Source organism: Metabacillus sp. RB-C-LZQ-3-1 (genome assembly GCF_058315175.1).
The window spans coordinates 403,701-448,093 of record NZ_JBZFLI010000003.1 but is presented as its reverse complement, the minus strand read 5'-3'; the positions used below and the strand labels follow the sequence as shown (position 1 = coordinate 448,093).

General features: G+C 36.6%; 37 protein-coding genes, 1 pseudogene and 1 riboswitch. Of the genes and pseudogenes, 9 read left to right on the top strand and 29 right to left on the bottom strand.

What is annotated here, in order from left to right; all coding sequences use genetic code 11:
* Positions 1 to 20: 20 nt before the first annotated feature.
* Positions 21 to 134: riboswitch (guanidine-I (ykkC/yxkD leader) on the bottom strand.
* Between the two features lie 517 nt (positions 135 to 651).
* Positions 652 to 1,032: a coiled-coil domain-containing protein gene (locus AC4GZ8_RS07460; RefSeq protein WP_491081187.1), complete on the top strand. Its 381-nt coding sequence runs from the start codon at positions 652 to 654 to the stop codon at positions 1,030 to 1,032.
* A 43-nt stretch (positions 1,033 to 1,075) separates the two neighbouring features.
* On the opposite strand, the gene AC4GZ8_RS07455 is transcribed toward AC4GZ8_RS07460, so the two are convergent.
* The 18 genes and pseudogenes from AC4GZ8_RS07455 to AC4GZ8_RS07370 form a co-directional block, all read right to left on the bottom strand.
* Positions 1,076 to 1,711 carry an FMN-dependent NADH-azoreductase gene (locus tag AC4GZ8_RS07455; protein WP_491081186.1) on the bottom strand — a complete coding sequence of 212 codons (636 nt, stop codon included), beginning with the start codon at positions 1,709 to 1,711 and terminating at the stop codon, positions 1,076 to 1,078.
* Positions 1,712 to 1,825: 114 nt separating this feature from the next.
* On the bottom strand, positions 1,826 to 1,975 hold the full coding sequence (locus tag AC4GZ8_RS07450; protein WP_491081185.1) for a hypothetical protein: 150 nt from the start codon (positions 1,973 to 1,975) through the stop codon (positions 1,826 to 1,828).
* Positions 1,976 to 2,079: 104 nt separating this feature from the next.
* Entirely contained in the window at positions 2,080 to 3,690 is a 1,611-nt protein-coding gene (locus tag AC4GZ8_RS07445; RefSeq protein ID WP_491081184.1) for a PucR family transcriptional regulator, read from the bottom strand.
* A gap of 150 nt (positions 3,691 to 3,840) precedes the next feature.
* Positions 3,841 to 4,056, bottom strand: a complete 216-nt coding sequence (locus AC4GZ8_RS07440) for a hypothetical protein (RefSeq protein ID WP_491081183.1) — start codon at positions 4,054 to 4,056, stop codon at positions 3,841 to 3,843.
* Between the two features lie 173 nt (positions 4,057 to 4,229).
* Positions 4,230 to 5,708, bottom strand: coding sequence for an NCS1 family transporter (locus tag AC4GZ8_RS07435; RefSeq protein WP_491081182.1), 1,479 nt, complete (start codon positions 5,706 to 5,708; stop codon positions 4,230 to 4,232).
* Positions 5,709 to 5,846: 138 nt separating this feature from the next.
* On the bottom strand, positions 5,847 to 7,265 hold the full coding sequence (hydA, locus tag AC4GZ8_RS07430) for a dihydropyrimidinase (protein WP_491081181.1): 1,419 nt from the start codon (positions 7,263 to 7,265) through the stop codon (positions 5,847 to 5,849).
* 16 nt (positions 7,266 to 7,281) lie between these two features.
* On the bottom strand, positions 7,282 to 8,568 hold the full coding sequence (gene preA / locus AC4GZ8_RS07425; protein WP_491081180.1) for an NAD-dependent dihydropyrimidine dehydrogenase subunit PreA: 1,287 nt from the start codon (positions 8,566 to 8,568) through the stop codon (positions 7,282 to 7,284).
* Between the two features lie 18 nt (positions 8,569 to 8,586).
* A pseudogene (locus AC4GZ8_RS07420) lies at positions 8,587 to 9,957 on the bottom strand (NAD(P)-dependent oxidoreductase).
* Between the two features lie 458 nt (positions 9,958 to 10,415).
* Complete coding sequence (ppc, locus tag AC4GZ8_RS07415; RefSeq protein ID WP_491081179.1) at positions 10,416 to 13,178, bottom strand: phosphoenolpyruvate carboxylase; 2,763 nt, start codon at positions 13,176 to 13,178, stop codon at positions 10,416 to 10,418.
* Between the two features lie 199 nt (positions 13,179 to 13,377).
* Positions 13,378 to 14,157, bottom strand: coding sequence for an alpha/beta fold hydrolase (locus tag AC4GZ8_RS07410; protein WP_491081178.1), 780 nt, complete (start codon positions 14,155 to 14,157; stop codon positions 13,378 to 13,380).
* Positions 14,158 to 14,279: 122 nt separating this feature from the next.
* Positions 14,280 to 16,490 carry a HAMP domain-containing sensor histidine kinase gene (locus AC4GZ8_RS07405; RefSeq protein WP_491081177.1) on the bottom strand — a complete coding sequence of 737 codons (2,211 nt, stop codon included), beginning with the start codon at positions 16,488 to 16,490 and terminating at the stop codon, positions 14,280 to 14,282.
* Entirely contained in the window at positions 16,468 to 17,160 is a 693-nt protein-coding gene (locus AC4GZ8_RS07400) for a response regulator transcription factor (RefSeq protein ID WP_491081176.1), read from the bottom strand. Before AC4GZ8_RS07400 ends, AC4GZ8_RS07405 begins: the two co-directional genes overlap by 23 nt.
* 359 nt (positions 17,161 to 17,519) lie before the next feature.
* The gene (locus AC4GZ8_RS07395) at positions 17,520 to 18,560 is read right to left on the bottom strand and encodes a Gfo/Idh/MocA family protein (RefSeq protein ID WP_491081175.1); all 1,041 of its coding nucleotides are present in this window, start codon (positions 18,558 to 18,560) and stop codon (positions 17,520 to 17,522) included.
* Between the two features lie 25 nt (positions 18,561 to 18,585).
* Complete coding sequence (locus AC4GZ8_RS07390; RefSeq protein ID WP_491081174.1) at positions 18,586 to 19,407, bottom strand: carbohydrate ABC transporter permease; 822 nt, start codon at positions 19,405 to 19,407, stop codon at positions 18,586 to 18,588.
* Positions 19,404 to 20,348 carry a carbohydrate ABC transporter permease gene (locus tag AC4GZ8_RS07385; RefSeq protein WP_491081173.1) on the bottom strand — a complete coding sequence of 315 codons (945 nt, stop codon included), beginning with the start codon at positions 20,346 to 20,348 and terminating at the stop codon, positions 19,404 to 19,406. The genes AC4GZ8_RS07390 and AC4GZ8_RS07385 overlap by 4 nt, the downstream gene beginning before the upstream one ends.
* 51 nt (positions 20,349 to 20,399) lie before the next feature.
* Positions 20,400 to 21,701: an ABC transporter substrate-binding protein gene (locus AC4GZ8_RS07380; RefSeq protein ID WP_491081172.1), complete on the bottom strand. Its 1,302-nt coding sequence runs from the start codon at positions 21,699 to 21,701 to the stop codon at positions 20,400 to 20,402.
* 31 nt (positions 21,702 to 21,732) lie between these two features.
* The gene (locus AC4GZ8_RS07375; RefSeq protein ID WP_491081171.1) at positions 21,733 to 22,497 is read right to left on the bottom strand and encodes a sugar phosphate isomerase/epimerase family protein; all 765 of its coding nucleotides are present in this window, start codon (positions 22,495 to 22,497) and stop codon (positions 21,733 to 21,735) included.
* Between the two features lie 102 nt (positions 22,498 to 22,599).
* Positions 22,600 to 23,640, bottom strand: a complete 1,041-nt coding sequence (locus tag AC4GZ8_RS07370) for a LacI family DNA-binding transcriptional regulator (protein WP_491081170.1) — start codon at positions 23,638 to 23,640, stop codon at positions 22,600 to 22,602.
* Between the two features lie 343 nt (positions 23,641 to 23,983).
* Between AC4GZ8_RS07370 and AC4GZ8_RS07365 the strand changes: the two genes are divergently transcribed.
* From AC4GZ8_RS07365 to AC4GZ8_RS07350, 4 genes are all read left to right on the top strand, one after another.
* Positions 23,984 to 25,024 (top strand): LacI family DNA-binding transcriptional regulator, encoded by a 1,041-nt coding sequence (locus AC4GZ8_RS07365; RefSeq protein WP_491081169.1) that lies wholly within the window; start codon positions 23,984 to 23,986, stop codon positions 25,022 to 25,024.
* A gap of 80 nt (positions 25,025 to 25,104) precedes the next feature.
* Complete coding sequence (locus AC4GZ8_RS07360) at positions 25,105 to 26,268, top strand: Gfo/Idh/MocA family protein (RefSeq protein WP_491081168.1); 1,164 nt, start codon at positions 25,105 to 25,107, stop codon at positions 26,266 to 26,268.
* A 377-nt stretch (positions 26,269 to 26,645) separates the two neighbouring features.
* A complete protein-coding gene (locus tag AC4GZ8_RS07355) occupies positions 26,646 to 27,374 on the top strand; it encodes a ThuA domain-containing protein (RefSeq protein ID WP_491081167.1) in 729 nt (242 codons plus the stop codon).
* Positions 27,375 to 27,414: 40 nt separating this feature from the next.
* On the top strand, positions 27,415 to 28,512 hold the full coding sequence (locus AC4GZ8_RS07350) for a Gfo/Idh/MocA family protein (RefSeq protein WP_491081166.1): 1,098 nt from the start codon (positions 27,415 to 27,417) through the stop codon (positions 28,510 to 28,512).
* A 268-nt stretch (positions 28,513 to 28,780) separates the two neighbouring features.
* Here AC4GZ8_RS07350 and AC4GZ8_RS07345 read toward each other — a convergent pair whose 3' ends face one another.
* From AC4GZ8_RS07345 to AC4GZ8_RS07325, 5 genes are all read right to left on the bottom strand, one after another.
* Positions 28,781 to 31,540 carry a dynamin family protein gene (locus AC4GZ8_RS07345; protein WP_491081165.1) on the bottom strand — a complete coding sequence of 920 codons (2,760 nt, stop codon included), beginning with the start codon at positions 31,538 to 31,540 and terminating at the stop codon, positions 28,781 to 28,783.
* 347 nt (positions 31,541 to 31,887) lie between these two features.
* Positions 31,888 to 32,370 (bottom strand): hypothetical protein, encoded by a 483-nt coding sequence (locus AC4GZ8_RS07340; RefSeq protein WP_491081210.1) that lies wholly within the window; start codon positions 32,368 to 32,370, stop codon positions 31,888 to 31,890.
* A gap of 149 nt (positions 32,371 to 32,519) precedes the next feature.
* On the bottom strand, positions 32,520 to 32,924 hold the full coding sequence (locus AC4GZ8_RS07335; RefSeq protein ID WP_491081164.1) for a DUF350 domain-containing protein: 405 nt from the start codon (positions 32,922 to 32,924) through the stop codon (positions 32,520 to 32,522).
* A gap of 4 nt (positions 32,925 to 32,928) precedes the next feature.
* Positions 32,929 to 34,194: a glutathionylspermidine synthase family protein gene (locus AC4GZ8_RS07330; protein WP_491081163.1), complete on the bottom strand. Its 1,266-nt coding sequence runs from the start codon at positions 34,192 to 34,194 to the stop codon at positions 32,929 to 32,931.
* Positions 34,194 to 34,529, bottom strand: coding sequence for a hypothetical protein (locus AC4GZ8_RS07325; protein ID WP_491081162.1), 336 nt, complete (start codon positions 34,527 to 34,529; stop codon positions 34,194 to 34,196). The genes AC4GZ8_RS07330 and AC4GZ8_RS07325 overlap by 1 nt, the downstream gene beginning before the upstream one ends.
* Before the next feature lie 122 nt (positions 34,530 to 34,651).
* Here AC4GZ8_RS07325 and AC4GZ8_RS07320 point away from each other — a divergent pair, with 122 nt between their 5' ends.
* Complete coding sequence (locus AC4GZ8_RS07320) at positions 34,652 to 35,092, top strand: hypothetical protein (protein WP_491081161.1); 441 nt, start codon at positions 34,652 to 34,654, stop codon at positions 35,090 to 35,092.
* Positions 35,093 to 35,451: 359 nt separating this feature from the next.
* Here the strand turns inward: AC4GZ8_RS07320 and AC4GZ8_RS07315 are convergent, their stop codons facing one another.
* The 4 genes from AC4GZ8_RS07315 to pxpB form a co-directional block, all read right to left on the bottom strand.
* Positions 35,452 to 36,366 (bottom strand): AEC family transporter, encoded by a 915-nt coding sequence (locus tag AC4GZ8_RS07315; RefSeq protein WP_491081160.1) that lies wholly within the window; start codon positions 36,364 to 36,366, stop codon positions 35,452 to 35,454.
* Positions 36,367 to 36,467: 101 nt separating this feature from the next.
* A complete protein-coding gene (pxpA, locus tag AC4GZ8_RS07310) occupies positions 36,468 to 37,223 on the bottom strand; it encodes a 5-oxoprolinase subunit PxpA (RefSeq protein ID WP_491081159.1) in 756 nt (251 codons plus the stop codon).
* A complete protein-coding gene (locus AC4GZ8_RS07305; protein ID WP_491081158.1) occupies positions 37,210 to 38,238 on the bottom strand; it encodes a 5-oxoprolinase subunit C family protein in 1,029 nt (342 codons plus the stop codon). The genes pxpA and AC4GZ8_RS07305 overlap by 14 nt, the downstream gene beginning before the upstream one ends.
* The gene (pxpB, locus tag AC4GZ8_RS07300; protein WP_491081157.1) at positions 38,219 to 38,935 is read right to left on the bottom strand and encodes a 5-oxoprolinase subunit PxpB; all 717 of its coding nucleotides are present in this window, start codon (positions 38,933 to 38,935) and stop codon (positions 38,219 to 38,221) included. The genes AC4GZ8_RS07305 and pxpB overlap by 20 nt, the downstream gene beginning before the upstream one ends.
* Before the next feature lie 273 nt (positions 38,936 to 39,208).
* On the opposite strand from pxpB, the gene guaC reads away from it, so the two are divergent.
* Entirely contained in the window at positions 39,209 to 40,192 is a 984-nt protein-coding gene (gene guaC / locus AC4GZ8_RS07295; protein ID WP_491081156.1) for a GMP reductase, read from the top strand.
* 56 nt (positions 40,193 to 40,248) lie between these two features.
* Here guaC and AC4GZ8_RS07290 read toward each other — a convergent pair whose 3' ends face one another.
* Positions 40,249 to 40,446: a YwbE family protein gene (locus tag AC4GZ8_RS07290; protein ID WP_491081155.1), complete on the bottom strand. Its 198-nt coding sequence runs from the start codon at positions 40,444 to 40,446 to the stop codon at positions 40,249 to 40,251.
* 665 nt (positions 40,447 to 41,111) lie between these two features.
* Between AC4GZ8_RS07290 and AC4GZ8_RS07285 the strand changes: the two genes are divergently transcribed.
* Positions 41,112 to 41,420 carry a PadR family transcriptional regulator gene (locus tag AC4GZ8_RS07285; RefSeq protein ID WP_491081154.1) on the top strand — a complete coding sequence of 103 codons (309 nt, stop codon included), beginning with the start codon at positions 41,112 to 41,114 and terminating at the stop codon, positions 41,418 to 41,420.
* A 17-nt stretch (positions 41,421 to 41,437) separates the two neighbouring features.
* Entirely contained in the window at positions 41,438 to 42,631 is a 1,194-nt protein-coding gene (locus AC4GZ8_RS07280) for a chromate transporter (protein ID WP_491081153.1), read from the top strand.
* A 55-nt stretch (positions 42,632 to 42,686) separates the two neighbouring features.
* Here the strand turns inward: AC4GZ8_RS07280 and AC4GZ8_RS07275 are convergent, their stop codons facing one another.
* Entirely contained in the window at positions 42,687 to 44,126 is a 1,440-nt protein-coding gene (locus AC4GZ8_RS07275) for a sensor histidine kinase (protein WP_491081152.1), read from the bottom strand.
* Positions 44,127 to 44,393: the final 267 nt, after the last annotated feature.

Here is a 44,393-nt window from a genome sequence, read left to right as displayed (position 1 = left end):
ATAAAAGCCTGGGAGAGGTCGTCTCCCAGGCTTTTGTCCTTCCGTGTATACAGAAAACAAGATGTTTTCCATACGCTCCCTCTCGGACCAGACTTGACATTTAATTGACCAACGGAACCCTAGGCAGCTTTTTCGTTCATATATAATAATGAACCTTTATGAAATTTTCTAATGAATGACTTTGTTAAGATGTAGTATAGAGGTGAAAAAGGACGCTCGCAATTGTTATGTCACAAATTCTTACATAGTTTTTAATAAAGATCCCTTTTTGTTTGTATCATTAAATGGAAAAAGCATGATAGACTAACTCCTATCTCTACTATATAATTCGTCACTTCATGAACGAGCGTATCAATGATAATCTCTGCCTCTCTATTTCAATATCCTTTTCATGCTAATGCATAAGCAGCTCGATTACCTCCAAATGTTTTCAAAATTAAAAAAATGGAAAAGGTTTTTATTTGTCCTAATGGAAGAAACCGTCCCAATCGTGGAAATATTTAACACTTCTTTTTAGAAAAATAGGCATTTGCTGTGGCACTCCGCAGTTACCTACATATTCTTATAGGGATTAAAAACAGCATCCCAAAACAAGAATTTCCATTTTCATCTTTGGATCATGCTAATAAAAATAAAGGAGAGTTTTCCTTCATGTATCAATATCCTTATGGTTATCAAGTTGATCATTTTCCTCAGTACTACTATAGCCAGCATTCATCTTATCCCATTATGGAGCAACAGGGACCATCTTGGGAAAATCGCCAACCAAATCTCGAAAGAAGAGTCAATGCATTGGAGCGTCAAAATGAACGACAATCAAAAGAACTGACTAGACTAAATGATGAAATAAAAAGACAAAATGAAGAAATAAGACGATTAAACAGAGAGCTTACCAGAGTAAATGAACAAGTAGTTCGTGTAAATGATCGGGTTGAACAGCACACAAGAAGACTTAATCGTTTAAACCAAAGACTTCGAGCTGTAGAAACTAAGTTTAACCTACCATTTTCACCTGGTGAGGGCGGCTTCTAATTAAAAAAAAACAAAGGATGAGCTCATACGCTCATCCTTTGTTTTAAAATGTCTTTGCTAAATCCTTTGCACGTGCAATCCCATTTGCTTTAATATCTTCTGCTTTGTCAGGCATTGCGTTGTGACCTTCAATAAATAATCCTTCAAATGAAGGTACTCCAAAGAAATTCATGATCACATTTAAATAGCGATGCCCCATCTCTAACTCTGCTGCTGGCCCCTCAGAATAAACCCCACCTCTTGATTGGATATGAAGTGCTTTTTTATCTGTTAGTAAGCCAATTGGACCCTCAGCTGTGTATTTAAACGTTTTTCCGGCAACTGCAACCGAATCTATATAAGCTTTCATAACCGGAGGGAAGGAAAAGTTCCAAAATGGAGTAACAAACACATATTTGTCACCCGAAATAAACTGTTCACTCAACTCATTTAAGCGGCCAACCTTTGTTTTTTCTTCTTCTGATAACTCTTCAAAGCCTTTACCCGTTTGTAATTTCCCCCAGCCGCTAAATACGTCTACATCAATATGAGGGATATGCTCTTTGTATAAATCAATATGAACAATCTCATCATTTGGGTTGGCTTCTTTGTATGAATCGATGAATGCTTTTCCTGCTGCCATACTAAAAGAAACCTGATCATCATGCGGATGTGCAGTAATATACAATAATTTCGCCATTTTCATCTTACCTTTCTTTAATTAGTCATTTTAGTTTGATACAAAACAGCGAAAATAAACGCAAAATTAATTAATAAAAAAGGACTTACTCAACGAAGCAAATCCTCACACAATTTATTCATTTATATTTATAACATATGGATTTCCCGCGATATTTTTTCTCATTTCATCGGTGATTTCAATAGCTTGATTGTCAGTCGTTTCATTTGTTGAAATAAATTCTGATGTGCTGCTTCCATCGTAATGAATTGGCTTTTGATTCATGGCTATGCCCCCAACTATTTTATTTTTTCACCAATGATAGTGTTTACATTTATCTTACATATTATTTATGAAAAATACTACATATTTTTCAGAATTTTCAATTATCAATTCCTTGCTGGGGACAGATAGTATAGCTGATGCTTATTATTCGATAAAAACTCATAAGCAAGTAGCATAAACTCAAGCTCTAGTCGTTTCTTTGCATTCATAAAATCCCTACCTAATATGGCCTCCAGCTTTTCTATCCTATGGTATAGGGTTTGTCTAACAATAAATAATCGCTTCGATGTTTCTTGTTTTGATCCATTGCATTCTAAATATGTTTTTAATGTTATTAAAAGCTCCCCATTATATTTTTTATCATATTCAATGACTGGTTCTAAATATTCATTAACAGTTTCCTCTAAATTAGCCTCCTTTTTCAAAAGAGTGAGCATTCGAAACATATGAAGATCCTGATAAAAATAACTTTTATTCTTATCGTCGATATAATCCTGAAGATCGAAAGTTTCTTTTGCAGTAAGATAACTTCTATGAATATCTGTCAGCTTCTTAACATATTGACCTGCTCCAATTATAAGTTCAGAAAAGCTTTTTCTACTTTGAGAATCATGTATCTTCATTCTATGAAAAGCTTTTGTTAACCTCTGCTTCCAATTATCAGAGTTACGCTTATCTAATGTAATGGCTACAAGATGATCGTTTGCTTCTATAAAGAATACATAAAAACCAAACTGCTCAAAAGTCGTTCTTGTGATTAATTTAAAATAAGTTAATTCTTTAGAAGGAAAGCTTCTCCCCCGCTTATTTCCCCTACAAAGCCACACAATCCCTCCTGTAAAGGAAGCCGAAATTCCATTTGATGTTAATTGTTCCATAAGTACATCTTTTTGAATTTCACCATGAATCCATTCTGTTAACCATTCGCTTTCTTTATCTAATTTCTTTTCACTAACATATAGATCTCGCAGCCAAAACTGCCCAAGAATGGTCGTTGTTCGATCTAAGATAAGCGAATCAAAGTCATTAAGTTCCCTGTCATTAGATATGATCAATACTTCAGCATACGAATCACCAAGAATTTGTACTGGTTTTTTCATTGTTTTTCCAACGGAAAGCTTAAGGGTATTGAGGATTTTTGTTTTTTTCCCTTTACTTATATTTGGAATGCATTCAACATTTCCATTTTTAAATAAAGTCACAATCTGCACATCTAAATAGCTTTGCAGTAATGTTAAAAATTGATCGTGATGTTCCGCTTCTAACATCATTTCATTTAGTTTTTGAGAATATTTTTCTAAATCTGAGAGGAGTTGGTATTGTTTGTTAATGATGAGGGAATGGATATCTTCTGTAATTTCTACGAATAATACTTCCTGGTGAAATAATATAATCGGAAATCGATGGAGATTTGCTAAGTCTATGACTTGGTGAGGAATTTCCTTAATGTATGTATTCATTTCAATACATAATCCTGCTGCACGATAAGCGATTAATCGTTCCACAAAAAGATACAAATCAGCTGGTTCTTCCTTCCAGCCTAAACCAGTTGTTAAAACCAACTCATTTCCTTTTAAAAGGTGACTACTTTGGACAGCCTCAACAACATGTACCCATTTTAAATGACGATTTAATCCATTGGCACCTGCTACAACCTCTGTATGTTCAAAATGCTTACGCTTCAGAATTTCATCTACAGTGATGTATGATTTCATCGGCAACCACCTTTTCTCTTCTAATTATGTCAATTATAAATAAAAACGATCTGGCACAACCATGAAGTTGTTACATAAGATGACACGCAAATCATTTTGTACTAAAAAAAGAACAGAACCATACTGACCTGTTCTTTATTATCTAAACTATCACTTTTTCATCATCAAACGAGTGGAGAAATACTTTCTTGCCTCCGCCATTTTTATATGCACTTCTCTAATTTCCTTTTCACCTTTATCATTAATTCTTTGAAAATGAACAAACGCACCACTTAAATTTTCTATTACACGAGCAATCGTAAAACCCTGGTCATGCATACTATCAATCTTTTCTTTTTCAAGCAAGAATTCCTTATATTCCGACATATTATCACCCCTATCGCTTATTTATCCCGCTCTTAACTGGCAGTAAGTTCCCTAGCTCAAGCTTCTTTAGTATCCAAACAAGGTAGGTGGGGGGATAACTGCCCGCAAAGGTCCGATGGTTCAACTAACCATCAGTGGGATTAAAGAAAATCCCCACTAATGGAAGTTTTACTTTACATTTTCTCTGTTGCCGGATCTACTGGAATCACAACTTCTTGTTCAGAGCTGATTTCAGTTTCAATGCTCCAATTTCGACCAACTGAAATTCCTAAATATTTGTCGTCATTCGGCTCCATTAATTCAGCCTGCTTATATTTTTCAAACCACCAAAACTTCCCTAGCACATAATAACTTATTGCTCCAACAACAAGCCCTACCAGGAAGGAGTAATTTGTGAAAATCACCGCGGCACCTCCTCCAACAATCCAAGAAATCAACCCGGCCCAGTTTATTCCATTCTGATAATGATATTGTCCCTTGTATTCATATAGCTCTGGAACATTTACACGTCTTTTTCGAATAAAATAATAATCAGCAATTAAAATCCCTACAATAGCCGACAGAATCCCCCCAATAATTAAGAGAATTTGCGTTATGATTCCAAATAAACTCCAAGGCTGCACTACAATCCCAAGTATGCCTGCAACCACTACACCTGCCCAGTACGGAACTTTAGGTCCGCCAACATTCGAAAAAATGGTGGATGCAGGTATTAAGTTTGCCGTAATATTGGTTGACCATTGGGCAAAAACAATCATTAATAAAAGAATACCTAAAATAAGTCCACTCGCAGATTGCTGCAATGCGACAACAGGATCGTAGTTTGATACAGCAACATATGAAACCGCACCAATGACAACCATAAAGGTCTGGACAATCGGATAAGCTATTAGATTACCAGCAATTTGAGCTTTGTTTCGTTTATACCAATTCTTTTCATTTAAAGGAGCTTTTACAAACCTTGATAAAGATGGCATATCAGCGGTTAATGTTCCCCAGAATCCCATATTGGACATAATCACGACCATAAAAGCTGTAACAGCAGCCCCACCTGTTACAGGGCTCTCAACCCAAGACCAAACCTCACGACCTTGTTGTAATGCTTGGTCTGACAAAGTAAAATACATCCAACCTGAAATAATCATAATGATTGGTGCAGCTAAATCTGCAAAGCGTTCAACAGCCTTTATCCCAAGAGCTGTATTCACTACTTGAAGAGTGGCAAAAATGAGAAAGCAAATAAACCAATTATCAAAGCCTACCATTATAGCTAATATGGCATTCATCGCTGTTGATCCGAAATACGTATTAACTCCAAACCAACACGAGGCCACAAATCCACGAACAATTGAGGGAATATGAGTTCCGACTGTACCAAAAGGTGCTCTCATGTAAACTGGGAATGACAAACCATGCTCCACCCCGATATCTCCAGTCATTGTCATTAAAAAACCTAAAGCAATTGATCCAACAATCGTAGCTAGTACCACCCAACCTAAAGACAAGCTTTGCACTCCAGCTCCACCGATTGCAAAGGCAGCAAGTACGACAGCCATTCCTACCCAAATAAACGAAAAGCCACCAGCGCCAATGTTCTTATTTTCATGTGAAATTGGCAAAAGATCTGGAGATTTCAAATAATTGTTCGCCATGCAACATACCCCCTGTTATTGATTTCATTGTTTTATGAAAAGGAAATGATGATTTCGTGAAGTGTAAGATTCGATGGTAGAATAAAGGCAATCTTGTAGATATGAGATTGCCTCTGCTGGCTAGCGATGTGTAAGAATTTAAGACGTTACTTTTACTTCTTGTTGAACATTAAGTTGATGTCCATATTTAGCACGTTTTATAAAACGTCCATTCCCTGCTTTCCCTACAAATGTTTTGTCACGAACCACAAATTGACCTCGTGACAAAACAGAGATTGGTTCCCCCATCACCTTCACCCCTTCAAAAGCGTTGTAATCTACCGCCATGTGATGAGTTTTGGCTGAAATCGTTCGTTTTGCATTAGGATCAAAAATAACAAGATCCGCATCGGCCCCTACAGCAATTGTTCCTTTTTTCGGGAACAACCCAAATAGCTTTGCCGCCCTTGTTGATGTTATGTCAACAAATTGGTTTAGTGTTATTCGATTCTTTTTCACCCCTTCGGAAAATAAAATACTCATGCGATCCTCAATGATTGGTCCTCCATTTGGAATCTTAGTAAAATCACCCTTTCCTAACGATTTTTGTCCATTAAAATCAAATGAACATTGATCAGAGCCTAATGTTTGAAGGTCACCACTTTTTAACGCATTCCAAAGTACCTCTTGATGGTACTTTTCTCTCAATGGCGGTGACCAAACATACTTAGCACCTTCAAAGTTCGGCTTTTCTAAATACGTTTGATCCAGAACTAAGTATTGTGGGCAGGTTTCACCCCATACATCTATCCCCTTGCTTCTCGCTTCAGCAATTTTTTCAACTGCATCCTGACATGAAACATGAACAACATATATTTGAGAGTTTGTTAGCTCTGTAAATTTTGCCGCTCTGCCGGTTGCCTCTCCTTCAATTTCCGGAGGCCTTGTTAATGCGTGATATATTGGATCTGTCTTTCCTTCTGCAAGTGCTTTTGTTGTGAGATAATCAATCACATCCCCATTTTCAGCATGGACCATGACCAATGCGCCTAGCTCTTTAGCTGCTTCTAATGTTCGAAATAACGTTCCATCATCTGCTTGAAAGACATTTTTATAAGCCATAAATACCTTAAATGAAGTAATACCTTCGTCCTCAATGACACTCGGAAGCTCTTGTAATACTTTATCGTTGATTTCCCCAATCATTAAATGGAAGCCATAATCGATGACTGCTTTATCCTCTGACTTGTCATGCCATGTTTTAATCGCATTTTTTAATGGCTCCCCCTTATTCGTTAAGCAAAAATCAATAACGGTTGTCGTTCCACCAAACGCTGCTCCAATTGTACCTGTTTCAAAATCATCCTTTGTGACCGTTCCGCCAAATGGCATATCTAGATGTGTATGAGGGTCAATACCACCAGGAAAAATGTAGGCCCCATTTGCATCAATGATTTCATCAACTTTGATATCAAGTTTTTGACCAATGGCTGTGATTTTTTCATTTTCAATGAGAATATCCGCCCGATACGTATCTGTTGCTGTTACTATCGTTCCGTTTGTGATTAATTTTTTCACCTTTTCCACCCCGATTTCATTTTACTAGATCAACTTTGTCGCTTTCGATTGAGGCAAGTGCTGTTTGTCTTTCATTCCACGTCATCGGTGGAAGCTCGGATTTCAATTCAATCATATCGATTGCTCCGTCTACTGGACAGACGATTGAGCATAGATTACAGCCAACACAATCCTCTTCTCTTACCTTCAATGAAGTCTTCCCGATAGGATCTTTTAGAAGATCAATACATTGATGAGAAGTATCTTCACAAGCAATATGACACTTATTACAGTTAATGCAAACATCGTTATTGATTCGGGCAACAACCTTGTAATTTAGATCTAAATTTCCCCAATCTGAATATTTAGGAACTGATTTTCCTACTAGATCCATCACTGAATCTATTCCTTTTTCATCTAAGTAGTTTGATAGACCATCCATCATATCTTCTACGATACGGAAGCCATGATGCATAGCAGCTGTACAAATTTGAACACCTGTTGCTCCCATAAGAAAAAATTCAACTGTATCCTGCCAGTTTGAAATACCTCCTATTCCAGAAATCGGGACATTAATGAAGGAGTTTCTAGCACATTCTGCGACCATATTTAATGCAATTGGTTTAACTGCTGGCCCACAGTAGCCACCATGTGCTCCCTTTCCTGCAACATGCGGGATTGTGTTCCATGTGTGAATATCTACACCTGCTAAACTATTAATTGTATTAATCATACTGATCGCGTCTGCTCCACCATTGACAGCTGCTTCGGCTGTAACAGTTATATCTGTTATATTAGGAGTAAGCTTAACGATAACAGGGGTTTTCGCTATTTCTTTTGCCCAATAGGTTTGTTTTTCTACTAATTCTGGTACTTGACCTGAAGCAGCCCCCATCCCTCTTTCGGCCATTCCATGCGGACATCCAAAATTGAGCTCTAATCCATCAACTCCAACATCTTCAACGCGCTTGACAATTTCATGCCATTTCTCTTGTTTTGGCTCGACCATTAACGAAGCAATAATTGCATGATTTGGAAATTTCTTTTTTGTTTCATAGATTTCCTTCAAATTCACTTCAAGCGGCCGATCTGTAATGAGCTCGATATTGTTAAATCCGGCCACTCGTTGTCCATTAAAGCTAATAGCAGCAAAGCGTGAAGATGTATTAATAATGGGATCACCTAGTGTTTTCCAAACAGCCCCGCCCCATCCCGCATCAAAAGCTCGCTGCACTTGATAGCCTGAGTTTGTCGGAGGAGCAGATGCTAACCAAAAGGGATTTGGCGATTTGATTCCAGCTAGATTGATTCGTAAGTCAGCCATTCCATTACCTCCTTTTGATTAAGCTGTTTCCACTACTTGACTTCCTACCTTTTGATGTATTTCATAGGCGGCTAGTTTCCCTTGCTGAGCTGCTGATACGACCATAGCTTCTCCTTGGCCTGATCCAAAAATCACGTCACCACAGACAAAGACTTTTTCATTTTAAGTTTGCAGTGAATCATTCGATAGTTTTACAACTCCATCTTCATGGGCGACTTCGAGTTTCTCTAATAAATCAATATGTCTTGACTGGCCAATTGCCCGGATCACTGCATCTACTTCGATTACATACTCAGAACCTTCAATCGGAACAGAGCGATGCCGTCCGTCCTCACTGCTATCAGAAAGAACCATTTTTATACACTCTAAGCCAACTACTTTACCTTCTTCATCAGCTAGTATTCTTTTAGGTGAAGTTAACCATCTAAATTCGACTCCGTCTTGCTTGGCAAACTCAAATTCAAAGTCATAAGCTGTCATCTCTTCATGTGTTCGACGATAGATGATTTTCACATTGTCTGCACCAAGTCGAACAGAACATGTTGCTGCGTCTATTGCAGTGTTTCCTGCTCCAATAACAGCTATTTTTTTGCCGATAAAATCAGCAGGGATTGTAGAAGACTTTGTTTCTTTGACAAACTCAATGGCATCATACACTCCAATTGACTCCTCACCTTCAATATGTAACCTAGGAACCTTCGACATTCCAACTGCTAAAATAATAAAGTCATAATTTTGAAGTAGGTTCCCTTCTGAAATATCTAATCCTACTCTGGTATTTGTCTTAATTGCTACATTTAACTTTTTCACTTGGTCAATTTCCCAAAAGCTAATCTCTTGAGGTAGGCGGAATGAGACAATACCGTATGTATTTAACCCTCCAGCCTTTTCCTCAGCTTCAAAAATCGTAACCTTGTAACCAAGGAGTGCCAGTTCTCTAGCTGCAGAAAGTCCTGCTGGACCACTCCCAACAACAGCTATCGATTTCCCATTATTCTTACCGGCTTGAAAGAGTAGTTGTTCATTATGAATCGCCCAGTCTGTTGCATATCTTTGTAAATTTCCAATCATAATTGGTTTTGTTGAATGATTGAGAACACAAGCTCCTTCACAGAGCTCCTCTGTTGGACAAACTCGTGAACAGCTTGCACCAACAGGATTAGCAGACATTATCGTTTTAGCTGATCCCTTTAAATTTCCGGTTGAAATTTTTTTAATAAAAGAGGGAATATCAATCCCTGTTGGACACGCTGTAATACATGGTGCATCATAACAATATAAGCATCGGTTTGCCTCTTCAATAGCTTCCCTTTTCGTAAGTCCACTCTCTACTTCTTCAAAATTCCGTTTTAGGTCAGTTAACGAAATTCGCTTAGTTTCCCGATTCACATCTCGTCCCCCTTTGGTAACAAAGCAATGATTAAAAAATACTGTTTCCCGAAAACTATAAAATGATTGTACTTCTTCTGAAATTTTCTGACATCTTACATAACGTCAAATTGTCCAGTCACATTCTTTGGCATTTTGTTAGATTTTCAGTAAATCCCTCCCAAATCACCGATATATATGCATTTTATATGGGAGATTTTATAACAACTTAATGTTTTTTATTGTATGGAAAACTTATACTTAAAGTAGGAAATGGCAGAACTATTCACTTAAGATTGTCTTTGATTTTTCAAACGTAATATAATGAGGGTTTTGATAATGAAGGATTTTTCTTTGATTTGGCAGGTTTCGTACAATGAAATACTTTTCTCTCTTTGATCTTGTTGAGGTTGACTTTCATTATTTTTCCATCAAAAAAGACTGCCGATGACTCGGCAGTCTCTTATAATCATTCTATATCATCCTGTATTACGTAGACCTGCTGCGATACCGCTAATTGTTAATAGTACTTCTGTTAATAGCTCTTCATTAGGTTCTTCCTGCTGACGAAGCTGCTTAATGAGCTCTACTTGCAAAAAGTTCAATGGATCTACATATGGGTTTCTGCGGTGTACTGATTCTTTAATATTTGGTGTATGATCTAACAATTCTTTATCACCAGTAATTTGAAGAAGAATCTCTTTTGTTTTTTCATACTCCTCCATGATGTTACCAAAGATTCGATCTGCAATTTCTTTATCGCTTACTAAAGATGTATATTCTTTAGCTGTTGTAATATCAGCCTTCATGAGGGCCATTTGCAGATTATCAATAGTGGAACGGAAGAATGTCCATTCATTGTACATACGTTGTAATAGCTGCAAGTTTTCTTCACTCTTAGAAGCAAAGCTTTCTAAACCTGTACCTGCAGCATACCATGCTGGTAACAGTTGACGGCTTTGAGTCCATGCAAAAACCCAAGGAATCGCACGTAAATCTTCAAAACGATTGCGATTTTTACGTTTCATAGGACGTGAACCGATGTTTAGTTCAGCTAATTCATTTAATGGTGTTGCTTCTGTAAAGTATGTTAAGAAATCAGGATCTTGGAATACAAGAGATTGGTACTTTTTCAAAGCAACATTCGAAATCTCTTCCATTGCAATTTCCCATGCTTGCTCACGTAAATGCTGTTGCTCAGAATTTTTGGATAAGTTTACAGAAGCTTCAATCAATGTAGATGTTGCTTGCTCTAAACTACGATAAGCAATATCCTCCACTAGATAGCGTGATGATAATACTTCCCCTTGCTCCGTAATTTTCACTCCATCACCCAATGTTTCAGCAGGCTGTGATAAAATACTTCGGTTTAATGGACCGCCACCACGACCTAATGAACCGCCACGACCATGGAAGAATTTCAAGCCAATATTATAGCTTTTGGCCATATCATGGATTTCAAGCTGGGCTTTATATAGCTTCCAGTTCGCTGTAATCGTTCCACCATCTTTACTGCCATCTGAATAACCAAGCATGATTTCTTGAGAATCGCCAAGAATTTTTAGATGATTACGATATACATCCATTGTAAATAATGTTTCCATAATTTTTGGACCTGCAATTAAGTCATCAACTGTTTCAAGAAGAGGTGCAACATTCAGATGACTTTCAACTGAACCATCTGCATGTAAACGATAGATGCCTGCTTCCTTCGCCAGAACTAATACTTCAAGAAGGTCACTCGCTGCTTGTGTCATACTTACTAGATACACAAGGATTGATTTTCTTCCAAAAGTTTCATGTGCTTTCTTGATCATGGTAAAGACTTTGATCATTTCCTGTGTTTCTTTTGAATAATCTTCATTTAAAAGAAGAACTGGACGAGGATCTTGTAAGACACCCTCTAATACCTTAATTTTTTCCTCTTCGCTAAGTGCTGTATAATCATCCACTACTTTTACTTTACGTAAGATTTCTGTAATTGCAGCTTCATGCTCACCACTGTGGTTACGAATATCAAGTGTTGCTAAATGGAAACCAAATAGCTGTACTTGGCGAATGAATTTTTTCAGTATTTTTAACTCACGTCCAGCCGGTTGATGTGAATCAACACTTCGCTGAATCATATATAGATCTTCTAATAGTTCTTCTGCAGCATTATAGCCGATATCAGATTTTCCTACCTCTTCAAGTCTTGCTAAAATAACTGCGATTTTTCGACGATAAACTTCTGTTTCAACAGGCCATCTTTTCTCAGCTGGTAAGTATTGTTGCTCTTCTTTCTCTACATTCAAAAGAAGCTCTTGACTAATTTCAACACGAGTAGAAGAGTGGCTGAAGCGTTTCATTGCTTCAACTAAGGAATCTTTATATTTCTTAATGACAAGCTCACGTTGGCTTTCTAATGTTTCCCATGTAACCTCTGGTGTTACATTTGGGTTTCCATCTCTGTCGCCGCCAATCCATGAACCAAAGCGAAGGAAATTGGGTACATTCCATACATGATCAGGGAATTGCTCAGAAAGGCCTTCCTCAAGATCTTGGTGGATATCTGGCAATACATCAAAAAATGTTTGATCAAAATAATATAGCCCATTACGCACTTCATCCATAACTGTTGGTTTACGATGACGTAGCTCATCTGTTTGCCAAAGAATCGTCACTTCATTTAATAAGCTATCCTCTAATTTTTTACGCTCTTTCTTCGTTAGCATCGTATTATCCAGATTCTTCAGTATATTGCCGATTCGTTTTTGAATCTCAATAACTGAGCGTTTTGTTGCTTCCGTTGGATGCGCAGTAATCACTAACTCAAGTGATAACGTGTTCAAGACATTTTGAATCGTTTCCTCATCAATTTTATTTTCCTTTAATGAAAGAATTGCACTTTCAATTGATGCGGGTTGAACAACGTGATCTTCTTGGAGCTGATATTCGCGACGACGACGAATGCGGTGATTAGACTCTGCGGCATTAATTAGATGAAAGTAAATTGAAAAGGCACGAATGATTTGCTTTCGCATTGGTGGGTCTAAGTTCACGATCTCTTCTTTTAGTTCGTTATAGACTTGCCTATCAAAATTATTTCGAAGAGACTTCGCCATCATCCTGAATTTTTCAACCTTATCTAATAGCTCCGTTCCACCATGATGAACAATAATTTCACCTAGAATATGACCTAGCGATTTTACATCACGGCGTAATGGAAGACTGCTGTCATTTGCTTCAATTCTTGTTGTCATTTTGTCACCTTCCCTAAGATTTTATTATTCTATTAAATATTAAGATAATTCTATCATATCATTATTCGGGGAAAATTTCATCTAAATTTCGCGAAATCGATATCAATATACGATGAATCATACCTCTTTTATCTAATTCGTGTATCATTAAACAATTTAAACATAAAAATTAGTCATTTATGTAAATTTTTATTAAATATCAAATGGTTTGATGGTCTAAAATTCTAAAATCATTATTTTCATTTTGATGGCTTTCTAGAAAGTTTTCGTAAATCTTCTGAAAGCATGTTGGTCTAAACAAATTTGCCGCATGGCCAGCATACTTAATTTCTTTATAAATGACATGCGGGATCACTTGATTCAATTCAACTAATGCTGATTTATATAATGTATCGTGTTCCCCCATTACCCATAAAACAGGAACTGATAAATGTGTTAAAACAGTGCGCAAATCAAATTGAAGGCGATGGTGAAGAGCCGTCTTGATAATATGCTGATCCAACTCTAATGCATATTTATAATAAATTTTCTTTGAGATTGCTGAATATGGATCCATTCTATTTACCTTAGGGTAGATATCATTCGCATAATTTTGAAGCCATGTGGAGTACTCCTCATCTCGAGTCTTCCAATAATGCTGAAACACATTAAAAAGTTGGGATTGAGCATTATAATGTCCTCCAATAAAGCACAAGCTTTTTACCTTTTTTCCCCACTTATTAGCAAAAATGGCACTTGGATAACACCCATAGCTTAATGAACATAGATGAGCTTCCTGTATACCATTCTGTTCATAAAAGTCCTCTAGCTGCATTACTAAATTTTCTAACGTAAATTCATGATTTTTGCCTTTATGCTCACCATGACCAATCAAATCATATGAGTAAGTATGAAAGGTAGAATGGAAATACTCCATTTGTTTTTTAAATGCGCGCTTTGTCCCAGTTAAACCATGGATAAAAATAATCGTTTCCTTCATCAGAACACACCCCACCAATATCTGTTAAATAAATTTTAAAATGCAATTGTAAAGCTACTGTATGAAGTGGGTTAAAGTTATGTAAGAAAAAAGACAGCCCGAAAAAAGAACTGTCTTTTTGCCTATTTTGAATCTATTGCATATAACACGATCGTTACTTTAAATAAATCGCCGTCAACATCAATATTAAGCTCCCCATCATGTAAGTCGATGATTGATTTGGCAATCGCTAATCCAAGACCAGAACCTTCTGTATGCCGTGATTTATCACCACGTTTAAAGCGTTCAAATAATTCATTAACATCATCACTGAGTTCATACCTTGATATATTTTTAAAAGTGATGATAATTTGATTATTTTCCTCTTTGACCGCGATATATGCCCTAGTATTTTCTAACGAATATTTTAGGATATTTCCTATTAAATTTTCAAATACTCTCCATAGCTTTTGTCCATCGATAAAGGCTAATACAGGTGTATCAGGATTAGTCACACGAAATTGCACAGTAGAAGACTGGATAGTTTCGTTATATTCAGCTAATGCCTGTTGCAAAAGTTGGACAACATCAACCCTTGCTTTTGATAACTCAATATTTCCGCTCGCCATTTTGGACGCTTCAAATAAATCATCAATTAATACTTTTAACCTCTTTGATTTACGATCAATAATCTCAATATATGTTGAACGTTCATCCTCTGAAAGCTCGGCATTTTTTAAAAGCTCTGAATACGTAATAATGGATGTTAATGGGGTCCGTAAATCATGGCTTACATTTGTAATTAATTCTGTTTTTAACCGCTCACTCTTCACTTGTGCCTTTTTTGAGGTTTTCACCCCATGTTTCAATTGGTTAATATTATTCGCAAGAGTGGCCAGTGACGATTTCCCCGCTACCTTCAAATCCGCTTCAAACTGTCCATTCGTTAATGCTGTTGCATGTCGTGTAATTTCATTAAAATAACCAATTCTTTTTATCAAAAAGATTAGTATAGGCAAAGCAATAAAAACAAATGCAGGGAAATAGACAAGTAAAAATCCTGGTTCAACAACTACTACAGCTGCTCCAAGTCCAAACATAAAGACTAAGCCCAATATCAAGATTGCTTGAGTTCCGACTCTCCGATTGGCAAAAGCATCTCGAATCATCTTCAACATTTGAAATGTTATTGTTTTCTTTAATAAGCCTTTATTTGAAGGCAACAACTTTAAAATAGGGAATAGGTAGATTCCTTGAACAATTGATCCTCCTAAAAAGATGACCATGATACCAAACCTATAAAGTAAATCTCTTAATGAAAAATAATCATAATAATGAGGAAACTCATCTATTAAAATAAGTGAAATGAGTGCCGTAATTCCAAAAAGACCAAATGCCACATCAATAGGAAGTCGATGATAATAATTCTTGATACTATGGGATTTTATCGTTTGAAAGATTGCCATTTTTTTAGCCATGATTAAGCTAATGATAAGCGACACAACTGCACCAATTGAATAGATCCAGAAAACAATTCTGTGATCATTAAAATCATGGAATGCAGACATAATTGGATTAGCATTTGAAACACCTTTGCGAAGTCCAATTTTCCCTTCATATAAAGCATTTGTATCTACATCTGTAAGAACATCCTCGTAACCATAAATGATCGATTGTTCACGAACACCTAAATAGTTGTAATTGTCTGTAGGATAGGTATTAACATGGAGCATATTTTTAGAAGTAAATATCGATTCTATTTCTTTCTCGTTCTTAGATGGCAAATTTGTGTAGATCTCTCCTGTTGTTGTATTTTTCAAATAGTAGGCAAACGCTTCATTATAATCATTATAATCCTGTCGGTAACCTTCTAATTCTTTAACATATTGATCTACTTTTTGTTCTTTTTCTTTTATTATTTTTTCTTTAACATACTCATCGCTTTCAAAATTTTTGGAAATGTCCTCGATTTTCGAATCTCTTTCTTTTATATAGCGGTTGGCTACATCTTCGTTGCCAATTGCTCTTGCATCTTCAATTCTTTGCTGATATTGTTCCTCAATATTTTGGATTTGTCCAGTTAGGTCACCATAGCGATATCGATATTCTTCAATTTCTTCCTCCGAAACGCTAAGCTTCTTTTTAATCTCTTCTTTCTCTTGATAAGAAAACTCAAACGCTTGAAGATAACTCACAAAGGTACCGACTGTACTTTCATACTGTGAGGTTTTAAAGTAGTTTGTTTTTAAATAATCATTGTCATTAATTATTGCGGTTAACACTCCGCTTAGCCCGTAAGTAAACAACACGAGCCACAGTAACATCCCTGCTCTATTTTTCCATTTTGTATCCAATGCCCCATACCACCTTTAAAAATCTTGGATTTTTTGGGTCGATTTCAATTTTTTCACGAATTTTCCGAATGTGTACAGCAACAGTATTTTCGGCATTATAGCATGGCTCTTTCCATACACGTTCGTAAATTTCCGAAATAGAGAACACACGACCTGCATTCATCATTAATAATTCTACAATTTTATATTCAATAGGAGTTAACTTAACAGGTTCTCCGTGCACAGCGACTTCTTTTGCATCTTGATCAATCGTAAGACCATTTATATCAATTGTTCGGTTTCTTCCTTCAAAATGACCTAGCGTAACATATCTTCTAAGTTGTGACTTCACTCTTGCTATTAACTCTAACGGATTAAAAGGCTTGGTCACATAATCATCAGCTCCAACCTGTAATCCCAGAATTTTATCTGTATCCTCACTTTTCGCACTTAAAATGATAATCGGAATATTTTTTTGCTCACGAATTTTAAAAGTAGCAGAAATTCCATCCATTCTCGGCATCATTACATCAAGAATGATTAAATGAACTTCGTTTTCTTGTAAACGTTCAATTGCTTCCACGCCATCACTAGCTAATAACACAGTCAGGCCTTCATTTTTTAAATATATTTCAATCGCTTCTCTAATTTCTTTATCATCATCTACTACTAACACTCTATAATTGTTCATTGCTTAAACCTCCTTTCGAAAGTATACCATGTGTTGATTTAGTTCGGATGTTCTAAGTATAATCAGAAGTTCTTAATATAAAGATAGGGGAAATATGAAGAATTTCTTAAGAATACGTAATATTTAATTTGAATAAAGTTTTTAAATAGAGAACAAAAGCTCTAAAAGCCAAAATCAGCCTCGGGCTTGTGACCTTAAGGGGTTAAGGAGCTAGCAGCCTAATAGCGCGAGGTCATGCGAAGCGACTGATACTTGTACTTCCTGTTCTTTGGAGCTTGATACCACAGTTCAATGCACCTAATAGTACGCTATGCAAAGAAAAAGTGAGCCAGTATATGGCTCACTTTTTAGCATTACGTTTATACAACTGGTATTTTATTTACCTTTACTACTTTTTTCGTTTCATTAGATTCCAATGCTGCTAAAATAACATCAAGTGATTTCTTTCCTTCATCCCCGGTTATAAGTGGAGCTTTTTTATTGATGATGGCCTCTATGAAGTGATCAATAACATGTGTATTCGTTTGACCACCCTCTTCATTTGTTTGAATTTTATCAAGTTGGTACTTCACAACTTCCCCATTTTTATATTGGACAATTAGTGAATGTTCCGGGTCATCCTCTAATCTTAAAACACCATTTTCAGCGTATATAACAGTAGAATTATCTCCACCAGTTACATAAGACCAACTAGCTGCTAATGTTCCAATAACACCAGATTCCATTTTTAATACTGCAACTGCGTTATCATCTACGTCTGTATCTTCTTTCGCAGACGTTTCAACAAATGCACTAACCTCGGCTACATCTCCAAGTAAATAACGAATTAAGTCTGATTTATGAACACCTAAGTCTCCTAGGGCACCTATGAAGGCTTGTTCTTTATCGAAGAACCAGCTATTTCTTCCATCAATGCTCCATCTCTCCGGCCCGGGATGCCCAAATGTTGTTCGGAAACTATAAATCTTTCCAATTTCGCCGCTTTCTATTAATTGTTTTGCTTTTTGATGAGAGGCTACAAAGCGTTGATTATGCGCAATCATTAACGTTTTGTCATTCCGTTTTGCAGCTTCGATCATTTCTTCCGCTTCTTTTCTAGAAATAGCCATAGGTTTCTCACAAAGAACATGTTTACCTGCATTTAAAGCTGCAATTGAAACCGGCGCATGAAGATCATTTGGTAAACAAACACTTATTACATCTATTTCTGCTAGTTGAATCACTTCTTCGTATTGTGTAAAAGATTTTGCTCCATATTTTTCAGCCATTTCCACTGCACGCGACTCTACAATATCACATACCGCTGCGATTTCAACATTCTTATTATTTGCATACTCTACTAAGTGACGTTTTCTTGAAATACTTCCACAACCAATGACCCCGACTTTGATTTTTGACATGTTTTCATCCTCCAATGATTCGATATTATCCTTTTACTGCCCCACCTGCTAAACCTTTTACAACTTTTTCTTGGGAGAAAAGGTAAACAACAAGAATAGGCAAGCTAGCTAATGTTAAGGCGGCCATAAGACCAGGAATATTTACTGAGAACTCTCCTTTAAAATCTTGTAAACCTAAAGGTAATGTCATGTTTTCTGGGCTTGAAATTAAAACAAGTGCAAAAATAAACTCATTCCAAAGATGGATAAAATTATAGATCAACACCGTCATTAATGCAGGTGTTAACATCGGGAGAATCACTCTCCAGAAGATTCCAAAGTGGTTACAGCCATCCATTTTTGCTGCTTCCTCCAATGACTTTGGAATTTCTTGCATAAACTGAGTCAAAATAAAGATTGAGATTGGTAGACTAAATGCGATATATGGTCCCAATAAAGCCCACACCGTATCAAAAATCCCCATGCTTTGTGTGAGTTTGAAAATTGGAATAAGGGTAGCATGAATAGGAAGCATCATTCCTGATATAAATAGTAAAAATAAAACTTTGTTTAATTTAAACTTCATTCTACTCAGAGGGTAGCTTGCCAGCGCTGCTACAATCATCACGACAAATACAGCTACGATTGATACTAAAATACTATTTAAGAAGTATCGAGTTAAACCCATTTCAAAAACAGATTGAAAATTTTCTAGATTAAATGATGAAAATAACGCAAATGGTTCTTCAAAGAACTGACTTCGTGACTTGAGTGAAGTTGAAATCATATAAATGAAAGGAAAACCAGTGAAGACTAACAACATAACTGCAATAATATAGAGAGGTATTTTCTTAAATCCCAAAGTCATACTCCGTAGGCTCCTTTCTTTTTACGTAAATGATCCATCACCTGAATAATAATCGTAACGGCTAAGGCTAAAAAGAACATGACAAAAGCGATTGCACTTGCATATCCCATATTAAAGTTAATAAAAGCCTGTTTAAACATATACGTTCCTAATAATTCCGTTCCGTGGTTAGGACCTCCACCGGTCATAATATAGAAAATATCAAATGCTTTTAACGAACCTACAATTGCTAGAATAGAAGAGCTCACAATTGTTGGCATGAGCAGTGGTAATGTAATGTGAAAAAACTTTTGGAAAGGATTAGCACCATCAATTTCAGCCGCTTCATATAATTCGTCTGGTATCCCAACAATGGCAGCTTTAAAAAGAATCATATAAAATGGTGCGAATTGCCAAACGATAACTAATAATACAGCAAATAGAGCGGTATTTGTTTCACTTAACCATGAAATATTTTCAACACCAAATAGATTAATGATACTATTAATAATCCCATTTATTGGATCGAACATCAAAACCCATAACAAACCGATGGCAACAGTTGACATGAGAAATGGAAAAAAATAAACACTACTAAAAAATTTAATTCCTTTAATTGGTGCAAATAACATAAGTGCCATGATCAAACCAAGAGGAATTTGAGCAAAAACTGAAGTTAATACGACCCATGTATTATTTGTGAGTGCTCTCCAGAAAATGGCGTCTTTAAAAAGGTCAACATAATTTTGTAACCCTATAAATACTCCAACACCCATGCCGTCCCATTTATAAAAGCTATACATTAAGGTTGATATAATCGGGAACAAAACATAAACAGCATAAATAATAATTGCAGGTGCAACGAATGCTCCAATAGTTAAAGCGTTTTTTAATTTTTTGTGTGTACGTGAAGCCTGTTTGACAACCGTCTTACTTTCAGCCACTTTTATAGGTGTATCCATTTTAGCCACTCCTTTTGTTACAACAAGAGGGGAAAATCCCCTCCTACTGTACTACTTTAATACCTCTTTAGCTTTCTCTTCCATTTTCTGTGCTGCTTCTTCAGGTGTCATGTCTAAACCAAAGATCGCTTGAGTCGTGTCTTTGTGTAATTCCGCTAACTCCGGTGGAAGTGTTTGGTCATAAGGCATTTGTAAGTGAGTTGCTTGTTCTAAAACATCATAGAAACGTTTTGTAAATTCATCAGCTGGTACAATATCTTTAACACCAGTTAGTGCACCTGTTCGATCCGTATAATTTTGAGCCGTTTCAGTGCTAGCTAGTTCATTGACTAGTTCAGCAGCTAGATCAGGATTTTTACTGTTTTGTGCTACTGACCAAACTGGACCAGTATTTGCACCGACATGTGTTTGATCTCCTTTCCCACCAGGAATCGTTGGGAATAGGAAGAAATCTAGCTTTTCCTCAAATTCTGGAGCTTCTTCTCTTACATTATTTACGAATGAGATCGTCATATCCATCATTGCTGCCTGGCCGGTATACAATAACTGACGGCCTTGACCTTCATCATATGGAACACCATTAAATCCTGGGTTGAACGCATCTCTTTTTACTAGATCTTGAATATATTTTCCTGCCTCAACATATCCAGGATCATCGAATCCTCTTCCTTCTCTATTGAAAGCACTTTCGAATAATTCAGGACCTGCGATTCTGCTTGCAAAGTTCATAAAATAATAAGCACCCGGCCATTTTGTTTGATTTGCTAAAGCGATAGGAATAATGTTGTTTTCTTTTAGCGTATCAATGACACTTAACCATTCATCATATGTTTTTGGTGGTGTTAATCCATATTTATCAAAAATCTCTTTGTTATAAAAAACAACATCCATTGATAAACCTAAAGGCACACCATATACCTTACCGTCATATGTTGCATTGTTCAAAGCAAGCTCATTGAAGTGAGATTTATCAGTTGTTTCTGTAATATCATAAACTTTTCCTTGGTCAACAAAGTTCTTCAGCCAGCCGCCGCCCCAGCTATGGAATACATCTGGTGCCTTATTTCCAGACATAGCAACTGATAGTTTTTGTTTATAAGCATCATTTGGAATTTGAAGCATTTTCACCTCGACATCTGGATGCTTCTCCTCAAATCGTGCAACAGCTTCTTCATATACTTTCTCTCTTTCACCTGGATCAATATGCCAGAATTCAAGTGTCTTTTTCCCACCATTTGATTCAGTTTTACCAGAATCAGATGCAGCTTGCTCTGTTGAGCCGCCACCATTAAGTCCACATGCAGTTAGAAGCAAAACAGCCATAATTGTGAAAACAGATAATAATTTCTTCATTCTTCCATCCCCTTTGTTTTCGTTATCAGCTTTAAATCGTGATTAATTGTTTATTTTTTAAGTAATTCATGCTGATCTCAATGCTCTCCAGAGGCGACCTTCTTGATCGATCCTGTTCTACCACAAACCACTCTACATTTGATTGCTTCCCTTGATTTAGTACACCATCTAAATTAACTCCACCAGTTCCTAATTCTGCAAAAAACTTCTCACCATCTGTTGTCATATCCTTAAGATGAACAAGTGGTGTTCTTCCTTCGTAACGTTTTAACCACTGAACTGGGTCTTCGCCAGCTTTTGTTAACCAATACACATCAAATTCTGCCTTCACCCACTCAGGATTAGTTCCATCAAGTAGTACTTCTAAAGGCTTTTTACCATTATCTAAATCAACTAATTCAAAATCATGATTATGATAAGAAAGAGCAATTCCTGCTTCATGGCATTTTTGGCCAATTTCATTTAAGATTGGAACTAGTTCATAGTAAGCTTCCTTTGTTCTTCTCTCAGCTGGAAGTACAGGACATGCAATATGATGACTACCTATTATTTGCTGATATTCTATTACCTGGTCTAATTCATTTTCAAGCATGGCAATTGGTATATGGCTAGAGCTTGCTTTCAGTCCTAATCTATCAAGTTCTTTTTTCAATTGGATTGCCGTTAATCCTCCAAATCCCGCAAACTCTACCCCTTGATATCCAAGTTTTGCTACCTTCTCTAATGTTCCTACAAAATCTTTTTCAGTCTCTTCACGTAAAGTAAATAACTGTAAGCTGAATTGAGTTTTAGTCATATATAAATCCCCCTTTTTTTAAACAAATATGTAATCGGTTACAAATATATTTCTAATTTCCTGCAATTTTTTTGTTATTCACCCCCTTCAAGGTGTAACCGGTTACAAATTATGTGATGATTTTTTATTTAGTACCTTCTCATTACTCTTTCCACCACATGACTCTCTCACAATAAAATCACATTCTAATATGTATTGCGCCTTCAATAAGGGGACTCCTTGAATTTGCTGTAGTAGTAATTTCATTGACTTTTGCCCCATCTCAAATAGTGGTTGAGCAACTGTTGTTAGGGCTGGATCAAATATTGAAGAAAAACTAATATTATCAAATCCTACAACAGCTATATCTCTAGGAACATTAAGTCCAAGCTCTTTTGCTGCTTTTACTGCCCCCATAGCCATTTCATCGTTTGCTGCAAAAATAGCAGTTGGCGTTTTCTCTATTGCCATTAACTTCAACATCTGATTATAGCCTGATTCAAAGGTAAAGTCCCCCTCTTGAACAAGCATATTACGAACCTCGATATTGTTTTGCATCAACGCTTGTTTATAGCCTTGATATCGACTTCTAGAGATTGCAAATTGTAACGGGCCAGTAATATGAGCAATTTCTTTATGACCTATTCTTATAAGATGTTCAACAGCTTCACGACTACTACTAACATTGTCGATTGAGACTGATGGTACCCTTAAACCTTCAATATATGCTGTGGCTAGAACAAGAGGATATTCTTCACTTAATGACTTTATGTAGTTGGAATCCATCCTTTCTGATAGCAAGATCATTCCATCTGTTTGCTTTTGCTTTAATAATTCAACGAGATCATACTCGTTTTCTACTTTTCGATTTGTATTCCCCAATAAGACTCGATATCCATGTCTTGCTGCTTCGTACTCAATTCCTTCGATAATACCTGAAAAAACAGTATTCATAATACTTGGTACTACTACAAGAATGATATTTGTTTCATTTCTACGAAACTGGCGGGCTAGCATATTAGGTTGATAATTTAACTCAGCGATAACGCTTAGAACTTTCTTTCTGGTTGCTTCTTTTACAGTTTCAGGATAATGCAGTACCCTTGAAACAGTAGCAACTGAAACGTTTGCTAATTTGGCCACATCACGCATCTTTACTCCCATGTAACGCTCTCCCTGTGAATGACTTTTTCTTTAACCGTTACTGTAAACGGTTACAAAAATCAGTATAAAGGGTCGAGTTCGAATATTCAATACTAAATTTTCAAAATAGTTAATATAACCCATTAAAAAAGAGATAAGCCTCTATTCCAAGTATAGAGGCTCCTCAAGTTTTTCATATAGAAGTATCAGGGGGGATACTATCTTTTCTTACTTACCCTCTTAAACAAAAGTTAAACCTAAAAATATCACTTTTTCTTTAAGAAAATAGTTTTCTGTTATTTTAGAATTCTTATTGACATTTTAATCAAAACAAGAGAGAATGAACGCGTGTACATAATTTACTATGGGGGTGAATACATTAGCAAATAGAAAAGACGTTGCCAGATTAGCAGGCGTTTCTGAAGCGACTGTTTCTCGGGTTTTCAACAATGTCGCGCCTTTGCGTGAAGAGACAAAACATAAAGTATTACAAGCTGCTAAGGAGCTTAACTATCACCCAAATGTTATTGCACAAAATTTTGCAAAAGGAAAGAGTCATAATATTGGTGTGATTGTTCCTTACCTACCTAAGGTAAATATTATGTCCACCCACTATTTTTCAGAGCTTGTCAGTGGAATTGGTGCAAAGCTTGGAGAACTTGGCTATGGTTTGCTTTTATTATTTCAATCTCCAAATGAACGAAAAAATTATGTACAGCTTTTTCAATCCCAACGAGTGGATGGATGCATTATTTTGGGCTCCAGCAATAACCCTGAAGAAATTGAGGCCATTGAAGAGCTTCATCAATTGAATTTACCATACTGCCTTGTTAACCAGACATTTCCCGGCTATTCCTTTTATTCTATTGATGCAGATCATGTGAATGGCAGTTTCATAGCAACATCATCATTACTGCAAAAAGGATTTCCAAATATTATTTTCTTAAATGGACCTGAGGAATACTCCAATAGTCTTGATCGTCTAGAAGGATACAAGCAAGCTTTAGTGGAAAAGAACATTCTTTTTTCTAAAGAACTGATTTTCGAGGGTAATTATAGCCGAAAAAGCGGTTATCAAGCTGCGAAAGACATTTCATCGTTATTACCAACTTATAAAGCGATCTTTTCTGCAAATGATCGGATGGCGATTGGACTGATGCAAGGCTTAAACGAACTGGGTTTTCAAGCGGGCAAAGATTATGCCATTATTGGCTATGATGACTCTGAAATCTCACGAATGACAACTCCGCCACTCACTACAGTAAGAGTTCCACTTTATGATATGGGACAACTAGCTGCCGAAAAGATTCTTAGATTTATCGCACAAAATGAGACTGAACCACTAATGGTTCGACTTCCTGTTACATTAATCGAACGGGAAACTACTTCGCTTGATATGTACTAGTTCCTAAATTAGGTTATGGCACTAGTACTAATCATAGATGTTAAACCAATTCTATAAAACTTTAACAAAGGGGAAATCTTATGAAAAACATTAAAGTTGGAATGATTGGCTACAAATTCATGGGAAAGGCACATAGTCACGCTTATCGTGACCTTCCTCTCTTTTTCCCAAATACCGTTCATCCTGAAATGAAGGTGATTTGTGGACGTAATACTGAAGGTGTTGCCGAAGCAGCTAAACAATTCGGCTGGGAAGAATACACAACAGACTGGAAGGCACTTATTCAACGTGAGGATATTGATTTAATTGATATTAATGCACCAAGTGATGTACATAAGGAAATAACGATTGCTGCTGCAAAAGCTGGTAAGCATGTTTTTTGCGAAAAACCGTTAGCGCTTACATTGGAAGATTCTAGAGAAATGCTTGATGTTGTTGAGGCTGCTGGTGTAAAGCATATGGTTGGCTTTAATTATCGTTTCGCTCCTGCTGTCATGCTCGCAAAAAAGTTAATTGATGAAGGTAAATTAGGAGATATCTACCATTACCGTGCTTGGTTTTTACAAGATTGGCTAGTTGATCCAAACTTTCCTCTTGCTTGGAGGCTTCAAAAAGAAATTGCAGGCTCTGGTTCTCACGGAGATCTAGGTGCACATTTAATTGACTTAGCCCATTACCTGATTGGTGATATGGACGAAGTCATCGGGATGAGTGAAACGTTTATTAAACAAAGACCGATTACAACAGGCACTTCAGGTCTATCAGCAGGCGGTAGTGATGCGAATGCCGAAAAAGGAGAAGTAACGGTTGATGATGCAACATTATTCTTAACTCGTTTTGCTAACGGAGCTTTAGGAAGCTTTGAAGCAACAAGATATGCTTCTGGTCACCGTTGTACAAATTCTTTTGAAATCAATGGCAGTAAAGGAAGCGTTATCTTTGATTTTGAACGAATGAACGAGCTTCAAGTATACTTCACAGATGATCGTGATGATGTTCAAGGCTTCCGACGAGTTCTCGCAACAGATCCAGCACATGCTTATGCTGAAAATTGGTGGCCGCCAGGACATACAATCGGATATGAACACACATTTATTCATGAAGTGGTCGAATTAATGGAAGCGTTTAAAGAAGACCGTCAGCCTGTTCCAAACTTCCATGATGGTGTGAAATGTCAACAAGTATTAGAAGCTGTTGATCGCTCAATTGAAAAACGTCAATGGATCAAAGTTTCCGACGTTTAAGAAAAGCGCAAGCGCCTTGGTCATTGCCGTACAAACTGGAGGAGCATCGACTAAAGATTTAGGAAACACGGTAAGCGAAGCGAACCGATGTTGACTTATCGTAGGGAGATGATCTGAAGTTTGATAGGCGATAGGCGCTGGAGCTAGACACCTACACAAAGTACAAAATTTTATACTTTCTTATCTGTTAAGAAAAGCGCAAGGCGCTAAGAAATCGGCGACAAGCAAGGCGAGTAAAAATAGAAGGTGTTCTTTACCTTCATTTCCTACTTGACTTATGACCTCGAGCCGATGGCGCCTGGAGCAAAGACATTAAAACTAAGTACAATAATTTATACTTTCCTACCGTTTAATAAAATCTTAAAGGAGTGTTTCATATGAAAAAGAATGCATTAATCGTTTGGGGTGGCTGGGACGGACATGAACCAGAGCAAATATCTCAAATTTTCAAAGGAATTCTCGAAGAAGAAAATTTCAATGTAGAAGTATCTGATTCACTAGATTCTTATGCTGATCCTGAAAAATTAAAATCGTTAGATCTTATTGTTCCCCACTGGACAATGGGTGAAATTCAAAAAAAATATGTACTAAATATTTCAGAGGCTGTAATGAGTGGTGTAGGCTTAGCAGGTTGTCATGGCGGGATGTGTGATTCTTTTCGGAATAATGTTGACTGGCAATTTATGACTGGTGGAAACTGGGTAGCACACCCTGGAAATGATGGGGTTGAATACATGGTGAACATCAAGCATTCAACAAGCCCTTTATTAGATGGAATATCTGATTTTAAAGTTGTAAGTGAACAGTACTATCTCCACTATGATCCAGCAGTCGAAGTGCTCGCCACTACACGTTTCCCTGTTGTTGACGGACCTCATGCAGCAAATAAAGCGGTTGATATGCCTGTTGTCTGGACAAAACGCTGGGGACAAGGAAATGTATTTTATAGTTCATTAGGTCATAAAGCAAATATTGTGGCTATGCCAGAAGTTTCACTCATCATGCGCCGCGGATTTTTATGGGCTGCTGAGGGCAAACAACGTGCTGAAGACTTAGCAGTTGCAGCGAATGCCCGTTCTTATACAGGTATGGGAGATAGCCAATAAATCTATAAAAATAAAAAACTAAAATCATGGAGGTTTCAATATGAAAAAGCTTAAGATTGGAATTATCGGCTGTGGAAATATTAGTTCCATCTACATGGAAAATTGCCAAAACTTTGAGCACCTTGAGCTTGTGGCTTGTGCTGATCTTGATGTGGAACGTGCTCAGTCTCAGGCAGCAAAGTTCGGGATTCCAAAAGCATATACTGTTCAAGAGCTTCTTAATGATTCTGAAATAGAACTCGTGATCAACTTAACTATTCCGAAAGCCCATGCTGCAGTATGCATCCAAGCTCTTGAAGCAGGAAAACATGTTTATACCGAAAAGCCTCTTGCTGTCACACGTGAAGAAGGAAAGCAAATTTTAGAGACAGCTAAAAAACACAATCTTTTCGTAGGTAACGCACCAGACACTTTTTTAGGTGCTGGTATTCAAACATCGATCAGGCTCATTGAGCAAGGCGAAATCGGTGTTCCTATTGGAGCTTCTGCTTTCATGATTAGCAGGGGCCATGAGCATTGGCATCCAGATCCAAGCTTTTTCTATGATATCGGCGGCGGCCCAATGTTTGATATGGGACCATATTATTTAACGGCTTTAGTTGCATTATTAGGGCCTATTCAACGAATCTCAGGATCTACTAGAGTCAGTTATCCTGAGCGTACAATAACAAGTGAGCCGAAAGCTGGCGAAAAAATTAAAGTCCAAACCCCAACACATATTTCAGGTGTTATTGATTTTGCATCAGGAGCAGTCGGAACGATTACGACAAGCTTTGATGCAATGGGCGGTTCTTCCCTTCCTCCAATTGAAATTTACGGTAGTGAAGGAACATTACTTGTTCCAGATCCAAATACTTTCGGAGGACCTGTTCGTATTCGCAAGAAGGGTGAAAAAGAATTTGTAGAAGTACCATTATCCTACGGATATTCTCAAAACAGCAGGGGACTTGGTGTAGCAGACATGGCAAGCGCTATTCTAAATGGTGGAACATATCGCGCAAGTGGCGAGCTTGGCTACCACGTATTAGAAGCCATGCACGGTTTCCATGATTCCTCTGATCAAGGAACACACTATCAAATGGAAAGCACATGTAAAAGACCTGACTCCCTAGATGTGGAGCAAGAGGTTTCACATTAAAATCATTGTGGAGGACCATTTTATCTAATAGGTCCTTCGCTCTTTTTTACAAGACAATTTACTGGTCCTTCATCCTTTTGGTATGAAGGACTTTTCTTTCTAACTGGTCATCATTTTTGGTCTTCATCCTCTTTTTGATGACCTTTTCTCTCTCGATGCTTACCAGATTTGCCCTTCATTCCCACTAGAATTCCCTATACTCTTTCTATCCTAAATAAATTCACGATTGCAAAAAAGAGACGATTCATAAAGAATCGTCTCCTCTCAATTACATCGACCGGCTATAAGCTTTTTTCGCTTGCAAGGTAAATTCCTGTTGTAGAAGATTAACTTCAAATAGTTTTAACGGATCATAAAAGACTTCAGGATTATCTCTCATGTTCGCTAATTCTTCATTGCCGTTTTGAATGGTTTCTTTTGTTTCAGTAATCGTATGTTCAACCTCTTTAATAGATGCGTGGAAAAACGAAGCAACATCTTGACTTAATCCTTTTTCAAATAATTCAAATGGCAGGAATAATTTATTGGCAATGGCCTTTGTTACTTCTTCATATGATTCATTCTCTACATACTTTTTATATTGATTAAATAGCATATGATTGCTTTGATTCATCGTTCCGAATAGTCTACCTGCACCTTTTAATAATAGCTGTGTTGGTTTATTTTTCAAAAGTATATTTTCTTTTTCATATCGTACACGACCTGTCATTCTGTTTATATCACGGCGCCAGTCGTCTAGTAGCGAAAAATCACACTGCAGGGAAAGCTTTTTCTCTTCATAAATATCATTGAATGTTTCACTCATTTCATTCAAGTATGATTGACTTTCTTGAAGTTCGTCATGTGAAGCAGATATCCATGTTTCAAGCTGATGAAACACCGTTGGCAGAAGTGACCCCTCAACATAGTCCTGTATTTTCCCATTCATTTTCTCGTTAAGTGTAATGTGAATCTGTTTGAAATCACTGTCCTCTTTAATAAGAGCCGAACTTTCTTTTAGTAGCTTAGGGATCGTCTCTTTTAATTCCGTCTTCGATACTTTTATTAACGTATTATAGGCAGAAATAATAGAATCAACTTTTTCATATTGTAAATCTGATAACTTGTTTGTGAGACCCTTTAATCTGACTAAAATATCTTCATTCCATTCGATTGAGTAGATAAGTCCTTTTTCCATATCTACACGCTTTTGAAGAAGATCAGCGAGGACTTTTCTTATTAACGTTAAAACATTTGCTGTACGTTTTTCTTGCTTTTCCTTAATATCATATGGGAAATGAGTGTAAATGAATGCATTTAGCTGGCTTAATTGCTGTCCAAATGGATGTAATGAAGAATAAGGAAGAACCTCTGCCTCAGGATAAATATCTGAAATCTTCATTTTTATCTCATTTATAACAACCTGTGTACTAGCATCACTTGCAATTAAATCTACTTTATTTAATAAAAAATGAACCTTTACATTTGGGGCAAATTTTTTCAATTGATATAAAACATCGCACTCGGATTCTGATAATGGTGATGAGCCGTCTAGAACGTACAATACACCGTCTGCTAATAAAGTGGTGTTAAAAAGTTCATTTCTTGTCTCTTCATTTCTATGAATCGGTGGTGAATCAATTAGTGCACATTGATGCTCATTCAAAAAGATACACGGTCTTTTCACCTGGAATAAAGAAGAAGAATTCTCTTCCATTTCCTTCACTAATTCTCGTTGATCCTCAAGATAACGATGACCATTGCTCGAGATTTGACTCATCGTCAGTTCATCTTCATCATGCAGTACAACAAAGGCAGTGCTCGAACCTTTAAAGAATTTGTCACCTAGTAAAGAATTGACAAAGGTTGTTTTTCCACTACTTTCTTCACCCATTAGGAGAAAATGTTGTTTGATGTTTGTATTAAGTAATTCTTCTAACCACCAGCTCACCCGTTTATCTACATCAAGTGAATGAGTTTCTGCCCAATTTTTGATCGTTTTAAAAAGCTGGAGTGCTTGCTCTAACCCGCTTTGGTTATGCTCCACTTCAAATATAACTTCCTCTGCTGTGTACACAGCATCTTGAATAATCTGACCTGGGAAAATTTCATTCCAAGCAAGTACAGTGGCTGCAGGTGTTAAAGAAGCAGATCTAGTTGACAGCTTTAACCAACATGCTAACAAATATGGAATAACTCCTTGTAGTTCTTGTAAATAGTAGCGACCATCTGTTAATTCCTTAAATGTTTGTTCATAAAGTTCTACAATTCGATACCAGTCTGCATCTTCTTTATTTTCAACCGTCGTAATGACCATCTCATTAATTGTTTGTAACCAATTAAGATAGGATCCTTGGTCTTTATAGCTATTCCACAACGCCCCAATAAATGAAATAAGAGAAGGCCTGCTTGCCTCATACATCGCAAGAAGTACTTCAGAAAAATAATCTGGACTAAACGTTTTCGTTTTTCCTTCTTTCACATAAGAGGTAATGACCGAAAACCATTCTTCTTTTTGGGTACGAATAGCCTCATTAACAGCTAACTTCACCGCATGTTCATCATCGTTTTGTTCTTCATAAAAATCTCGTGCTGTTCTAGTTACTTCCGGATAATCAGGATCAATAAGAACAGCCTTTTGAATCGTATCATACGCATGATCCAGCTTTTGTCTTTCGGTATAAAGGAAAAATAACTTTAAAGCCACTTCACTTTTTAATGTTATTTCTTCTGTTTCAATAGAAGTATACATATCTTCAGCAGCAGAGAGTAAACCAAGTTGATAATAGGCATCTCCAATATTCATTTTGGCCCATGGTTCTAATTCATTTTTGATATTTTCCCACTTAAAAATGGCTGTTTCATAATCCTGCGCATGAAAGTAGAATTCTCCCTGTGCATAGCGTATGTAAGATAAATCAAAGCTTTCATCTCTACTTTGCTCATCAAAATACACCTGTCCCAATACTTGGATAGGCTGTTTGTCATCATGTTCGCTCAAAAATGTTTGATAAAATGTTTTTTCAATAAGTTGTTCTTCTCTCGTCATCGTATTCCTCCTACAACCCTATATATCATTACATATCACGTTATGTTTATTTTATATGACCCAATTTTATTTTCTCTGCTTTAAAGTGAAAAAACTTGGCATGACGACAAGTCATAATGGCGAAAGCACTAGTTTTTCTTAAACAATCATCCCCAAATAGTACATAAGAAAAGCGCAAAGCGCCCGTTTCATGTTCTCAGATATAAGGCATGCTGCGCATCTGTTTTCCACTTAATTCACTATAATCTATACGAATAGTTATGAAAAGAACAAAAAACCAAACTCTTCACATAAGAATACGCATAGAGGCTTGGTTTTATTAGGGTTTTTTATGAACTTTTTTCTACTTATTCTTTCTTTTTCTCCAGTGTCCTTAGAAAATACATAAGCGTTGCACCGATTCCTAGTCCTGGAAGTAACGAAAGCATCGGAAAAAAGATAGGGCCAATATAAATACCATTCACCTGCACGACAGGTGAGTACATAAGGCCTACTGTTACTGTATAAGCACTACACACATAAGGCAAAAAAGAATAGCTGGGCATTTTCCCTTGTACAGAATCCTTCACAGCATCCCACATGGCAAACATATAAACACAGGGATAAAACATAAGCCATTGATAGTCTAGAACCTGAAATGCCCGGTCAATTTCTCCTAAGAAGCTAGCCATGATCGCTGTATTAAAATGGCTATTCACATTAATAAGAAATTCAAGGAAAATTAAGACAAAACCTTTTAACAATTTTTTATTGAGTATTTGAGCAAACCCCGGTAAGGCGATACTCCATAAGATCGCTTCTGTTTTTGACGTCATATGTATGCTTCCCATCATCATTTTTAAAGTAATCCGTTTTCTTACCTTCGTTTTATTACTATTTACAATCACTTCCAAATCTATTCCAAAAAAGTGACCGATTTGATGATTTCGCATACATTCAGGAAAGATGAGCAGCATCTTAAAAGATACTGCTCATTCACTTAATATGTCAAAGACGCAGCAATGATCAATCCGATTGAAAGAGATAAAAATAGTAAAAACAATCCAACTGCTTGATTATCATCATCTATTGCTTTTGTAATATTGAACTTAGGTGTTAACAACTCAGCTAGATAAAAGATAATAATTTGCATAAAAATTGCAATACTTCCCCAAATGACCATATCAAAAATGTTAACAGAGTTTGCAATTGACGAATACAACACAATAGCTAATCCTAGAATACGGCCACCAAACGCATAAACTGCTGCTTTATTCCCGCTTTTAATCAGTTGCATTTCTTTATTTTTTGTTGTGACTTCAAATAAAATAATCCCGATTAACAGAAGTACAATTGCTAGACCAATATACGATAGTGTTGCTAAAAACAAATCTAAAAATGTCATCTTTTTAATCCCTTCCTTCTGGTTTCATACCAACTGGTAAGAAATATGCATTATTATCTGTTATTTGATTTCCCGCTCTTAACCCAATTCCACTTGCTTTTCCATTTACTAAAAAGCTGCCAATTAAAATTTTTGCTTCCTTAAAACCATTTACTGTTTTTATGTTTTTGGATGGGAGGTCAACATATTGTTGATACACAGGCAACGATTGTTCATATGTTTTATGCTGGTCTTCATAAAGCTTCCTTTTCCCCTGATAAACGGAAACTGTGTCTCCTTCTCTTCCAAAGCTTGGTTTCTTTACGTACTTCACATTATTTTTCCAAAACATATCTTCTTCAAGATAAGTTGGTAAAAAATACTTATGAATCCATTGTTTTTCCTGCTCAGTATAAAATGGATGATCAAGCTCCACCATACCCCAAATCACTGACTGTACTGCTTTTGATTGAAGGAGAAAGGAAGAAATTGGATTTAACATGATCAGTTTATTAGAACAAACTAACTCTAGTAGCTGAATTCCAATTGGTTCTCCTGCTTCTTCATCAACATCCTCAATCAAATGCTCTAATGGATATGTTTGGCGATATAAAATATCTATTTTGTTCCCTTCATCATCAAACAGTCCTACCCCTTTTTGAATGGTTAACTTATGTAATGGTACATATTTTGCCGAAACATTTGCAATTTCCTTTAAATAAATGGTGGTAAACTTATCTTCCTCATGAGAGTCGTGAGACGTAAACACAATCGTTGGTTCTTCAGCAAAATTCCCACGATGCAAAACTTCTGCTAAAGCCTTTCGCATCGCCATCCCTAATTTTTCGGCAAAGCCAGCATTGGGGTCAATTACTCCGAACTCCTTACACATTAGACCATTCACAAGAAAAACTTCTTTCTCAAATGTTGGTGTATCACTGTTTAGTTCAAGGACCTTTAATCCTTCGCTTGTTTGGACCAGATCAATTCTTGAAATAACTGATTCAATCGGAAGTGCTCTGTGTCGAATAAAAGGTAATACTTTTTTTGGGAAGTCTAGTTGCAGCAATGTTTCGTCCGGTAAGCTTCTTAATAAATGCCCTGTTTTAAAAAAAATAGATCCAATTCGATTTGTTGCGACTCGAATATCATCAACCTCTTTTTGAGATAAATAAGCGATATCATATAACGCATATTCACTGTCATATAAGTCATGCCAAAAAGAATCAATTTCTTCCAATACTTTGCTGCGTTTTAATCGGTGTTCAGATAAGTTGTATTCATTAGACATTACCCACCAAAACCTCCGCTAGATCCTTTTCCAAAACCAGAGCTAGAGCTTGTGCCTCCTCCCTTAAATGAACTACTAGATTGATAGCTTTTATACGCAGAACTTGATTTCAAACTACTTTTGGTTGAATAGTATCTTCCCCCGTAAAAATAATGACCATAATGTCTGGAATCATCATCATCACACTCCCAAACTCCCTCATCTGCTTCCCATTCCCAGTCTCCACAATCTGTGTCTTCTGGAACAGGAGGTAATGATTCGTTATTTCCACAACCAGCTGCTGTCAACATTGTTGCTGAAATGATGCCTGTTAATAGCTTATTGGTTTTGCTCAAGTGAAAACCTCCTTTTAATTAGTCTCATTGCATACTCAAACAATCGGATAAAATGGAAAAATACCAGTCATCATCCACCTTTTATAGTATAGTAAAAATAATCACAATTTTGGAGGTTAATGATGAAAAAAAGTTATAAATTGGAATATCGATTAAATGATGAACGTAAGGAGTATCCTGCTCTTTATCATTATGAGTTTTCAGATCCGTATGAAATCTTTTGCCGTCGATTGTGTGATTATTTTATTAAAGGAAAAAAGGTTTACAAACAAACCTCCTCAAGTCTTGAAGACGAATATTATGTGATTTACGTTGAAGAAGAAACAGATGAATTTATTTTTGAGCAAGCAGATCATTATAAACATGTAACACTTGAGGTAAGAGATTATAAGGAATATAATGAATCTCCTTTAATCTTTACATATGATTTATATTCACACGAAGAAGCTTTATCCTTAATTGGTAATGATTATTTATGGATTCAAGATGAGGAATACGAGAAAATTTCTGCAGAAATCGATGAAGATCGATCAACATATGTGCTTTATATGGTAAAGGCTTAAAATAAGAAAAGCAAAAGCGCCCGTTCAGCAACGTATGAACTTGAGCACTCCGTATGAGATAAAGCTAGACTTCCATAAGAGAGGGATCTTTCCCTCTTACGGATAGCGAGACTTATCCGATATTTACGGGCAGTCAACTTTATTGCCCGTTAATGTCGGGCATAGGAAACATGAAGAGCGCAAACGTCGATGTTGACTTATCGTAAGGAGGAGTGTAAAGTTCACTAGTTGCTGGGTGGGGGCTGGCAGTCATCTACGCGACGTCAATCTCCATGACTGCACTTGCACGTCCTGTGCTTCGGAGCTAGCCACTAAAACTAAGTACAAAATTTATACTTACCCATTTGCTGACCGCAGTTTCAACCATAAATAACATGGGATACGTACAAAACAACCGGCAGTGTGACAACACTCAATACTGTACTACACAATGTAGCAGATGAAACAAATTGCGGCTCTGTGTCATATTGCAATGCATACATCGTTGTATTTGCAGCTGTAGGCATTGCTGATAAAACAATCATAATTTGCTTTAATAAATCATCAATTGGCAAAATCAGGGTAAAACAAAAGGCAATAACAGGTGATAAAAACAACCGAATACCTAACGATAACGACAATGGTGCAAAGTCCAATTTTTTCACTGATATCTTTGCCAACTGCATTCCAAGAATGATCATAATCGTTGGAATTGCCGCATTCCCAACCATGGAAATAGCCTCCATAAAAGACCCCTCAATAGGAATTCGGAAGGTATGGAAAACAATTCCAAGTAACGCGCCATATACAATTGGTACTTTTACAACCTCTTTAAGTGCCTTTTTAATACTCCCGCCATTTGGTGATCCCTTGGCAGCGTAATAAATCCCAACTGTACACATAAGTAATTGTTGAATAACCATTAAAATTACCGCATATTGCAAACCTGCTTCCCCAAAAGCAAAGAAAATTAAAGGAGTTCCATAGTTTCCGTTGTTCATAAAAGCACTTGCAAGAATCATTCCACACGTCTTTTTAAGCGAGTATCGCTTAATAAAGGCTATTCCATAGATGACTAATATTAAACAAAAAGCAAGCCCGATTGTATAAATAGCCATCATAATATAATCAATTGAAAAATTGGTAGAATAAAATGTCTTAAATGCTAAAAACGGTACCATTAAATAAATAGCCATAACAGATAACGGTCTTGTATCAAATTTAAGTAACTTTTCTCCGACAAAGCCTATGCCGAAAATAAAAAATATCGGGATAAGGACCGTAACAAATTCCATAAACTCACCTATCTATTCTACTAAAATATGTATCTAGTATAGCATATAAGTCTGATTCCAAATGTCGCATTCTAGGTTAGCATTTATATAAAAAATTTTCGTTACAACCCCTTGATCAAAACACCGTTTTCAAGCAAAGCATTGTGAATCTTTTGAGCAAAAGCAACTGCATGTTCACCATCGCCGTGAATGCAAATTGTGTCTGCTTTTATCGAAATGATTTTTCCATTTGCAGCGAATACCTTTTGCTCAAGTACCATGGATAATACCTGCTTAATCGCTTGTTCTTCATTTTTGATTAATGCATTTTTTTCGACTCGAGGGGTTAACATTCCATTTTCTTGATAAGTTCGATCTGCAAAAACCTCACTCGCAGTGCGCAAACCTATTTTTTCTCCTGCACGGATTAATTCACTTCCGGATAATCCATATAATAATAGGTGAGGGTTTACTTTATACACTGCCTCTGCAATTCCCTCGGCAAGCTCTTTATTTATTGCTGCCATATTGTATAGGGCACCATGTGGTTTTACGTGATGTAATGTCCCTCCTTCCGCTGCCACAAACGCAGATAACGCTCCAATCTGGTACACAACTAAATCAAAAGCTTCCTGTGGTGAAATCGAAATATTCCGTCTGCCAAATCCTTTTACATCCTCAAAGCCTGGGTGGGCCCCAATTTTCACAGAATGTTCTTGTGCCAATTGAACTGTTTTTCTCATTGTGGCTGGATCACCTGCATGAAAGCCACATGCGATATTTACTGAACTAATAAATGGAACAATTTCTTCATCTGCACCAATTGTATATGGTCCAAAACTTTCACCCATATCACAATTTAAATCAATTTGCGTCATGCTCAATCCCCCTAATAGCTAATGATATTCCCAGTATGATCTGTTTCATCATTCTTTCCCTTTGCATCAATAAATTTTGAGCTTCTGATAGTGATACCTCCTTGAACCTCACGTTTTCACCAGGCATCACCTGTGACAAGGTTGGTAAATCCACACTGATGACATAGCCTATTTTAGGATACCCCCCAATTGTCTGGTGATCAGACATGAGAATGATTGGCTGGCCATCGTTTGGTACTTGAATCGTCCCCATCGTGACAGCCTCTGAGAGAAGATTAAGTTGAGAAGACACTTCCAGCCTTTTACCCGATAATCGATATCCCATTCGGTCTGACTGAGGTGTAACCTTGTATTCCTCTGTTAAAAAACTATTTTGTGAGGCCTCAGTAAACATTGAAAATTGTGGACCTTTTATCATCCTTATTATTGGATTTTTTTGATAATTAGCTCTTATATTAGTTGTCAACGTCCAATTTACGGTTTGAAAAGGAGTTGGTTCGTCTTTTTTTCTAAGTAAACCAACTAATGTTTGAGACTGTAAACTTTTTATCTCTTTAGCTTTAAGTAAATCGCCTTTTTTCAATGCTCTACCTTTCATCCCGCCTATTTTCCCTCTTACATATGTACTTCTACTATTCATAACTATAGGAATATTAAATCCACCTGCAACCGCTATGTAGCTGCGGCAGCCATTTTTGGGACGACCGAACGTCAAATGGCTTCCTTTTCTTACAAGCATCGGTCTCCATAATGGTACAGACACATTGTCCACTTTTGCTGATAAATCTGCTCCACAAATCGAAATAAGATAGTCCTCTTCAAATATAAGGCTTGGTCCAATGACTGTTAGCTCTAAAACGGCTTCACCTTCAGGATTTCCAACCATGATATTGGCCAATCTAGCAGCTACTTCATCCATTACACCGCCTACGACCACACCATATTGCATAAACCCTTTTCTCCCCAAATCTTGTACTGTTGTCAAAAGCCCTGGTTCAGTTACCTTTATGGTCATTTTTAGTTACCTCCCAGTTTTCAAACTGTTCGGATGTTATTGGCTCAAACCGAATCATATCCCCTGTTTTTAAAAAACTAGGTTGTGTTGCATGTTGATCAAATAGTTTAATCGGGGTTCGTCCAATTAATTGCCAACCTCCAGGGCTTTCAATAGGATAAACTCCTGTTTGCTCTCCACCGATTCCTACACTGCCGGCAGGGATCCTTACTCTTGGTGTGTCTTTACGAGGTGTGGCAATTTTTTCTGACATCCCTCCAAGATAAGGAAATCCCGGAGCAAACCCTATCATATAAACCAAATATTCTGCATTAGTATGTATCTTAATCACTTCTTGCTCGGATAGATGATGAAAGGAAGCAACAAATGATAAATCAGGACCGTATTCTCCTCCATAACAAACAGGAATTGTGACTGTCCTTGGAGTTGCTTCATATTCAATATTCGTTTTTGAAAGCAGTTTTTTTAACATGGTTACAACCTCTTCATATGGTGAAGGTGATTCCATCTTCATTGGATCATAATAAACGGTTACAGTTGTATAACTCGGCACTGCTTCAATCATTCCAACAAAAGGATTTGCATGTAAATATGATGAAAAATGACGAACTTGAACATGAGTTTCTTTATTGATCACGTTATTGAATGTGATCGTCACAGCATGATCTCCTTGTGGAAAAAACGTTACTTTCTCCATATTCCAACCTACACTCCTTCTTAAATTTTCTTTACTAATAGTTTATCATTCTTTCACCTATGATTATTTAAAAGATTCAGAAATTGAAATAAGGGCTTTTGAAAGCTAATGTTTATGGCATTTTTCGGGAAGCCTATTTACGATAAAATGAAACCCTTTCATAAATTTTCTTGAAAAGCTTTGACATCTGATTAAAAATGATGTAAATTACCTAATGGACGAACGTTTTTAAAAACAATTCTTTCTAATATTCGTGTTTAGGGGTGTGTTAACATGGAAAACGTATTTGATTATGAAGATATTCAATTAATTCCGGCAAAATGTGTTGTAAATAGCCGTTCTGAATGTGATACGACAGTTACATTAGGTGGACATAAATTTAAGTTACCGGTAGTACCAGCTAATATGCAGACAATTATTGATGAAAAAATTGCTGTTTACTTAGCAGAAAATGGTTATTTCTATATTATGCATCGTTTTCAGCCAGAAACTCGTATCTCTTTTATCAAAGATATGAATGCACGCGGGTTAATCACATCTATTAGTGTTGGTGTAAAAGCGGAAGAATACGATTTTATTAAACAATTAGCAGAAGAACAGCTTTCACCTGACTTTATTACAATTGATATTGCACACGGTCATTCAAATGCTGTCATTGACATGATCAAGCATATTAAAACTCATTTACCTAAAAGCTTTGTGATTGCAGGGAATGTAGGAACACCTGAAGCAGTTCGTGAACTTGAGAACGCAGGTGCAGATGCTACAAAGGTAGGAATTGGACCTGGTAAGGTTTGTATCACAAAAATTAAAACTGGTTTTGGCACTGGCGGTTGGCAGCTTGCTGCACTTCGCTGGTGTGCAAAAGCGGCAACAAAACCAATTATTGCAGATGGCGGTATTCGTACTCATGGCGATATCGCAAAATCAGTTCGCTTTGGGGCATCAATGGTAATGATAGGTTCTTTATTTGCAGGTCATGAAGAATCCCCGGGTCAAACGATTGAAAAAGACGGCAAACTTTATAAAGAATACTTTGGATCTGCTTCTGAATATCAAAAAGGTGAAAAGAAAAATGTTGAAGGAAAGAAAATGTATGTGGAGCATAAAGGAGCTTTACAAGATACATTAACAGAAATGGAACAAGATCTTCAATCTTCTATTTCATATGCGGGTGGAACGAGCTTAGATGCGATTCGCCACGTTGATTATGTTATTGTAAAAAATTCAATTTTTAATGGTGATAAAGTATTTTAATGCATAAGAGAGGGACTAGTCAGTATAGTCCCTCTCTATTTATATTGTTATGATATTTATTCTGTCACTAATTCTTTAACCCTTCCAACAATTCCAGACTCCAACATGACCTTTATACCATGAGGATGTGTTAATGAATTTGTTAGAATTTTTGCGACAACACCTTCCGTTAGCTTTCCTGAACGTTGATCTTTCTTTTGGACGACCTTTACAGTTGCTCCTATTTTAATATCAGCTCGTTTTGTTCCCTGCATAAACTTCCATCTCCTTTAGTTTTCATTAGTATATCAAAAAATGTAGTCAAGCAACGTGATGTATCATTATACATTTCAATATGTAAGACTGTTTTCACAAACATTATTGCTATGTTAAAAGCGATGGGAATGGTTTATTCGTGCTATATGCTTATAGGATGCTCGCTTTCCAAGGGGTGTGATGTTAGCCTCATCGGCTCCGGCACTGTATGAGTATCACCTGTCCCACTGTTCCTACAGGAGTCTCGAATATCCGTTCAACCTAAATAGTTTTTGTACATAGATAATAAACAACCATCTTATAAGGCTCTTTTCTAAAAGGTTGTTGTTTTTTTATATTTATTGGACATAAACGATTAGGTTGATTGGAGTGGAAGGTGCGAGACTCCTGTGGGAGTAGCGTGACAGGTGAGAACCCACAGGCGCTGGCGCCGAGGAGGCTCACCGCACGCCCCACTTAAGATGAGCATCCTGGAGCTCCAATCAAATACTTCCAACACTTATTACAAAGCAATAAAGTTTGCGAAAATAGCCTATAGAAAAAACCGTATGTAAAGAACATGTTAAAAATTTCGGATATCCTTGATTCTTGGCACTATCTATTGTAGAATTTCAATATCGATTTTCGATATCGAAATTCTATTATGAAGTGTAGGAGTGATTCATTGGAAGATAAAGTATTACGTAAGCTTTTTTTAGGGTTTATCCATATTCATATTTTACATCATGCGAAGGAACACCCTATCTACGGTGTATGGATGGCGGAAGAGCTTAGGGAGCATGGCTACAATATTAGTTCGGGTACTCTTTATCCTATTCTACATTCAATGGAATCAGACGGTCTCCTCATTAGAGAAGATCGAAATGTCGAAGGGAAAATTCGAAAGTACTATACAACCACAGAAAAAGGCAATGAAATTTTGATTGAAGCTAGAGCGAAAGCCTATGAACTTTTTAAAGAAATAAAAGACTAACAAAAGAAGGTGACAATATGGACGAAAAGAAAGATAGAGGATTTAGGGCTTTATTAGAAATTCTCTTAGTATCAACTAGGTTAGGTTTCACATCATTTGGCGGCCCTGTTGCCCACTTGGGGTACTTTCATAATGAATATATCCAAAGAAGAAAATGGATGGATGAGAAAAGCTATGCAGACTTAGTTGCTTTATGTCAATTCCTTCCTGGACCGGCAAGTAGTCAGGTCGGGATCGGAATAGGAGTCATGCGCGCAGGGTTACTAGGAGGGATCGTATCATTTATTGGGTTTACACTCCCCTCTGTTATCGCACTTATTCTCTTTGCTTTGATTCTTCAAGGCTTGGATGTAGCGGATGCAGGCTGGATTCACGGTTTAAAAATAGTTGCTGTTGCCGTTGTTGCACATGCTATTTTAGGAATGGCTAAAAACCTCACACCTGATTTAAAACGAAAAACAATCGCTTTATTAGCTCTAGTAACAACGCTATTATGGCAAACAGCCTTTACACAGGTTGGTGTAATCTTAATTGCGGGGCTTCTCGGATTTCTATTATATAAACAGCATAGTAAATCAGAAGATTCTGATATTCGCGTCCCAATTTCAAAATGGTTTGCAACCGTCTGTTTAGTGTTATTTTTTGGACTACTCATTCTTTTACCAATTCTAAGAGAAGCTACCACCCTTAATTGGATCGCGATGTTCGATAGCTTTTATCGTTCAGGGTCTTTAGTATTTGGTGGAGGGCATGTTGTATTACCTTTACTTGAACGTGAATTTGTGCCGACTGGATGGTTAAGTGAAGAAGCATTTCTTGCTGGTTATGGAGCTGCACAGGCTGTACCAGGACCACTTTTCACATTTGCTGCCTACTTAGGAGCTGTAATGAACGGTTGGCAAGGCGGTTTATTAGCAACCGTAGCGATTTTCTTGCCTGCCTTCCTACTCATTTATGGAACCCTTCCATTTTGGGACTCGTTACGTCGCAACCCTAAAATTAAAGGTGCTTTAATGGGAGTAAATGCAGCTGTTGTCGGAATTCTTATTTCTGCCTTTTACCATCCAATTTGGACCAGCTCCATTTTATCGCCGGTAGACTTTGCATTTGCAGCAATTCTTTTTAGCATGCTTGTCTATTGGAAGCTCCCACCTTGGATTATTGTTGTAACTGGTGCTATAGGAGGATTTTTATTATCTCTCCTTTACTAAGTAAAATTAGGAAATCCCCTTCAAATGCAGCTGCTTGCTGCTGAAGGGGATTTTTTCATGTCTGACTCAATTCACTAAACTCATATTGTGGTAAAACTATGCGAAAGGTTGTTCCATTCTTACTGCTTTCAAGAACATTAATTTCGCCGCGATGTTCAAAAATAATCTTTCTCACAAACGGGAGACCAATACCCATTCCTGACTCTTTTGTCGAAATAAACGGGTCAAAAATACTTTCCCACTGATCTTTAACAATCCCTTTACCGCTATCTGTTACATCAATAATAATTTTATCACCCATAATATCTGTTTTAATTGCAATATTGCGCTTAGCTTTAACATGATCCATCGATTCACAGCTATTTTTTATAAGATTAATAAAAACCTGTTTCAAATAGGCAGGACTAGCAAATGCCTTAAGCGGTTTATATTTTTGTTCAAAGCAAATTTCTATGTTCTTCTCTTTTCTAAATTCAGTCGTTAAATCAATAGCGTCTTGAATAATCTGATTTAAGTCTGCATCCTTAAACTCAACAGCTTTCTTTTTTATGTATTCTGAATAGTGATGTGTTAATTGTTCAAGCTGGGTTGTCCCTAATTGGATCATACTGACGTGATTTTCACTTTGTTTTGGTAAATCAGTTGTTTCAGCCACTAATTTGGAATATCCCTTAATAATTTGGATGTTATTTTTCACTTCATGAATAAGACTTGTTGAAATGTTTCCTAAATAATCAAGTTTTTTCTGGCGTTCTTTCAAAAGATTATAGTTTATTGTGACTAAATTATTCATCTTGACAAAAGAAAAAATGATACTTGATGAAAAAATAATCACTCCAATACTGCTGATCACAGAACCTGTCCCAGGTAAAAAATTCAAAAATCCAGTTAGTAATAGAAAAATAGAACAATAAGAAAAGGTTTGTAAAAATGACTTTAATGACGCATTTTGTATCCCTCTACAAATTATAACAACAATAATGAGCAGCAATAATACAGTACCTGTATGTACTAAGTACAGAAAATGGTAATCTCCATATACAGGAAAATACAGACTAGTATTAGAGTCAGCAGTTTGAACAACTCTTAGGCCCTCAATTCCCCATTTTGTCCAGTTAATCACATATACACCTGAACTCCACACAACTAATACCCAAAATACTTTTAAATTAAAAAATGATTGAAAAAAATTGTATCCTGTTTTGTTTTTTATATTTGGGGTGTGCTTATTAAGTAATAGATAAATTAAATAAAAAATAACTGGTACAACACCGGTTGTTCCCACCCGAAAAAAACGAAATAAACTCAATATCCATTCCTCTGGCAAAATACCTTTTAAATAAAGAACCCCGATATCCATCTGCCACAATGTGATGGAACACATAAATAATAGTAAAGCGATTCCTAGCTGTGATCCTTTATAAATCCTTGTTACATTCATTGCTAAAACTAATGGCAGCAAGCCGATTGTAAATATTAATAATGACGTTATCACGATCTCTCTTCCTTCTTGAACCTTTTAATGTACGTTTTTTCATTGTTATCAAATACCCATGATTGGTGATGACTCCCCATTTATTCGCTATCCAGTCACAACCATCTTATTATATTCTACCAACCTTCAATCAAACTATTTACCTATTATTATATAAGAAAATAGACTGAAATCATAATAGAAGGAAAGGACCAAGAAAACAAAATTATGTTTCCCAAGAGGAAAGTAAAAGAGAAAGAAACATGGCAGCTGCAACTTGATAACTGG

Coding starts and splice junctions, on each gene's coding strand:
- AC4GZ8_RS07460 (WP_491081187.1), top strand. CDS start 652: ATGTATCAATATCCTTATGGTTATCAAGTTGATCATTTTCCTCAGTAC.
- AC4GZ8_RS07455 (WP_491081186.1), bottom strand. CDS start 1,711: ATGGCGAAATTATTGTATATTACTGCACATCCGCATGATGATCAGGTT.
- AC4GZ8_RS07450 (WP_491081185.1), bottom strand. CDS start 1,975: ATGAATCAAAAGCCAATTCATTACGATGGAAGCAGCACATCAGAATTT.
- AC4GZ8_RS07445 (WP_491081184.1), bottom strand. CDS start 3,690: ATGAAATCATACATCACTGTAGATGAAATTCTGAAGCGTAAGCATTTT.
- AC4GZ8_RS07440 (WP_491081183.1), bottom strand. CDS start 4,056: ATGTCGGAATATAAGGAATTCTTGCTTGAAAAAGAAAAGATTGATAGT.
- AC4GZ8_RS07435 (WP_491081182.1), bottom strand. CDS start 5,708: ATGGCGAACAATTATTTGAAATCTCCAGATCTTTTGCCAATTTCACAT.
- preA (WP_491081180.1), bottom strand. CDS start 8,568: ATGGCTGACTTACGAATCAATCTAGCTGGAATCAAATCGCCAAATCCC.
- ppc (WP_491081179.1), bottom strand. CDS start 13,178: ATGACAACAAGAATTGAAGCAAATGACAGCAGTCTTCCATTACGCCGT.
- AC4GZ8_RS07410 (WP_491081178.1), bottom strand. CDS start 14,157: ATGAAGGAAACGATTATTTTTATCCATGGTTTAACTGGGACAAAGCGC.
- AC4GZ8_RS07400 (WP_491081176.1), bottom strand. CDS start 17,160: ATGAACAATTATAGAGTGTTAGTAGTAGATGATGATAAAGAAATTAGA.
- AC4GZ8_RS07395 (WP_491081175.1), bottom strand. CDS start 18,560: ATGTCAAAAATCAAAGTCGGGGTCATTGGTTGTGGAAGTATTTCAAGA.
- AC4GZ8_RS07390 (WP_491081174.1), bottom strand. CDS start 19,407: ATGACTTTGGGATTTAAGAAAATACCTCTCTATATTATTGCAGTTATG.
- AC4GZ8_RS07385 (WP_491081173.1), bottom strand. CDS start 20,348: ATGGATACACCTATAAAAGTGGCTGAAAGTAAGACGGTTGTCAAACAG.
- AC4GZ8_RS07380 (WP_491081172.1), bottom strand. CDS start 21,701: ATGAAGAAATTATTATCTGTTTTCACAATTATGGCTGTTTTGCTTCTA.
- AC4GZ8_RS07375 (WP_491081171.1), bottom strand. CDS start 22,497: ATGACTAAAACTCAATTCAGCTTACAGTTATTTACTTTACGTGAAGAG.
- AC4GZ8_RS07370 (WP_491081170.1), bottom strand. CDS start 23,640: ATGGGAGTAAAGATGCGTGATGTGGCCAAATTAGCAAACGTTTCAGTT.
- AC4GZ8_RS07365 (WP_491081169.1), top strand. CDS start 23,984: ATGGGGGTGAATACATTAGCAAATAGAAAAGACGTTGCCAGATTAGCA.
- AC4GZ8_RS07360 (WP_491081168.1), top strand. CDS start 25,105: ATGAAAAACATTAAAGTTGGAATGATTGGCTACAAATTCATGGGAAAG.
- AC4GZ8_RS07355 (WP_491081167.1), top strand. CDS start 26,646: ATGAAAAAGAATGCATTAATCGTTTGGGGTGGCTGGGACGGACATGAA.
- AC4GZ8_RS07350 (WP_491081166.1), top strand. CDS start 27,415: ATGAAAAAGCTTAAGATTGGAATTATCGGCTGTGGAAATATTAGTTCC.
- AC4GZ8_RS07345 (WP_491081165.1), bottom strand. CDS start 31,540: ATGACGAGAGAAGAACAACTTATTGAAAAAACATTTTATCAAACATTT.
- AC4GZ8_RS07340 (WP_491081210.1), bottom strand. CDS start 32,370: ATGGGAAGCATACATATGACGTCAAAAACAGAAGCGATCTTATGGAGT.
- AC4GZ8_RS07335 (WP_491081164.1), bottom strand. CDS start 32,924: ATGACATTTTTAGATTTGTTTTTAGCAACACTATCGTATATTGGTCTA.
- AC4GZ8_RS07330 (WP_491081163.1), bottom strand. CDS start 34,194: ATGTCTAATGAATACAACTTATCTGAACACCGATTAAAACGCAGCAAA.
- AC4GZ8_RS07320 (WP_491081161.1), top strand. CDS start 34,652: ATGAAAAAAAGTTATAAATTGGAATATCGATTAAATGATGAACGTAAG.
- AC4GZ8_RS07315 (WP_491081160.1), bottom strand. CDS start 36,366: ATGGAATTTGTTACGGTCCTTATCCCGATATTTTTTATTTTCGGCATA.
- pxpA (WP_491081159.1), bottom strand. CDS start 37,223: ATGACGCAAATTGATTTAAATTGTGATATGGGTGAAAGTTTTGGACCA.
- AC4GZ8_RS07305 (WP_491081158.1), bottom strand. CDS start 38,238: ATGACCATAAAGGTAACTGAACCAGGGCTTTTGACAACAGTACAAGAT.
- pxpB (WP_491081157.1), bottom strand. CDS start 38,935: ATGGAGAAAGTAACGTTTTTTCCACAAGGAGATCATGCTGTGACGATC.
- guaC (WP_491081156.1), top strand. CDS start 39,209: ATGGAAAACGTATTTGATTATGAAGATATTCAATTAATTCCGGCAAAA.
- AC4GZ8_RS07290 (WP_491081155.1), bottom strand. CDS start 40,446: ATGCAGGGAACAAAACGAGCTGATATTAAAATAGGAGCAACTGTAAAG.
- AC4GZ8_RS07280 (WP_491081153.1), top strand. CDS start 41,438: ATGGACGAAAAGAAAGATAGAGGATTTAGGGCTTTATTAGAAATTCTC.